This is a genomic window from Dysgonomonas sp. 520, from assembly GCF_010501095.1.
Classification (GTDB): Bacteria; Bacteroidota; Bacteroidia; order Bacteroidales; family Dysgonomonadaceae; genus QVMP01.
This window is the reverse complement of record NZ_QVMP01000023.1, coordinates 8557-63952: the sequence shown is the minus strand read 5'-3', so window position 1 is coordinate 63952 and position 55396 is coordinate 8557. Positions and strand designations below refer to the sequence as shown.

General features: G+C 38.8%; 47 protein-coding genes. 31 read left to right on the top strand and 16 right to left on the bottom strand.

Going from position 1 to position 55396, the window contains the following annotated elements; translation table 11 throughout:
* Nucleotides 1-597 precede the first annotated feature (597 nt).
* The gene (locus D0T56_RS13120) at nucleotides 598-1032 is read left to right on the top strand and encodes a copper resistance protein NlpE (RefSeq protein WP_163320616.1); all 435 of its coding nucleotides are present in this window, start codon (nucleotides 598-600) and stop codon (nucleotides 1030-1032) included.
* Nucleotides 1033-1140: 108 nt separating this feature from the next.
* On the opposite strand, the gene D0T56_RS13115 is transcribed toward D0T56_RS13120, so the two are convergent.
* The 4 genes from D0T56_RS13115 to D0T56_RS13100 form a co-directional block, all read right to left on the bottom strand.
* Nucleotides 1141-1533: an HIT family protein gene (locus D0T56_RS13115; protein WP_163320615.1), complete on the bottom strand. Its 393-nt coding sequence runs from the start codon at nucleotides 1531-1533 to the stop codon at nucleotides 1141-1143.
* Between the two features lie 3 nt (nucleotides 1534-1536).
* A complete protein-coding gene (greA, locus tag D0T56_RS13110; RefSeq protein ID WP_163320614.1) occupies nucleotides 1537-2007 on the bottom strand; it encodes a transcription elongation factor GreA in 471 nt (156 codons plus the stop codon).
* 168 nt (nucleotides 2008-2175) lie between these two features.
* Nucleotides 2176-3336 carry a TlpA disulfide reductase family protein gene (locus D0T56_RS13105; RefSeq protein WP_163320613.1) on the bottom strand — a complete coding sequence of 387 codons (1161 nt, stop codon included), beginning with the start codon at nucleotides 3334-3336 and terminating at the stop codon, nucleotides 2176-2178.
* A gap of 173 nt (nucleotides 3337-3509) precedes the next feature.
* Entirely contained in the window at nucleotides 3510-4496 is a 987-nt protein-coding gene (locus D0T56_RS13100; protein ID WP_255491174.1) for an SPOR domain-containing protein, read from the bottom strand.
* 203 nt (nucleotides 4497-4699) lie between these two features.
* Here D0T56_RS13100 and D0T56_RS13095 point away from each other — a divergent pair, with 203 nt between their 5' ends.
* From D0T56_RS13095 to ffh, 12 genes are all read left to right on the top strand, one after another.
* Complete coding sequence (locus tag D0T56_RS13095) at nucleotides 4700-5533, top strand: polysaccharide biosynthesis/export family protein (RefSeq protein ID WP_163320611.1); 834 nt, start codon at nucleotides 4700-4702, stop codon at nucleotides 5531-5533.
* 13 nt (nucleotides 5534-5546) lie between these two features.
* On the top strand, nucleotides 5547-7886 hold the full coding sequence (locus D0T56_RS13090) for a tyrosine-protein kinase (RefSeq protein WP_163320610.1): 2340 nt from the start codon (nucleotides 5547-5549) through the stop codon (nucleotides 7884-7886).
* Nucleotides 7887-7962: 76 nt separating this feature from the next.
* Nucleotides 7963-9234, top strand: a complete 1272-nt coding sequence (locus tag D0T56_RS13085; protein ID WP_163320609.1) for a hypothetical protein — start codon at nucleotides 7963-7965, stop codon at nucleotides 9232-9234.
* Between the two features lie 11 nt (nucleotides 9235-9245).
* On the top strand, nucleotides 9246-10355 hold the full coding sequence (locus D0T56_RS13080) for a glycosyltransferase family 1 protein (RefSeq protein WP_163320608.1): 1110 nt from the start codon (nucleotides 9246-9248) through the stop codon (nucleotides 10353-10355).
* Complete coding sequence (locus D0T56_RS13075; protein ID WP_163320607.1) at nucleotides 10352-11713, top strand: lipopolysaccharide biosynthesis protein; 1362 nt, start codon at nucleotides 10352-10354, stop codon at nucleotides 11711-11713. The genes D0T56_RS13080 and D0T56_RS13075 overlap by 4 nt, the downstream gene beginning before the upstream one ends.
* Before the next feature lie 64 nt (nucleotides 11714-11777).
* Nucleotides 11778-12548 carry a glycosyltransferase family 2 protein gene (locus D0T56_RS13070; RefSeq protein ID WP_163320606.1) on the top strand — a complete coding sequence of 257 codons (771 nt, stop codon included), beginning with the start codon at nucleotides 11778-11780 and terminating at the stop codon, nucleotides 12546-12548.
* Nucleotides 12549-12557: 9 nt separating this feature from the next.
* Nucleotides 12558-13712, top strand: a complete 1155-nt coding sequence (locus D0T56_RS13065; RefSeq protein ID WP_163320605.1) for a glycosyltransferase family 4 protein — start codon at nucleotides 12558-12560, stop codon at nucleotides 13710-13712.
* Nucleotides 13705-14715, top strand: coding sequence for a glycosyltransferase (locus D0T56_RS13060; protein ID WP_163320604.1), 1011 nt, complete (start codon nucleotides 13705-13707; stop codon nucleotides 14713-14715). Before D0T56_RS13065 ends, D0T56_RS13060 begins: the two co-directional genes overlap by 8 nt.
* Nucleotides 14716-15834, top strand: a complete 1119-nt coding sequence (locus D0T56_RS13055; protein WP_163320603.1) for a glycosyltransferase — start codon at nucleotides 14716-14718, stop codon at nucleotides 15832-15834.
* A 6-nt stretch (nucleotides 15835-15840) separates the two neighbouring features.
* Nucleotides 15841-16971 (top strand): radical SAM protein, encoded by a 1131-nt coding sequence (locus D0T56_RS13050; RefSeq protein ID WP_163320602.1) that lies wholly within the window; start codon nucleotides 15841-15843, stop codon nucleotides 16969-16971.
* Nucleotides 16972-17034: 63 nt separating this feature from the next.
* The gene (locus tag D0T56_RS13045; RefSeq protein ID WP_163320601.1) at nucleotides 17035-17739 is read left to right on the top strand and encodes an SAM-dependent methyltransferase; all 705 of its coding nucleotides are present in this window, start codon (nucleotides 17035-17037) and stop codon (nucleotides 17737-17739) included.
* Nucleotides 17740-17908: 169 nt separating this feature from the next.
* Nucleotides 17909-19243, top strand: a complete 1335-nt coding sequence (gene ffh, locus D0T56_RS13040) for a signal recognition particle protein (protein WP_163320600.1) — start codon at nucleotides 17909-17911, stop codon at nucleotides 19241-19243.
* A 64-nt stretch (nucleotides 19244-19307) separates the two neighbouring features.
* On the opposite strand, the gene D0T56_RS13035 is transcribed toward ffh, so the two are convergent.
* On the bottom strand, nucleotides 19308-20105 hold the full coding sequence (locus tag D0T56_RS13035; protein ID WP_163320599.1) for a hypothetical protein: 798 nt from the start codon (nucleotides 20103-20105) through the stop codon (nucleotides 19308-19310).
* A gap of 314 nt (nucleotides 20106-20419) precedes the next feature.
* On the opposite strand from D0T56_RS13035, the gene D0T56_RS13030 reads away from it, so the two are divergent.
* Nucleotides 20420-21229, top strand: coding sequence for a helix-turn-helix domain-containing protein (locus D0T56_RS13030; protein ID WP_163320598.1), 810 nt, complete (start codon nucleotides 20420-20422; stop codon nucleotides 21227-21229).
* Between the two features lie 79 nt (nucleotides 21230-21308).
* Here D0T56_RS13030 and D0T56_RS13025 read toward each other — a convergent pair whose 3' ends face one another.
* Both D0T56_RS13025 and D0T56_RS13020 read right to left on the bottom strand, forming a co-directional pair.
* Complete coding sequence (locus D0T56_RS13025) at nucleotides 21309-22322, bottom strand: NAD(P)-dependent oxidoreductase (RefSeq protein WP_163320597.1); 1014 nt, start codon at nucleotides 22320-22322, stop codon at nucleotides 21309-21311.
* 202 nt (nucleotides 22323-22524) lie between these two features.
* Nucleotides 22525-23319, bottom strand: coding sequence for an RNA methyltransferase (locus tag D0T56_RS13020; protein ID WP_163320596.1), 795 nt, complete (start codon nucleotides 23317-23319; stop codon nucleotides 22525-22527).
* A 397-nt stretch (nucleotides 23320-23716) separates the two neighbouring features.
* On the opposite strand from D0T56_RS13020, the gene D0T56_RS13015 reads away from it, so the two are divergent.
* From D0T56_RS13015 to purU, 8 genes are all read left to right on the top strand, one after another.
* Entirely contained in the window at nucleotides 23717-26419 is a 2703-nt protein-coding gene (locus tag D0T56_RS13015) for a TonB-dependent receptor (protein ID WP_163320595.1), read from the top strand.
* Between the two features lie 41 nt (nucleotides 26420-26460).
* Complete coding sequence (locus D0T56_RS13010) at nucleotides 26461-28341, top strand: choice-of-anchor J domain-containing protein (protein WP_163320594.1); 1881 nt, start codon at nucleotides 26461-26463, stop codon at nucleotides 28339-28341.
* A 198-nt stretch (nucleotides 28342-28539) separates the two neighbouring features.
* Nucleotides 28540-29787 carry a sigma-54-dependent Fis family transcriptional regulator gene (locus D0T56_RS13005; protein WP_163320593.1) on the top strand — a complete coding sequence of 416 codons (1248 nt, stop codon included), beginning with the start codon at nucleotides 28540-28542 and terminating at the stop codon, nucleotides 29785-29787.
* Nucleotides 29788-29798: 11 nt separating this feature from the next.
* Nucleotides 29799-30302 carry an LPS assembly lipoprotein LptE gene (lptE, locus tag D0T56_RS13000; RefSeq protein ID WP_163320592.1) on the top strand — a complete coding sequence of 168 codons (504 nt, stop codon included), beginning with the start codon at nucleotides 29799-29801 and terminating at the stop codon, nucleotides 30300-30302.
* A gap of 18 nt (nucleotides 30303-30320) precedes the next feature.
* Complete coding sequence (locus D0T56_RS12995; RefSeq protein WP_163320591.1) at nucleotides 30321-31163, top strand: hypothetical protein; 843 nt, start codon at nucleotides 30321-30323, stop codon at nucleotides 31161-31163.
* Between the two features lie 6 nt (nucleotides 31164-31169).
* Complete coding sequence (gene secG, locus D0T56_RS12990; RefSeq protein WP_163320590.1) at nucleotides 31170-31529, top strand: preprotein translocase subunit SecG; 360 nt, start codon at nucleotides 31170-31172, stop codon at nucleotides 31527-31529.
* Nucleotides 31530-31786: 257 nt separating this feature from the next.
* Complete coding sequence (locus D0T56_RS12985; RefSeq protein ID WP_163320589.1) at nucleotides 31787-33646, top strand: DNA topoisomerase IV subunit B; 1860 nt, start codon at nucleotides 31787-31789, stop codon at nucleotides 33644-33646.
* Nucleotides 33647-33792: 146 nt separating this feature from the next.
* Entirely contained in the window at nucleotides 33793-34653 is an 861-nt protein-coding gene (purU, locus tag D0T56_RS12980) for a formyltetrahydrofolate deformylase (RefSeq protein WP_163320588.1), read from the top strand.
* 6 nt (nucleotides 34654-34659) lie between these two features.
* On the opposite strand, the gene D0T56_RS12975 is transcribed toward purU, so the two are convergent.
* From D0T56_RS12975 to D0T56_RS12965, 3 genes are all read right to left on the bottom strand, one after another.
* On the bottom strand, nucleotides 34660-36003 hold the full coding sequence (locus tag D0T56_RS12975; RefSeq protein WP_255491173.1) for a glycoside hydrolase family 105 protein: 1344 nt from the start codon (nucleotides 36001-36003) through the stop codon (nucleotides 34660-34662).
* Nucleotides 36004-36274: 271 nt separating this feature from the next.
* Complete coding sequence (locus D0T56_RS12970; protein WP_163320587.1) at nucleotides 36275-38089, bottom strand: YgiQ family radical SAM protein; 1815 nt, start codon at nucleotides 38087-38089, stop codon at nucleotides 36275-36277.
* An 84-nt stretch (nucleotides 38090-38173) separates the two neighbouring features.
* Nucleotides 38174-38965, bottom strand: coding sequence for a hypothetical protein (locus D0T56_RS12965; RefSeq protein ID WP_163320586.1), 792 nt, complete (start codon nucleotides 38963-38965; stop codon nucleotides 38174-38176).
* Nucleotides 38966-39280: 315 nt separating this feature from the next.
* Between D0T56_RS12965 and D0T56_RS12960 the strand changes: the two genes are divergently transcribed.
* The 9 genes from D0T56_RS12960 to D0T56_RS12920 all read left to right on the top strand — a co-directional run bounded on the left by D0T56_RS12960 (nucleotide 39281) and on the right by D0T56_RS12920 (nucleotide 51024).
* Entirely contained in the window at nucleotides 39281-40183 is a 903-nt protein-coding gene (locus D0T56_RS12960) for a helix-turn-helix domain-containing protein (RefSeq protein WP_163320585.1), read from the top strand.
* A 102-nt stretch (nucleotides 40184-40285) separates the two neighbouring features.
* On the top strand, nucleotides 40286-41626 hold the full coding sequence (locus tag D0T56_RS12955; protein ID WP_163320584.1) for a DUF4026 domain-containing protein: 1341 nt from the start codon (nucleotides 40286-40288) through the stop codon (nucleotides 41624-41626).
* Between the two features lie 281 nt (nucleotides 41627-41907).
* On the top strand, nucleotides 41908-42735 hold the full coding sequence (locus D0T56_RS12950) for a transporter substrate-binding domain-containing protein (RefSeq protein WP_163320583.1): 828 nt from the start codon (nucleotides 41908-41910) through the stop codon (nucleotides 42733-42735).
* Nucleotides 42736-42737: 2 nt separating this feature from the next.
* Nucleotides 42738-43508: an SDR family NAD(P)-dependent oxidoreductase gene (locus D0T56_RS12945; RefSeq protein WP_163320582.1), complete on the top strand. Its 771-nt coding sequence runs from the start codon at nucleotides 42738-42740 to the stop codon at nucleotides 43506-43508.
* 295 nt (nucleotides 43509-43803) lie between these two features.
* A complete protein-coding gene (locus tag D0T56_RS12940; RefSeq protein WP_370458807.1) occupies nucleotides 43804-44994 on the top strand; it encodes an ATP-binding protein in 1191 nt (396 codons plus the stop codon).
* A 143-nt stretch (nucleotides 44995-45137) separates the two neighbouring features.
* Nucleotides 45138-48707 (top strand): pyruvate:ferredoxin (flavodoxin) oxidoreductase, encoded by a 3570-nt coding sequence (gene nifJ, locus D0T56_RS12935; RefSeq protein WP_163320581.1) that lies wholly within the window; start codon nucleotides 45138-45140, stop codon nucleotides 48705-48707.
* Between the two features lie 166 nt (nucleotides 48708-48873).
* Nucleotides 48874-50253, top strand: a complete 1380-nt coding sequence (locus D0T56_RS12930; protein ID WP_163320580.1) for an rRNA cytosine-C5-methyltransferase — start codon at nucleotides 48874-48876, stop codon at nucleotides 50251-50253.
* A 32-nt stretch (nucleotides 50254-50285) separates the two neighbouring features.
* Nucleotides 50286-50714: a GNAT family N-acetyltransferase gene (locus D0T56_RS12925; RefSeq protein ID WP_163320579.1), complete on the top strand. Its 429-nt coding sequence runs from the start codon at nucleotides 50286-50288 to the stop codon at nucleotides 50712-50714.
* Nucleotides 50707-51024, top strand: a complete 318-nt coding sequence (locus D0T56_RS12920; protein ID WP_163320578.1) for a nitrous oxide-stimulated promoter family protein — start codon at nucleotides 50707-50709, stop codon at nucleotides 51022-51024. Before D0T56_RS12925 ends, D0T56_RS12920 begins: the two co-directional genes overlap by 8 nt.
* Here the strand turns inward: D0T56_RS12920 and D0T56_RS12915 are convergent.
* From D0T56_RS12915 to D0T56_RS16645, 6 genes are all read right to left on the bottom strand, one after another.
* Nucleotides 51021-51305, bottom strand: a complete 285-nt coding sequence (locus tag D0T56_RS12915) for a hypothetical protein (RefSeq protein WP_163320577.1) — start codon at nucleotides 51303-51305, stop codon at nucleotides 51021-51023. The genes D0T56_RS12920 and D0T56_RS12915 overlap by 4 nt on opposite strands.
* 302 nt (nucleotides 51306-51607) lie before the next feature.
* On the bottom strand, nucleotides 51608-52558 hold the full coding sequence (locus tag D0T56_RS12910; protein WP_163320576.1) for a UDP-3-O-acyl-N-acetylglucosamine deacetylase: 951 nt from the start codon (nucleotides 52556-52558) through the stop codon (nucleotides 51608-51610).
* A gap of 62 nt (nucleotides 52559-52620) precedes the next feature.
* On the bottom strand, nucleotides 52621-53520 hold the full coding sequence (locus tag D0T56_RS12905; RefSeq protein WP_163320575.1) for a phospholipase A: 900 nt from the start codon (nucleotides 53518-53520) through the stop codon (nucleotides 52621-52623).
* A gap of 111 nt (nucleotides 53521-53631) precedes the next feature.
* A complete protein-coding gene (locus tag D0T56_RS12900) occupies nucleotides 53632-53934 on the bottom strand; it encodes a hypothetical protein (protein ID WP_163320574.1) in 303 nt (100 codons plus the stop codon).
* Between the two features lie 248 nt (nucleotides 53935-54182).
* A complete protein-coding gene (locus tag D0T56_RS12895; protein WP_163320573.1) occupies nucleotides 54183-54803 on the bottom strand; it encodes a TetR/AcrR family transcriptional regulator in 621 nt (206 codons plus the stop codon).
* Nucleotides 54804-55202: 399 nt separating this feature from the next.
* On the bottom strand, nucleotides 55203-55396 hold a 194-nt coding region (locus D0T56_RS16645), incomplete at its 5' end, for a hypothetical protein (RefSeq protein ID WP_221412359.1).

The following is a 55396-nucleotide window of genomic DNA, read 5'->3' as shown; positions in this document are numbered from 1 at the left end:
AAATAACTCGCACCAAGAAGCTGTAAAATTAGAATGGTCTGGTAATGCTCAAACAGCTTTTTGTTCTTATCGCTTATCTGCGCTGTGTGGGTACCCCGTCAATCAACCAAATGTCACGTTTTTAAAATTGGGCGTAAGCGTGACGTGCATTAGTGACGCAGCCGGGTGACCTGACCGATAAAGTTGGCGCAAAACTAAATATCTGTCTGAGCGTAGCGAGTTTATTTAGTTTAGTCAACGAATCGCTTTGTCAGGTCGGCGAGTCACGAAGCACTGTTTTTTGCAACTTTTTGACACCAAAAAGTTGAGAAAGCAAGTCTCTGTAAAAGATGTGGCAGAATGAAGTAAAGAAAATTAAAGAACCTATTTTAACTACTGATTCGCATTATTTAGAGATATTTATAGAAACCCGAATGAACAAAACAAACTTTTCATAGTCCAAATTGTTATAACTTAGTAAATATGTAGAAACGAAGTGAAGAATCTGGATATTTTCTGTCACAGATCTTTCGTTTTATTCAATATGACAAAACGATTAATATCGGATTTGAACCAATAATAAACTGTATATAACAACTCTAATTTAAATTAACTAAGATGAAAAAGATTGTTTTCTTATTTGCAACTGTATTTTTGTTAGCATCATGTAACAATGGCGCCAAACAGTCTCCTACGACAACAACTCCGGTTGATTCTGCCACAACGGCTCCTGATATTCACAATGCTAGAAATTCGCTCGATTATAAGGGTACATACAAAGGGGTTCTACCCGGAGCGAACAGCGAAATGGAAGTAACCATTGTACTGACCGACAGCACCTATACCAAGGATGTGATTTACAAAGACAAAAAGGCAAAACCTTTTTCTTCGAAAGGGTCTTATAGTTGGGACGATGCCGGCACAACAATCACTCTGGCAGGCGAAGATAAACCAAACCAATATGCTGTTGGAGAAAATAAACTGACCCAGCTTGATGTTGACGGAAAACCAATCACAGGTGAACTCTCTGAGATGTTTATCTTGAAAAAATAAATCGAAAATATGCTTATTCTTTTCGGGAGGCAAAAGACTGTTCCCATCCAAAAAAACGAAACGAGGTGCTTTGCGAAGCACCTCGTTTTCTATCTTATTATCTCCTTTTTACAGGTTTGCTTTTATTCGTTCGCAAATCTCGACAAACTCTTCCGGATTTAGTTTCAATTTCGGATTCGACAAACTCATTTCCGACTCTTTATTGATCGGGATAAGATGTATATGGGCATGCGGAACCTCCATCCCGACAACCATAACCCCTACTCTCTTACATTCAATGGCCTTTGCGATGGCTTTCGCCACCTTTTTCGCAAAAAGCATCATGCCGGACAAGGTCTGGTCGTCCAAATCAAAAATATAATCTATTTCCATTTTGGGTATCACCAAAGTATGCCCTTTACCCATAGGGTTTATATCGAGAAAGGCATAGTAATCCTGATCTTCGGCAATCTTGTATGAGGGTATTTCACCTGCTACTATTTTACTAAAAATACTCGCCATACCTTAAATAGAAATATCTACAATTTCGAAACTCATAATGCCCGACGGCACTTTAATTTCGGCTACATCACCCACTTTTTTCCCCATCAATCCCTGGGCAATAGGGGTACTGACTGCTATTTTATTTTCTTTCAGATTAGCCTCACTCTCTGCAACCAGGGTGTAGGTCATTGTCTGATTATTTTTTGTATTCCTGATAGTTACTTTATTTAGTATCTGAACTTTATCCGTACCAATTGCTTCTTCGTTAATCAAGCGAGCATTAGCCAACAAGTTTTTCAACTGGGCAATCTTAGCCTCAAGAATACCTTGAGCTTCTTTTGCAGCATCGTATTCGGCATTCTCCGACAAATCTCCTTTATCACGTGCTTCAGCAATTTGCTTCGATATAGCTGGTCTTTCAAAAGCTTCCAATTGATAAATTTCTTCTTTTAGTTTTTTGTAACCGTCTTCGGTCATGTAACTAATAGCCATGGCATTTAATTTTAAATTTTAATTGTTATTACTAAATGTTTATTCACTTTAGAAAGTAACAAAAAGAAAAAGAATCCTTGTCCAAACGACCAGAACTCCTTTTCTTTCTCACTTCTATTATTACAAAGATAGTCTTAATTTCTCATCTTTGCAACATTGGTTTATGTTTTATAACACTTTCACAATTTCAGTTTCCAAATTATCATTCGCAGTCATTCTCTTCACTATTTCGCCCTGTTTATTAATTATATAGGTAGTTGGAAGTTCCGAAATATTAAACAATCCAAACAACTTGGAACCGGCTGCATCTTTATCCCTGACCGAAATCCACGGCAAATTTACCGCCGAGTTTTTCCAGTTATGAAAATCCGGATCGAAAGACACCTGATAAATCACAACCCGACCATTATACTTTTCATATATCTTATTCAACTCCACATTATGCAAAGGGGAATATTCGGCCAAGTAGGTTGTAAAATCCAGTATCACAGGAGTACCGATAAACGTTTGCAGATCAACATTTTTGTTTTCAACATCAGGCAAACTGATTTTCAAGTAATCGCTTGTGTTCATTTCCGCCACATTATCCAGCAGTTTCGACCGTGCATTTGTATCCCTCACTGTTCTCAAGGCACTTAACGCAAATTCTCTCAAATGTTTCGACCGAGGACTATCTTTGTAGTGCGTATCCCATTGCGTAGCAACTGCACCATACAGCTTCGACTGTTTCCTGTCGTAAGGATCAAACAATAGATCTCCGTTTATTTTCTGAAAGATTGCAAAATAAGCGGCAATACTTCCCGGATTTTTAGCTATTATATCTGTTGCTATTTTCGTCATATTGTCAACAACAACCGAAGCCGAGTCGTATAGCTGTTGCTCCGTTATCAACTTTTCCTGATATTGCTCTTTCAGCCTGTTCACATCTTTCGTTACTTCATAATTGAGCAACGATATATCCTTGATCTTCAGGTTATTTTCCGAGCCTTCTATTTCATAACCTGTTGCAAAATTATCTTTTGTGGTTCTGACTGTTATGGTTTCGGTAGAATCTACACCCAGATTAATATACTGATTGCCAAGTCTAAGGGCATACAATTCGGGAAATTGGGGCGCAGCACCCTTTATTTCGAAAGCCCCATCGCTTTTCACTTTCACCGAATCAACAATGGTTATCTTGGTCAACCCACGGTGTTCCAAATATAGCATTGTATCCCGAACTCCTTTAATCTCACCTTTGATGGTAAATTTCGGGTCTGACTTACAAGACAGCAATACCACCGCAACCAAACTTAAAATGACATATTTTATACTTTCAATTTTTTTCATAATATCTTCCGAATAAATCTCAATAATGGAGGCAAAGATAGAAAATTTATGATTTATTTCTTGTTTTCCGTTCAATATAAAATCTGCCTCTCACTCCTAGGTTTTACAAAAAAACCTCCCGGTAAAAATCAGGAGGTTATACGCATAATATAATAATACTTAAACTTAGTGGTTTACTTTTTTGCAAATATCCACGCATCACTATATCGTGGATGTAAAGTCTTGAAATGCGACAGGTAATCTTCCGCTTCCACTTTCTTGTCAAAAGAGGCTATGTATACACGTTTGCGCTGGGGTGTGTCCAATATCTTCGCATTTGCAAACCCGGCTTCTTTTATCTTAGCCAGACGTTTGTTTGCTGCGTTTTGAGTTGCTTCTCCCGCTATAATCAAATAGTAAGAGACACTTGCTTTACTTTTTGGCTTAGCATCCGCCGGAGCGTCAACCGATATTGCCGCTACATTTTGCTTGTTATCGGGCGATACCACCTCTTTCTCCTCTGCCACTGTCGGCTCCGCACTATCTTCGCTAACTTTCTTTTCCGAATTTGTATATAATATGTTCGTCAAAAAACCGGATTTTTGCATATTAACATTGTTGGCTCCACTCTCTGCTATTGGAGTAGATGCAACAAAGAAAAGCAATATTGCTGCAGCCGAAGCCGCAACACTTCCTATTACACGCTTCATCTCGAAACGCTTTTTCTTGATCTCAACCACAGCCTCAATTTCCTTAATCCTATCTAACGGCTGAAGGTTCAAATTGGAGTCGCCAAATATAAGTGGGTGATAAAAGACATCACGATTGGGAAAAAAGACAACATTTCCATTCTCTTTGTCTATCGCAAGAGAGCCTACTCTTCCTATCTCTATCTTTTTTTGAACAGACAAAAAGATGTTCAAACTTTTCACGGCATTACTGATCGACAAACATGCCTCTTCGTACGTACCTCCATTCTCACTCATATATGCCTCAGCCAACAGTCCATCATTATACTTAAGGTCTTGGTTGAACGCAAACGAAACCCGTGGAGCAATAACCACCCCTTCTGCATTTATATGTGCAGGTTCTCGATTCACGACAAAGCCACCCAAATCAGGCACAATTACACAATTATGCCTCATAATAAGACAATTAATATGAGATACAAGATTTTTCATACGGCAAATATAATAAAAACAAAGGAATGAATACGAATGTCGGGGACTTTACTTATCAACATATCTTTGTTAATAAGTAATTATTAATATCTTTGTTCTCGTTTTGTTTTTTAACTATTGAGTGACAATAATTAGCATTACAATCCGTTGAAGTTTTAGCTAATTAAAACTAAAAACTGATAATTTAACTATATTCAATTATAATGAGGCTATTATCTATATTTCTGTGTGCTTTTCTCTTTACGGCATCGTTTTTTTCATGCTCTCAACAAAAAAGCATTTCATATTTTCAGAACATCGACTCGGTATCGAATGAATACCTGAGCTCTCATAACGCTGGATATTCAACTATTATTCAACCCGATGATGAATTGGCCATATCAGTTTCATCGCCCGATGCTTTGGCCGCAGCACATTTCAACCTACCCATACTGGCAGGAAATAGTACGGAAGGACAATCTTACGAGATGAACGCTATCTCTCAAAACACACGCATCCAACCCTATATAGTAGGAAAAAACGGAGAAATACAGTTCCCAACCTTAGGCAAAATAAAATTAGCCGGGATGACCAGAGACGAAGCCATTTCTTATCTCGAAGAAAAATTGAAAGAATATATTAAAGACCCTATCGTAAATTTGAGCATCACCAATTTCAGGGTTTCTGTGATTGGGGATGTAATGGCTCCCGGAACTTATTTCTTTTCAGGACAAAGAACCACAATATTAGACGCAATTGCTGCTGCTAAGGACCTGAATATTCAGGCAAGAAGAGACAATATACTTATCATACGCAACAATGAGGGAAAAATAGAGCGTACCCGTGTTGACTTAACCAAAGCAGAACTGCTAACTTCGGAATATTATTACCTCAAACAAAACGACATAATATATGTAGACCCCAATAGTGAAAGACAAAAAGATGCTAGCATGGGGCAAGCAAAACAATACAATACGTCATTGATTACGTCATCTATCGGTATAGCACTTAGTGTTATATCCACCACAGCAACTTTAATAATAGCATTCAATAAATAAGAATACCAATTTTATGTTAAAGAAATATTTTTCTTCAATAAACACACAATCGTTCTCATCATCAAACAGTACTATCGGTTACTATCTAAAGTTTTGGAAATGGTTTGTACTCTCCATTTTTGCATGCCTTTGTGTTGCATTTATTTACATAAAATTCAAAGCTCCCATATATAATATGAGGGCCAGTATTGTAGTCAGAAGTGAAGAATCGTCAAGTAAAGGTAAGATGGAATCGGCACTTATGAATGCAGTCGGTATAGGAGGATTATCATCTTCTTCGTCTAACATTGATGATGAAATTGGGGTAATCAACTCACATTCGATCATGCGTAAAATGATATCCGACCTAGACTTGTGCACATCGTATTCCCTTAAAAAATTTCCATTCAATAAATCAATATACAACTCAAGCCCGATCAATGTTAAATATAATAAATATTTGACAGACACCCTTTCCGGACATATAGCAATGAAATTGCATGTCGGCAAAGATGGTTTGGTCAATGTAGAAATGAAGTATAACAAAAATGAAGTGAATGGCTTTTCCATATCTCAATTTCCTCAAACACTAACCACTGATTGCGGAACTTTCACTTTCGAAAAAAACAAGGAAGCTGAAGCCTTGCTAAAAGACAAAGAATATACTTTGCTTGCGGGAATCACCGGGCTTGATCTGGCAGCCGAAAATTATAAAAACAGTATCGATATCAGTCCTGCATCCAAAAGGTCGAACATTATCATTCTTAGTGTAAACGATACCGAAAGACAAAGAGGAAAAGATATCCTTGACAAACTGATCGAATTATACAATAAAGATGCGCTATCGGACAAAAACAAAGCGGCACAAAGTTCTATCGAGTTTATAACGGAAAGAACTAAATATATTTATGACGATCTTGAAAAAATAGAACAGGATGTAGAACTTTATAAAAGGAACAACAACCTGACAGACATAGAATCTGAAGCTAAAATATTTCTGGAAACAATGAGCACGGTAAGGGAGAAAACCGTAGAGCTGGAAATACAATCAAATATTTTGCAGATGATAGAAAGCCACCTGAAAGATCCGGTGAACAAATACGCTCTCATACCTTCCAGCCTGGGACTTCCCGAATCCTTACTAAAAGTGATTGAACAATACAACATGCTCATTCTGGAAAGAAATAAAATGCTTCGCAATGCAAACGAGAGCAACCCTACAATCCTGACCATCAACGAGCAAATAGACTTGATGAGACAAAACGTCTTTCTTAGCATTGAACAGGCAAAAAAGGAAACACAAATAACAAGAAAAGACTGGCAGAAGAGGGAAAATGAAATGCAATCGCGTATGAAACAGATGCCGACTCAGGAAAGAGCATATCTGGATATGCAAAGACAGCAACTCATAAAATCGGAATTGTATGTTTTCTTGTTAGGCAAATTGCAAGAAGCCGAGCTTACACTAGCCTCTAACACGCCCAAAGCCAAAATAATTGATTCTGCATATAACATCTTTAAACCGGTAGCCCCCGTAAAACCGAAAACATATCTCATTGCTTTAGCTTTAGGATTAGTGCTTCCGATTGCTACAATTTATATGATGAAAATATTAAGATTTAAACTTTCATCGAAAGAAGAATTAACAGAATCGACAACACTACCCGTTTTGGGCGAAATATGCTTTGACAAACGAAAAGAAAGAGTTGTGGTTAAAGAAGGAGCAAACCAACCGGCTGTGGAACTATTCAGGCTACTGCGAACAAACCTTCAGTTCTTACTGAAAAAGGACGAAAAAGTGGTCTTGTTGACATCCAGCATATCGGGCGAAGGAAAATCTTTTGTAGCTCTGAATTTAGCACTGTCGTTTTCACTCATAAAGAACAAACGGGTTGTTATAGTCGGACTGGATATCCGAAATCCGAAACTGTCCGAATACTTATCGGTAGATGCAAAAAATGGTATTACAAACTTTCTATCCACCGACGACTATTCACCCAAGGACATAATAGTTCCTCTATCAAATTTGTCTTCATCAATCGACTTCATACCATCCGGGCCAATACCACCAAACCCTTCCGAGTTGCTATTGAGCGATAAACTTGAAGAGCTATTCGACTACTTAAGAAACAATTACGATTTCATTTTAGTAGACACAGCTCCGGTAGGAATGGTATCGGATACGTTCTCACTAAATAAATTCTCTGATCTGACTGTATATTTGTATCGTGCAAACTATACCAATAAATCGTATTTGAGACTAGCCGAGTCTGCTGCCGAAGAAGAAAAACTAAAAAATCTATATCTGGTGATGAATGGCACTACCACCAAAGACTCGTACGGATACGGATATGGACAAGCGAACACTCATTGATATAAATATATAAACATCGTTCAATATCAAAAGATAATCTCTTTTTTTAGAGATTATCTTTCTTCTCAATTAGATTATGCTCAACAAGCAAACACATCAAAATACGACTCAAAACATAGATACAAACAATCTTGTATCTAAATATTTTCATTGGTTTTGGTGGGGGCTTCTTTTCTATTCTGCGATAACCATCGCCAGTACCTTTTTCAAAATTGACAGTTTCACGGAAAATTCGGTAAAATTGGTAGGGACACTAATAATGTTCTATTCATCTTTCCATGCAATTAGAATTAAGTTTGAAGACAAAACATTCAAGGTGCTATTCTGGCTATACATCATTTGGCAACTAGTTGTTGTTGCCAGAGGTTTTGCTTTTGATTACGAAATATTTATCTTGATGTATGTGGACGATGGATACTTCTTTTATGTTGTTATCCCATTCATAATTTTCATGTTCGCAGACAACCTTGCAAACTACAAATACCTGATTGATTTCTTATTCAAATTAGGCTATATATTCCTGTTTTTGATAACATTAACCATTTTTGATATATTGTCTGTAAGAGGTCATAATTTTTTTGATAATATGGTTGTAACCCTCAGCATACCTGTCGGTTTTCTTATCCTCTCCTATTTCTATCTTGATGATAAACAAAAAAAAATTGCAGCACTTATTTTCATAGTATCCATACTAGCCTCATTTATCTATGCCCGGCGAAACTTAGCCTTCAGCTTTGCAGGATTCTTAGGTCTTGCCATATTTCTTCACTTTATCTACTATTCGCAAAAAACTGACAAGAAGCTGATATTCGTAATACTCCTCGCCCTTGTTGCCGGATTTGGCTTTCTGGTTTACGATATGGCTAAGGAGACTATGTTCAGCGGATTTGAGAAAAGGCTTACTGTGAACACCAGGGAAGAAGTAACAATTATGTACTTTCAAGATATGGAACCTCAAGACTGGGTCATTGGTAAAGGAATGAACGGGACATATTATGCCCCGGGTATAGATGGAGACAATAGCGAATATAGACATAGCATAGAAACCGGATTCTTAACCGTTATCCTGAAAGGAGGAATTGTAAGCCTTGCGTTATTTTGGTCTATTTGCTTTTATGCCATATATGCAGGTTATTTTAAAACAAAGAATGGATTTACCAAGGGAGCCGCACTACTTGTTTTCTTTTGGCTACTTGAAATGTACCCGTCAGGGCAGCTAGCACTAAACATACGGTATATTATGGTATGGGTTTGCATTGGGATATGCGTATCACCAAAACTCAGGGCTATATCTGACTCAGAACTCAAAAATTACTTTTGCGATGGAAAAAAAGTAAAAATTGGATAAGTATACAGACAATGAATAGAGTGCGAATATTATATGATTATCAAACTTTCTTCCTTCAACGATTTGGAGGAATTTCTCGTTATTTTACGAGCCTCATTTTTGATAACAATACTAATTCTACAAAAACTATTCTACCTGTCATTTATTCAGAAAACGAATACCTCAAAGAGAAAAAATATAACCTAAAACCTTTCCCCAAATTCCCTTTCGGAAAACTAACTTTTTCTAAGATTGTAAATAAATTATATTCAATTTATTTCATTTTGAGCAAGAAGTATGATATTTTTCACCCAACAGAGTGCGACACTTACTTTCTTCGCTTTCTGAGAAAACCATTGGTCATTACCGTACACGACATGATTTATGAAATGGAACTAAGTCATGCTAAAGACATAAGGCACTCCATTTCCAAGAAAAAGAAACTGATAGAAAAAGCCGACAGGATAATTGCCATTAGCCAATCTACTAAAGAAAACCTCTTGAAGATATATCCAAACACGCCTAAGGAAAAAATAAGCGTGGTACATCATGGATGTTTAATGCAACCTCTCCACTCAGCACCATCGCATCGTATTATTCAAGATAAATATATACTTTTTGTGGGTGCCAGATGGTCGTATAAGAACTTCGAGCGGATGCTTAAGGCTATTGCGCCTATTTTGCAGCAAGCCGACAACCTTAAGCTGGTTTGCACAGGCACAGCTTTCAATCCGAGCGAAATGGAGTTGATAGACAGCTTGCAAATTGAAGACAAGGTAGTACAGATGAATGTCGATGACAATACCCTTGCTATATTGTACACACAAGCAGAAGTATTTGTTTTTCCATCCATACACGAAGGCTTCGGTTTCCCTATCTTGGAAGCATTTTTCTACGGCACTCCGGTTTGCCTTAGCAATTGCAGCTGCTTCCCCGAAATAGCAGGCAATGCCGCCATCTATTTCGATCCTTACGATGAACAAAGCATACATGACTCGGTAAAGCAGATACTAGACAATCCTGATCTGGCTAAAGAGTACGTAGAAAGAGGAAAAAAACGGTTAGAGAACTTCTCTATCGAGAAAATGATTGCGGAGACAGAAGATGTATATAAATCCACGTTAAAAGGCATCAATAAATGACCATCATATCTGACATAGCGAAGAAACTTAAGTCACTGCTCAATACGGGAGGAGATAGAGGGTCGTTGATGCAAAAAAACATGATTTTCAATGCTTTTATAAAAGGAGCCAGCATCATCATCAGTTTTTTACTAATACCTCTTTGCATAAAATATATTGGAGAAGAAGGTTATGGTATCTGGCTGACTTTGGGGACAGTAGTAACATGGATCACTTTTTTTGATATCGGATTTAGCAATGGATTGAGAAACCGTTTTGCTGAAGCAAAAGCCTTCGGAAACCATCAACTTGCAAAAGAATATGTCAGCACAACGTTTTTCGCTATATCTTTCATTTTTTCTTTAGTCTGGATAATCGCCATTATCTTTAATAATCACATCGATTGGGCCTTCTTTTTTAAAGATAAAATACCTGAAAACACAGATGAATTATCTTTGCTATTTACCATAATTGTTTCTTATATATGTTTGCTTTCCGTATTTAAAATACTGGGAACCATTCTTGCTGCAGATCAGCGCCCCTCTGTCATTGCCTTTATTGATTTGATTGGTCAGGCTTTGACATTAGCTGCTATATGGATACTGATGCAAATAGAAACAGGAACTCTACTGAAACTAGGATTCGTTTTTTGTTTCTTACCTTTAGTGGTTTGGATAATTGCAAATTTTGTATTATTCAGTAATAGATATAAATCATATGCTCCTTCTTTCCGATTTGTAAAAATAGGGCGAATAAAGGATATTATGAGTTTAGGCTTGAAATTCTTTGTCATACAAGTTGCAAATTTAGTTCAATATCAATCGGCTAATTTTATTATCATACATTATTTTTCAGCCTCCGATGTCACATATTATAATATCGTTTTCAAATATTTTTCTATTATGACAATGGTATTTTCCTTGTTTCTTGCCCCCTTATGGTCTGCTGTGACAGAGGCATATTCGAAAAAAGATTTCGCTTGGATAAAATGGTCTATAAAGCGTTTTCTGCAAATCGCATCTGCACTATCTGTTATCTGTTTAATAATGCTATTTTGCTCAGACTTCATACTTCGCCTGTGGGTTGGAGATAAGATTGCCGACTCTATAAATATAGCTCTAATTATTTTCTGTTGTATATACACTATAATTTCATTCTATCTGAATATTTATGTATCCATATTAAATGGAATGGGGATATTAAATATCCAGTTTATATTTGCCTTTATATCACCAATAATATATTTGGGATTAGTCTTTCTGTTTATACAAGTATTGAATATGGGAATATATTCACTATTTTTAGCTCTCATTTTCACAAATTTCAATGGAATGATAGCCCCATTTCAATGTTATAGAATATTAAAGAAAAATGAATGAAAACATTTTCAGCTTATTTTTTTAATTTCGACTACTTTCATTCATCACGTAGATTTTTTTTATTATGCCATTATTATCAATTATAACCATCAACAGAAATAATGCCCTTGGTTTGGAAAAAACCATCAACAGCGTAATAGGTCAGGCTTTCAATGATTATGAATACCTGATCATTGACGGAGCCTCGACAGACGAAAGCGTATCTATAATAGAAAAACATGCGCCATCTATCTCCTATTGGGTGTCGGAGCCGGACAAAGGCATTTACAGTGCTATGAATAAGGGTATACGGAAAGCATCTGGCGATTATATTATATTCATGAATTCAGGCGACACATTTATATCGCCGGATACTCTTCAAGCTGTTTTTTCCACCAAAAGGACTGCCGACCTCATTGCAGGTTGTGTTGTGCTCGATGGTAAACGAGTGAAAATTAGAGAAACCATACCCGAGAAAATTACTTTCTACCACTTCTTTGTCAGCACATTGTGGCATCAGGCAACTTTCACAAAAAGAGAGTTGTTCTCCGAAATCGGATTGTATGACGAAGATATGAAAATCAGTGCCGACTGGAAATTCGCTTTGCTAGCCACAATTAAACATGAAAAAAAGGTAGATCTGATAGATATGGATATTGCCCTTATTGACACATCCGGGATTAGTGGTTCGGACGAAGGAAATGAAATAATAAAAAAAGAACATGAAGAAACGTTTCAAAAATATTTTGCTCCATTCTACGACGATTATGTAGAACTGAAAAGAATGAAACGATATACATTTGCCCGATTAAAGAAGCATGTGATATGGAGGTTGAGTAAATTATTAATCCGTTAGAAATACTTTATGAAAATAGTTTATTGTTTAATTGATGCTTCTAAAACCGGAGGAACAGAACGTGTTATATGTGCCAAAGCTAATTATTTGGCCGAACACTTTGGCTATGACGTATATATAGTAACAACAGACCAGAACAAGCAACCAAACTATTATAGCTTTTCACAAAAAATAAAGTTTATCGACCTGGATATAAACTACAACGAATTGGGTAAGCTTTCAACCATACGGCGTATATTGGTTCAAACACGAAAGCGTAAACTCCATAAGTACAGATTAAAAGAAATACTATTAAAGATAAAACCCGATGTTACAATTTCGACATACACCCACGAATTTACTTTTCTTCCTGAAATAAAAGACGGAAGCAAAAAAATCGGAGAAATGCATTTTCCCGAAAATCATGTAACAATATCAAACAGAGATCAATCTTTTTCTAAAAAAATCATATTTAAGATCACTCATAACCTTCTAAAAAAAAGAGCAATAAAAAAATATGATAAATTTGTTGTTCTAACAAAGAAAGATTTAGATGTATGGAGCAAACATTCACTGTCTAATATTAAACAAATATATAACCCGATTCCTTTTTTGTTAAAAGAATCAGCAAACTTTAATAGTAAAAGAATTATAAGTGTTGGAAGACTAACATTCGAAAAAGGATATGACATGCTGATAGAGGCATGGAATATAGTTTCAAATAACTATCCTGACTGGCATTTAGATATATTTGGAAATGGAGAGTTGCATAAATACCTTCATAGCCTTATCGAAGAAAAAGGTCTTCAAAACTCTATCACTATCAATCAGCCTACTCAAAATATCATTGATGAATACCTCAACAGTTCCATTTACGTAATGAGTTCGAGATACGAAGGGTTTCCAATGGTTTTGCTTGAAGCCATGTCGTGTGGACTGCCATGTATTTCTTTCGATTGCCCTCACGGTCCGTCGGAAATAATAGACAATGAGGTTGATGGCTTTTTGGTAGAAAACGGAAATATTCAAGAATTGGCAACCAAGATAAAATTATTGATCGAAAACCAAGAGCTAAGAAAAGAGATGGGCAAAAAGGCAAAAATGAACATACAACGATTTTCGCCCGAAATAATAATGAACGAATGGGACAACCTTTTCAAAAGTTTAGTGGCTGGAAATGAATAAAATATATTTCATATACGATGTTGGTCCACAAAGCCGCCTGCAATGGTTGGCTTCTGCCTTTTCCGGTAAAGAAGTCAATTGGGTGGCAATGAAATACAATCCTAAAAACAGAGTCTACCGTTGGCGTAAGCCATTGCATTTTTTAGGATATTTTGAAGTGGCAATACGCTCTATACGAACATCCGGAAAAGGTGATTGCCTTGTCAGCTGGAATTTTATCATTGGAGCCTTTATCGGTGTGTTGTGCCATCTATTCAGGATAGACAGAACGATTCTATCTCTAAATATGATCAGTCACAACAAACAAGGGCTTATTTCATTTATAAGAAAAACGGTATATAATTATGCTTTCTCGTATAAAAAGTTTTATTTTACAGTAAATTCGGAAGATACCTTACATAGATATCTTGAAGAATATAAAATAAGAAAGGAACAAGTTTCCGTTTTGCCGGATGCATATCTTCCCGGATACAAGGAGGAAAACTTTAGATACGAATCTTCTTATGTTTTTTGCGGAGGAGAAGCACAGCGTGATTGGGAAGTGTTTTTTGCGGCGGCCTCACAACTGCCGGAGCATAAGTTTGTAGGAGTTGGCAGAAAAAAATATATGCCCAAGCAGGTTCACCTGCCAACAAACGTGCAAATGTATTACGACATAGAAGAAAGTGATTTTGACGAACTATTGAAAAACTCGTCCATAGTAGCATTACCTTTGAAATCGAAAATGCCGGCAGGGTTGATCGTTATGTTTAAAGCCATTTTCTTGTCTATACCCATTATAACGACACAGACATCCTCCATCGAGAATTATCTGAAAGACGGAGTAAGCGCAGTGTTGACCGAAATTGGAGATGTTGAAAAACTAAAGAATGCAATAAAGAAATTGTATTCGGACAGGGATTGGGGTTGTACATTGACAAAGAATGCAAAAACAGCAATAGAGAAACATTCGCCCGAAGCTTATTCTCAGGCGATATACAATATATTATTTGAAAGGAATTAGATGGTGAAGGAAAAAACGATTACGATTGTTGCTTGTTATTTTGGACCAAAACTAGGGGTGGGTGTTTTCATGGAAAAACTCCTGAATGTGCTTTTGCCTATTCTTAAAGAAAACAATTATAAAGTAAATCTGATAGCAAACCAAAATGTTTTAGCCAACTCACCTTCCTTAGTAGTTGACGGCATAAACATCATAACCCCGAAAGAACTTGACAAATCGGGCTCTTCAAAAATATATTTCTTGACCAAATTTGCAAAAACAAAGTTTGTAACAGAAGCTAAATATGTATTCTTTCTTGCCGATTCCGTTATAGGAAGCGGTATTAAAAATGCTATATCAATTGTACACGATATTAATGAATTTGATATAACAAACAAGTTCGGACGCACACGCACCTGGTTCAGGAAACAAATGATAAAGCGAGTCATTGCCAGATCAAAAAAGATAATTGTCATCTCCAACTTCGTTCTGAATCAAATACATAAATACTTTCCGGACACAAAAACAGACTCAAGATTGTCGGTAATACATAACGGAATTGACGTAAAATATGCAATAACAGAAAACGAATTACAGGAAAGGCAAACAGAGCCTTACTTCATGATTGTGGGCAGGGTCGACCCTTTAGGCAAGAAATTGTATGAAGCTCTGAAAATCTACAAAACATATAAGAAATTTCATCCTGAAATAAAATTAAAAATTGTTGGAGGCATGAATGATTTTTGTCGTAAAGATGGTACAGATTTCATTAACTTTGCAACCGCAAACGATGCCGATGTAGAATATTTAGGTTACGTTGACGAGGATAAACTGAATGAACTTTATGGCAACGCCTTGGCTACTATATTTTATTCACAGTTCGAAGGATTTGGCTTTCCTATTCTTGAAGCATTTCTCAGAGGTTGCCCCGTTATCAGCAATGCCGACAACGAGGTGAACGATGAACTGGCACAAGGTTACGACATAAAGATCAAAGAATCGGATATAGAAAACGACGAGGTTATTTGTTTGAAACTAAAGCAACTATCCGAAATACCTAAATTGAAACTGGTATCAATAGCAACGCAGTTTTCTTGGAAGAACACAGCCCAAAAATATTTTAACGTATTAAACGATTGATAGAGAATGAACAAAATACTTCTGCCAACAGATGCATCCATCATAACGACATACCGTTGCCAGATGCGCTGTCAGATGTGCAATATATGGAAATATCCCACAGATCAGAAACAAGAAATAACCCCTGCGGATCTGGAAAAATTGCCGGACCTCAAATTCATTAATATTACGGGAGGAGAACCATTTCAACGCCGTGATATAGAAGACATTGTTGCTGTTTCGTTTCAGAAAGCACCTCGTGTAGTGATATCTACTTCAGGCTGGCATTATAACCAGATTATTGATCTGGCAAAAAAATATCCCAACATCGGGATTCGTGTCAGCATCGAAGGCTTATCGCAACGAAATGATGAGCTAAGAGGACGCTCCGGGGGCTTTGACAATGGTTTGCGAGTATTGCTCAAACTACGTGAAATGGGAGTGAAGGATATCGGGTTTGGCATTACCGTATCAAACCGGAACTCGGACGACATGCTTTGGCTATATCGTTTGGCTAAGGAACTGAAACTTGAGTTTGCAACTGCAACGTTCCACAATTCCTATTATTTTCATAAGGACGACAATGTTGTTACCAACAAAGACGAGGTAACCGAAAATTTCCATACACTGATAGATGAACTGCTGAAAGAAAAGCATCCGAAAAGTTGGGCAAGAGCCTTTTTCAACCTCGGACTGATCAACTACATACAAGGCGGACGGCGCATGCTTCCTTGCGAAGCCGGAACAGCCAATTTCTTTGTTGAACCTTATGGCGATGTATATCCCTGCAATGGTTTGGAAGACAAAATATGGAAAGAAAGCATGGGCAATATCAGGGATTATTCAACATTCGAAGAACTTTGGTATAGCCAACAAGCTGAAAAAGTGCGGTCGCTTGTCCGTCAATGCCCTAAAAACTGTTGGATGATGGGAACCGCCGCCCCTGTCATGAAAAAGTACATCAAACATCCCGGCATGTGGGTATTGAAAAACAAATGGAACAGCATGAGAGGACAGCGGGTCGATATTACACAAATTCCGTGGTACAACGTCGGGCAAGATCCTCGACAAGGTGATCTGGACTTCTCCAGAGTGACTCCTTTCACTGATACACATGGTGTTAAACCGGACTCCAATATTCCTCTGGTTGAAGATTAGTTTTAATCTTCGTCCCGAATAAGGCGTTATTTGATTTATCTATAAATATTATCTGTCACATAAATGCAAGCATCACTCTACCTCGTACCTGTCACTTTGGGCGAGACAGCCATCAACAGGGTTTTACCATCTCACAACAGGGAAATTATTCTGGAAATAAAACACTTTATTGTAGAAAATATAAGATCGGCCCGTCGTTTTCTAAAAAAAACGGAACCATCTATAAGTATAGACGACCTCACTTTCTATGAACTAAACAAGCACACGAACCCTGAACAAATAGAAAGATATTTGCTACCCATTGCCGATGGTCATAGTATCGGGGTGATATCCGAAGCGGGATGCCCTGCGATTGCCGACCCCGGAGCAGACATCGTAGCGATAGCTCAACGCAAAAAGATAAAGGTTGTGCCGCTTGTTGGGCCATCATCCATACTAATGTCCCTCATGGCGTCCGGATTTAACGGACAAAGTTTTGCTTTTCACGGATATTTGCCGATAGACGGTGCAGAACGTTCCAAAAAGATAAAGCAATTGGAACAAAGAATATATTCGGAAAACCAAACTCAGATTTTTATAGAAACGCCTTACCGAAACGCTAAGATGGTAGAAGACCTGATTAAGAATTGCAGTCCGTCCACCAAATTGTGCATTGCTATGAATATCACTATGGATGATGAATTTATTGTAACATTGCCAATAAAAAATTGGAGTAAACAACTGCCCGACATGAACAAAAAACCTTGCATATTCCTGTTATATAAATGAGTCGAGGGCGATGAGGAGGGCAGAGCCATATCAATTTGAGCGAATTAAAGAAACTTGATGGCGACGCAGACGCAAATTCCTTTATTTTTGAGTAAAACTTTATTATCTTTGCAGTCTTTTAAAATTGATATAAAGAGTAATAGACTTATAATTATACACATAAAAACTTATGTTTGAGAATTTAAGTGATAGATTAGACCGTTCGTTTAAACTGCTGAAAGGTGAGGGTAAAATCACCGAAATAAATGTTGCCGAAACACTGAAAGATGTGCGTCGGGCACTTTTGGATGCCGACGTTAACTTTAAAACTGCAAAACAATTTACCGAAACAGTTAAAGAAAAGGCACTTGGAGAAAATGTGTTGACTGCCGTTAAACCCAGTCAGTTGATGGTGAAGATCGTTCATGACGAGCTGGCTTTGCTGATGGGAGGGGAAACCGTTGATATAGACCTAAAGGCAAATCCGTCAGTCATTTTGATGTCGGGATTGCAAGGGTCGGGAAAGACTACTTTCTCAGGAAAACTGGCAAATTATCTGAAAACAAAAAAGGGAAAAAAACCACTTCTTGTTGCAGATGACATTTATCGTCCGGCGGCTATCGAACAGTTGAAAGTATTGGGTACGCAGATCGACGTGCCGGTATATTCGGAAGAAGAAAATAAAAATCCGGTCGAAATAGCTCAGAATGCCATCAAACAGGCAAAGCAAAATGGCAATGATGTGGTGATCATAGACACCGCAGGCCGCTTGGCTATTGATGAGCAGATGATGAACGAGATATCAGCTATCAAGAAGGCTATAAACCCGAACGAGATATTGTTCGTTGTCGATTCCATGACCGGGCAAGATGCTGTGAATACGGCAAAAGAGTTTAACGACCGTTTAGATTTTAACGGGGTGGTACTTACAAAACTCGATGGAGATACCCGTGGTGGTGCTGCCTTGTCTATACGTTCGGTGGTGAATAAGCCTATCAAATTTGTTGGTACGGGCGAAAAGATGGAGGCTTTGGATGTTTTCCACCCAACCCGTATGGCAGATCGTATTTTAGGAATGGGCGATATTGTGTCGCTTGTTGAGCGTGCTCAAGAGCAATACGATGAAGAAGAAGCTCGCCGTTTACAGAAAAAAATAGCTAAGAATCAGTTCGATTTTAATGATTTCATCGCCCAGATTCAGCAAATAAAGAAAATGGGTAACCTGAAAGACTTGGCATCTATGATTCCGGGAGTGGGTAAGGCTATCAAGGATATGGATATTGACGACAATGCGTTCAAAAGCATTGAGGCTATTATTTATTCGATGACTCCGAAAGAAAGGACAAACCCTGAGATATTGAATGGAACCCGTCGCCAACGTATTGCCAAAGGTAGCGGAACTTCGGTTCAGGAAGTTAATAAACTGATAAAGCAATTTGACGATACCCGCAAAATGATGAAGATGATGACGGGAATGAAAGGCGCAGGCAAACTTGCCGGAAAAATGCCGAAAATGAGAAGATAAAGTCGCAAAAAGCATATAAAAACGGAGAAATCAGACAGATTTCTCCGTTTTTTTGATTAACATTTTAAAGAGATTCTATTAAAATGAAAGTGGTTCCCGGCCCTCCCCACAGAATGGATGTATGTTGAGGTGTTCCCCAATAATTTCCTTGGACGTATGCTCTAAAGTCAAGTATATCCCCTTTTTTAAGAGAGGCAAGTCCCATAATATAAGCCGATTGATCACTTCCTGTATCTGTTACGGAAATAAGACCCGGAACTAAGTAGATAGCACCATTCAGATAAATATATATCCGGTTATTCTGTCCCGGATCGCCTGACTGATAATACATATTCATAGCGATTCTATATACACCATCCACAGGGCACACATACTGTTGATTTTCAACACTCCATCCGTAGGCATCTCCATATATCTGCTTGGCTTTGTCGAACAATACATTCTTGAAAAAATCCAGCTTCATATTGTCGTTGGAGGATGAAGGGTTGGTTATTGTAAAAAATGTCCTGCCACCTGTACTCTCTACCATTGTCTGATATTGTACTGCTCCTGAAACCCAAACGCCATTTCCTTGTGCGTCGGATGTTAATACTCGTCCTGAAGCCGAACCATTTGGCAGATAAAGACCGGTATTGTCGCCTGTGGTATGTACCGATAGTTTATTTGTAGGATTATTTGTCCCAACTCCGACTCTGCCTTGCGCATCCACCACCACATCGTCTGCCACGTTTGTGTTTCCGCTCGTGTTGCGTGCCGCATCAATATGGAACACTCCCTGAGGCGATTCTGTGTTCACTCCCACCTGTGCTTTGAGTGCCGTAACGGCTAAAAAAATCAATAAAATTAAACTGCTCTTTTTCATAAGTTTCTAATGTTGTTTGTTGTGTTAAATATTTCAGTTTTAACCCTTTATATATCTGTCACTGAGTAAGTGACGGAGGAGTGGCTTTAGACATGTTATTCTATTGACTATCAACAGAATAATAAAAAGAGAAATTGAAAAAGATAAACATTGATAAAACATGGTCGAAAAAGGTAAGTAAGCAGCATTACTTATTTCATTCTAAGTTTTTAGAAAACAGACACTTTCTGGTTCAGACGAAAAATGTATACGAAAAATAATTATTAGACATTGGTTAAACACGCACAGCAACAAATACTTAAACAACAGAAAATATGGAATATGAAGAAAAAGGAATTCTGTTCGTTGATCTTCAAAAAGGTCAGGAATGGAAAACAAACAGGAGAAATTGCAGCATTATTCTCATAGGTAAAGGTCGATTGAATATATCCTCGTTGTCGCACAAAGATGAAAGGATTTCGGCAGGAAAGATATTCCTGATTCCCACCGGCTACGAAACAGAGGTAAAGGCAGTGGAGGAATCGGCTCTGATATCCATTGACATAAGCGAGGAAATCAATCAGTTGACTCATTTCCAATCAGACAGAACGGAGGAAAATGATAACAATCAGAACCTTTATCTGCCTTTCAATGAGATTGTCTCTGCATACATTGAATCGTTACAGATTTACAAGGATAGTAGCTTAGATTACAATTCGTTAGCAAGAATAAAAGCAAAGGAACTGATATACATATTGAAGGCGTCTTACACACAGAAAGAACTCAGCCGTTTTTTTAGTAGCTATATCACAAACGATTTATATTTCTCGGAACAGGTGAAGATATTATCTCAAGACACTAAAAACATTCGCCAACTGGCTGAGATTATGAATTATAGCTATTCGGGATTCAACAAGCGGTTCAGAAGATCGTTCGGCGTATCGGCTTACTCATGGCTCAGAAAGCGTCGGGCGAATTTGGTGTATCACGATATTTATTACACGAACAAAAGTTTGAAGCAGATTTCGACAGAAAACATGTTCAGCACGCTTTCTCACTTCAACGAATTTTGCCACAAAAATCTGGGAAATTCCCCCTCCGAAATCAGAAGAAAAAAAAAGACCCCTCTGTCACTTACTCAGTGACAGAGGGGAGGTATTTACATGTCTTGAAGTTGCAAATATACGCAAATTGTTACATAGGAAGTAATGTTTTTCATAGATTTTACAACCACCCATTATCTTTATACCAAGATATGGACTCCTGCAAACCTTTTTTTAGATTATATCTGGGATGAAAATTCATATCCTTAAAAAGAGGATAAACATCACACTCCCAATTGCGTTGTTTCATTATCACATATTTGTCCCTGTTTAGAGTTGATGGTTTACGGGTTATCTTAGAGATTCCTTCGGCTAAAACAGAAACGACTTTTAATATAGGCAGTGGAACCCTGATACTCAAAACATGTTTCCTTCCAAGAATTTCCTTTATCAGAGATGTATATTCCTTATCTGTATAAACGTCTCCGTCGGCCACAAAATAGGCTTTATTGTTGATCGGGCTTTCGAGAGCCAGGAAAGCTACATCAACCAAGTCTTTTACGTATATAAATGTTAAGTGCTGAGGCTTGAACCCTGCCCCCACATCCAAACCGCCTTTCACGGTTTTCAGCATAATGTAATAATCTTTTTCACGAGGCCCATAAACACCTGTCGGGCGAAGGATTATGTATGGGAAGCCGATCGTGTCTTGTAAATATTTTTCAGCTTTCGACTTGCTTCGTCCATAAGCTGTATTTGGATTCGGTGTATCACCTAGTTTAATAGGGGTATAGTTGATTTCGTCACCTACACCGAATGCACTAAGGCTACTCATTAGTATGAATTTGTCGGGAACAAGGTTTGTTGATTGTAATGCTTTTATAAAATTGACCGTATTTTCATAATTAACTTTATCGAAGTCTTCAGCCTTAAGGCACTTTGTAATTCCTGCATTATGAATTATATAATCGAATCTGCCATTCTCTTTTCCAAACTCTTGCAACTGTTCTGCCAATTGGCTTTCGTCGGAAAAATTCAGGTCTATAAAGTTTATCCTTTTGTCTTGCAGATATTCCCTACTACTGCTTTTTCGGATTCCCGCCCATGTTTCAAAGTCTTTGTCTAAAGCCTTTTCTACAAGAAAACTGCCAATAAAACCACTTGCCCCTGTTATTAATATTTTCTTTTTACTCATTCGACAAAAATAAATAAAAAAAACATAGTGCATTAATATTCTAAAAATATTAGAGTCTGTTTTAAATTATTGTTCAATTACATTAGTCGTTTTGCGTGACTCGGCATAATCAAAACAAATTTTGCTTATGCTCTCGCTACTTAAAGTGTTTTTTTTATTCTACATTTTCCGGATAGAGTAGAAATAACATTCGACAGAAAAGCTAAAACCCTCTCTGACGCATAGCTTCAAAAGTAATGATGGCAGTAGATACAGATACATTGAGAGAGTCGATTTGCCCCCGCATCGGAATTTTTATTCTTTCGTCAGCATTATTCAGCCAGAAATCGGTCAAACCATCAGCTTCCGTGCCCATCACCACTGCAGACGGGTGCGTAAAATCTGCATCCTGATACCATGACGATGCCTGCAGTTCTGCAGCAAAAGCCTTTATTCCCTTCTGTTTAAGCCACGTCTGAGCATCGTTGGAAGTGCAGACGGCAGTTTGCACGGTAAACAAACAACCAACACTCGACCGGATTACATTCGGATTGTAAAGATCAGCCAGAGGGTCGCAAACTATCACTGCATCTGCCTTAGCTGCATCTGCCGTGCGTAGAATAGCCCCCAGGTTTCCGGGTTTTTCAACAGCTTCGAGAATGATAATGAAAGGGTTTTTCGATAAGGTGATATCCTCCAATCGGTGCGTTTTTTCTTTAGCTACAATCAACAATCCGTCAGAACCTTCCCTGTATGCCAGTTTGGCAAAAACGCTTTCAGAGACTTCTGTTATCAGATTCTGGGGAATTTGATCCAACACATCCGGGTATTCGGTTTTGGAAAACAGGTCGTTGCAAACATATACCGATTGAATTTCATAGCCTGAAGTCAAAGCCAGACTTAACTCACGTGCCCCTTCAAACAAAACAACCTGCTGATTTTTCCTCTCTTTGTTTTTAGACAGAAGTTTTTGCAAATTCTTAATTTTAGGATTCTGAATGCTGGATATTTGTTCCATCTGAATATAGGTTATAAGTATTATTTTAAAACAAAAATAGCCATATAGCAATAAATAACAATCAAAAAAAAGAGGTTTGTTTAGAAAATCGTTGCGGTCTTATGACTTTTTGATTAAAACTGCACCATTATTAATTATTATTTCAAAAAAACTGTCTACATTTGTAAAGAAAGAAAAAAATTGAGCATATTGTTTTATGAATCACGATAGACTATCGTTACAATTCATTCTGATACAAAATTCTTACTCTGGAATTCGCGTATCTCACAGCTTGTTAGGGAGGGGGAGTAATACTTTCCGACTATGGGTCTCAAAAAGTATCAAAGCGCACCTTGTACAATTCATCAAAAAACAAATACTCAATCAAATATTTATTCACAACTAAAAAAATCAATTTATGAAGAGAAAAATTTCTTTTCTTGCTTTAGCATTTATGTTCAGCACATTATGCTCCTTTGCTCAGGTTGTGATCAAAGGAAAAGTTATTGATCAGGACACAAAAGAACCTCTGGTTGGTGTTACTGTTTTTGCAGAAAGTTCAAAAACAGGAATCGCCACCGATCTAGACGGCTCATTTACTCTAAGAATTCCTTCTCTCGGCGGGGATCTAACTTTTTCTTATCTTGGATACACGGATGTAAAAATCAAGGCAAAAACCGATGTAGGCACAATTGAGATGGCGTCGAGCGCTATTGGCCTGAATGACGTGGTTGTAACATCTTCGGTTGCTATCAGACGTAAAACCCCTGTGGCTTTGTCGGTTATCGAGCCCGAACTTCTGGAGGCGAAATTGAGCACTCAGGAATTTCCTGAAATCCTAAAATCGACCCCCGGTATTTATGCCACAAAACAAGGTGGTGGATTTGGAGACTCTCGTGTAAACTTACGTGGTTTTGAGACTGAAAATATAGCAGTAATGATAAACGGTGTTCCCATGAATGAAATGGAATGGGGAGGTTTATATTGGTCCAATTGGTCTGGTTTGTCGGATGTTACACGCTCGATGCAGGTACAGCGTGGACTAGGAGCTTCTAAGGTATCAGCTCCTTCTGTTGGGGGATCAATTAATATTGTGACCAATTCAACAGATGCTAAAAAAGGCGGTTCCATATCTTATGCTATGGGAAATGACGGATATAACAAAATAGCTTTCAGTGTATCTACCGGTCTTCAGAATGGATGGGCAGTTTCTTTGCTGGGATCTAAAACTTGGGGAGACGGGTATATTCAAGGCACTGACTTTGAAGGATATTCTTATTTCTTAAACATATCGAAACAAATTAATGATAAGCATACTCTCTCGTATACTTTATTCGGTGCTCCGCAAAAGCATAATAAACGTACCGACGATATGTTGATAAGCGAATGGCAATCACAACCAAACAAGTATCGCTACAATGCTACTTATGGTTTCGACATGAACGGGCAACGCAAAACCAGTACTTTGAATGTATATCATAAACCTCAAATGTCGTTAAACCACATGTGGGCAATTAACGACAAATCGAGCCTTTCAACATCAATATACGCATCTTTGGGTAGAGGTTATGGCTATGCCGGACAAGGACGGAATATTAATGGTACCAATTACAGGTATAGCTGGTTTGGTACATCAAAAGAAGGTGTTATAAATAACGAATATAGGACTCTGGATGGTACATTCGATTATGGCGCAATATACAAGATGAATCAAGAATCTATAACCGGTTCAAACATGGTGATGTCTAAATCAATTAACGATCATGACTGGTATGGTCTTATTTCTACTTATACAACCAGAATAGGTGAGAATATTGATTTGTACGGAGGTATTGATTTCCGTTATTATAAAGGAATACATAAAAATAAAATTGTAGATCTGTATGGAGGAGAATATTACCTGGATGATGTTGACCGCAAAAATGTTGGATACAAAAAAGGTGACGAAGAATGGATAAATAAGAAATTGAAAGTAGGAGATGTTGTTTATCGTGACTATGACGGCTATGTAGTGCAAGAAGGCGCATTTGCCCAAGCAGAATACAACAAAGATGCACTATCTGTGTTTGTAGCAGGGTCATTATCAAATTCAACATATTGGAGATATGACAGGTTCTACTACGACAAAGGAGACAGAAAGTCAAAAACAGCAAACTTTCTCGGAGGTAATATAAAAGGAGGAGCAAACTACAATATAGACAAGAATCATAACGTTTTTGGAAATATTGGTTACATTTCCAGAGCACCTTTCTTCTCTAATGGGGTTTTCCTTCAAAAAGAAGTAAGTAATGAGATCAATAAAGACGCAAGAAATGAAAAAGTATTTTCTCTTGAGTTAGGTTACGGCTATCGTTCACCTATTATTTCTGCCAATTTGAACATATATAGCACATCATGGATGGATAAATCTATGGCTAGAAGTGTAACATTTAATAATCCTCCGGACGGTGGTGAAGACAGAGGTGTTATTAATATGACAGGCGTAGACGCTCTTCATCAGGGTATTGAACTAGACTTTATCCTTAAGCCTGTCAGAGATTTGGAAATAACCGGAATGTTATCTTTAGGCGATTGGAAATGGAATAGCAATACAACCGGATATTTGTACAGTCAGCAAGGACAGCCTTTGACTTCAAAGGGAGCCATAGCTTCCGGAATTGGAGCGGAGGATCATGCAAAAGCCGTAGTTAATTTGAAAGATGTTAAAGTAGGTAACTCAGCCCAAACAACTTTTGCTTTGGGAGCAAACTACAAGTTACTCAAAGATTTCCGTGTAGGACTTGACTATACATATTATGCCCGGAATTATTCGAAATTTACAATACAAGGAAGTGATCTGGAATATGATGGTAAGACAAACACATACACTACTCCTTGGCGCATACCTTCTTCCGGACAACTTGACTTCAATATGAACTATCGTTTCCAGTTTGCAGGACTGAAAGCAACTCTGTTTGCGAATGTAAATAACATTCTGAACAATAAGTATATAGTAGATGCGCAGGATGGTGTAATAAATGACCCTGAAACTGGAAGAGTTATAGAACATACTGCTGAATCAGCTCAAGTATATTATGCATTTGGACGTTCATATTCAGTAAGGCTTAAGATCAATTTCTAAGCATCTAACAAATAATAATTTATAAAGAATACAATATTATTATGAAAAAAATATTTGCATTTCTATTACCGCTGTCCTTACTCCTGTTTGCGGGTTGTGAAGACTACAACGACAACTTCAAGTGGTTGGATGAAGAGAAAACAGATCCCCAATCATATACATACACCATTACAGATGATGACATCACCACCATTCTTAATGCTATTAAGGGCACCGAAGCGGAGAAGTTTTCTGCCCAATTGAGAGCAGACAGGGCTTTCTCGAAAGGTGCTCCTGCCGACACCCTTATTCCATATCTATTAAAAGCGAAGTATTACACTGCCGATGTTAAGTCTCAGGCAGAAATCACTTATATATATAAATTGAGCATTGACACAACTGTAACGGGATTGGCCGGTACTGCTTATGTTTTAGGCGACAGCGAATATAAAAGCGTATGGAGTGAAGATATGTTTGTGTCTTCTTTCACACCCAGCAAGTCTCCGAACAATTATATTCCTGACCTATTGAAGGCTAAATTTCCTGAAGCGGAAGAAGGTTCATATCAAAATATAGAGTATAACTATTCGGTTAACGAACCGGTAGAATCGGTTGTTGAAGACAAATTGCTTTTCGAAGATTTTGAAGGTTATAAAGCTAACGATACTATCAAGGCTAATGGTTGGACTGCGTATGCCGAATCAGGAAGTAGAAAATGGCAAGCCAAAGTTCATAGCGGCAATGGCTATGCGCAAATGAGCGCCAATGGCGGTACAGGCAAATATACTACATGGATGATATCGCCGGAAATTGACCTGGGCACTAAGCAAGGATACGACTTTTCTTTCGATGTTACCGTCGGTTATTGGAATGCCTCTTGTATGCAGGTTTTAATATCTACATCTGCCAATGCAGCAGCCAATCCAACTGCTGCAACATGGGTCGACATAACAGATAAATTTACTATCCCTACCACTCCGACCAATGGTTATGGAACTTTGTCTCCGGCCGGTTCTTTCAATTTGGATAATTATTCGGGAAAAGTTTACATCGCTTACAAATATGATGGTGATGTAACTCAAACTCAAACAACTACCTTCCAGGTTGATAATGTGAAAGTATCAAAAGAAGTCAAAGGACTTACTATTGAAGACGCAGAGCCGAAATATGAGTCTTACACTTTCAGTAAAGGTGAGTGGAAAGCCGTAGGCGCATCAGTTTTGACTCTACAACCAGCAGATTATAAAGAAATGGGTGGTAGTTATTTATCTGCAGCAGTAGCGCAAACCCGTATCATCCAATATTTGAATACACATCGTAATTATACGAATGAGGGTACAGAGCAAATTGTTGCTTATAAAACATCGAAAACAGATTATTCTGCCGGAAAATTTGTTTACACAAAAGGAAGTTGGACTACTGCAAGCCCGACTGAAATGAAGACCGCTCAATTCGTGCGATCTACCAAGGGATGGGTATTTGATCCGACAATCATCTTCACAATGACTAAAGAAGACTATATGTTGGTTGTAAACTACGTTAAAGGGAACCAGGCTCTTGAAAATCCCAAACTAGTGAATACAAATGGGAATACTGAGTTTTATTATGGATTCAATTCTAATTATACAAATATCACTTTCCGTGATAGCGACCGTCAGAATGATAATACATATCCTAAAGATGGTCAGCACGAGGCGAAGATGGAATTTTGCAGAACCCGTACCATAGAAGGCTTGAATGTATTGCTTAATCTGAAATATCCAAATGCGACGCCTGAAGTAAGTGGAATTGAACAATTTGCGGAAATATCTATGGTGATTTATTACGGACCGAAATCCGGCGATGTAATTAACTTTAAATATACTCTAAAATGTACAGGGGATAAGACTTGGGAATTTGTAAGCAGAGATCCTGAGACAAACAAGTACGAAAATCCTGAATAACGAAGATTATTCACACATAGCATAAAACGGGTTGACAATGAAGTCAACCCGTTTTATTTTTATCAAAAATAAAATCAACTGAACATACCGATGCGCTTTCTGTTTAATTTCTAACAATCTTTATGTAGTAGGTATAGTACAGTTTAAAGAAAATATGTAATTTTGTCAGTAGACCTGATAAATAACCCTGATAGAAGTATGGCAAAACCAGATATTCAACAAGTTAAGCAGCGTTTTGGAATTATTGGCAATGCTCCACTACTGAACAGAGCCATTGACATAGCATTGCAAGTGGCTCCGACCGATATGTCCGTTCTGGTGACTGGCGAAAGCGGGGTCGGGAAAGAAAATTTCCCTCAAATCATTCACCAATACAGTCATCGCAAGCATGGAACATACATAGCCGTAAACTGTGGGTCGATACCCGAAGGTACTATCGACTCCGAACTTTTCGGACACGAAAAGGGCTCTTTCACAGGAGCTACCGGTGAGCGTAAAGGCTATTTTGAAGTAGCCAATGGTGGCACACTGTTTCTTGACGAAGTTGGAGAGTTGCCCCTATCCACTCAGGCTCGATTGCTGCGAGTGCTGGAAACAGGTGAATTTATAAAAGTGGGTTCGTCGAAAGTTGAAAAAACAGATGTGCGTGTAGTTGCTGCAACCAACATGAATATGGTGGATGCCGTGAACGAAGGACGGTTCAGGGAAGATCTGTATTACAGGCTCAACACAGTGCCAGTGCCAATTCCGCCACTCCGTGACAGAAAAGAAGACATACCTCTTATATTCAGGAAGTTTGCGAGCGATTGTGCCGAAAAATACCGTATGCCGGCAATCACATTGACGGAGGAAGCAAAGATAGTATTACAAAACTATCGCTGGCCGGGAAACATACGCCAATTGAAAAATATTACCGAACAAATATCCGTAATTGAACGGGAACGGGAAATTACGGCTGATATATTAAGGACTTACCTGCCCGCCAATGAGGTAGGGATAGTGCCTGTGTCGCAGATTAAAAATGACGACCAAAGGTTGTTCAATTCGGAAAGAGAGATACTCTATCAAGTTCTTTTCGATATGAGAAAAGACATGACCGATCTAAAGAAAGTTGTGCAGGAAATGATCGCCGGAAAAATCCCTACAACCGAATTTAAGAAAGACGATCCATTATATCCGTCCATTGTTGTATCAGACAAAGAGCCTACATCTTCGTCGCTTATCAAATATCCCGAAGATGCGGCCGTTGTCCTGCCTGTTGCCGATGCTCACGACGTAGAAGTATCCGACTACGAAGAGCAAAACCTTTCGCTGGAAGAAGTGGAAAAGGAAATGATAAGGAAAGCATTGGAAAGGCATGGAGGCAAACGTAAAAATGCCGCCGAAGACCTGAAAATATCCGAAAGAACATTATACCGGAAAATTAAAGAATACAATCTCGATTGATGAGAACATTTATGAGAAAATATTTTATCTACTTACTTTGTATATTAGGATTCACGACGTGTAAAATATCCTACCAGTTTAATGGTGCGTCCATAGATTACAGCATCATTAAAACGATGGAAATAGTTGATTTTCAGAATCAGGCATTGCGTCAATATCCGCCATTGCTTCAGGTGTTTAACGAACGGCTGAAAGATGTGTATTCCCGAAATACAAAACTTCAGTTCACATCTTCCAATCCTGACCTGGAGTTGGAAGGAGAAATCACCAGATACGACCTGACGCCGTTGGCAGCGGGCGAAGACAGGATATCGCAACAAACTCGGTTGACAATGGATGTACGCATACGTTTCCGAAACAATAAAAATCCGGCGGAAGACAAAGAACAGACCTTCTCTGCTTACAGAGACTATTCAAGTTCTCAGATGCTGGATTCGGTGCAGGACGATTTGATTAAACAGCTGACAGAAGATATTGTAGACCAAATATTTAACGCCACTATGGCTAATTGGTAGAAAAAGAAAAAAAACGGCATGAATGTAAAGGAGTTTTACGAACTGATAGATACCCAGCAGGCACCCGAAGAGAGTAATCTTCCGAAATTAAGGTTTTTGGTCAACAAATACCCTTATTTTCAGGCAGGATTGTTCGCATATCTGAAATGTTTGTATGCACACGATTCCGAAACCTTCCGTGCCGAATTGTTCCGTTTGTCTATATTCATATCCGACAGAAAAGCATTGTTCTACTATATTCTGAATGACGAATTTAGCCGTTTCCTGAAAAATAAAGGCAAACAAGAACTGAGTAAAGACAGGACATCTATCCTGATGGACGCTTTTTTTGAAACATTGGAAGACGACAATGACGAAAAACTGGAGCAAGTGCTCACCCATACCACCATGTCTACTTTCGATTATTTTTCCTATCTTCAATCTCTGGAGGATGCCGAAGAAAATACAACACATGTATTACCTAAAGAGAACTTGCCAATGGATGATAAACCGGAAACAAATGAAGCCGCAGAAACACCGAAAACCACATCGGAACTAAAGCGTCAGGATTTGATAGACAGCTTCATCAACAAAGCCGAAGAAAACGGGGAGGATATAAAAATCACCTTCGATATAGACAGCCTGCCTCCACAACAAGATGGCGGATCCGACGACATGGACTTGGATGATGAATTGGACGATGACGGCATTTTCTTCACCGAAACTTTAGCCAACATATACATCAAACAGCGAAAATATGAAAAAGCATACGAAATAATTAAGCGCTTAAGTTTGAATTATCCGAAAAAAAATATTTACTTTGCAGACCAATTAGCATTTTTGGAAAAATTAATGTCGAATATAAAAAATAATAAACAATAAAATAGAATGTCAAGCACATTATTCATCCTAATCTCAGCACTGATTGTAATAGCTGCAATCATCTTAATATTAGTTGTATTGGTTCAAAACTCCAAAGGTGGAGGCTTATCAGCATCTTTCTCTTCGTCGAACAGCATTATGGGTGTTCGGAAAACAACCGATTTTGTTGAAAAAGCAACATGGACTTTGGCTGGTTTTATCATCGTTATGAGTCTTATCAGCACAAAAGTTATAATGAGCGACTCGAATGATGGAGCAGTGAAAACCAGAATATCAACTATTCCCGGTGAACAAACACCTGGTGCGCAAGATACTCCGGATGTGGGAACGCCTATGGCAACACCTCCTGCTGCAGGTCAAGAATAAGATTCAAACAGAATATATATCAAAAGGCAATCATTTTTCAATGGTTGCTTTTTCTCGTTTCCATAAGTATGTGAAATGATCCGTTTTTAACAATATATCAACCTTGATTCTTTTCCTGAAAAAATGTACCTTTGTATGAGAAAAGTAATCAATAAAGTTAAAGGATATATTTAAGGAATATTGCCTGTCGATTTTATGTTACTTACCAAAGCAACAAAGAAGGTCTGCGACCTAAAACTAACTCCAACAAATACTATATGGCTGAAGAACTGGATATAAACTTACCCCAAGACAATTACTCGGACGACGACATCAAAACACTTGATTGGCAGGAACATATCCGCCGGCGTCCCGGTATGTATATCGGTAAACTCGGCGACGGGACATCTGCCGATGACGGTATCTATGTACTGTTGAAAGAAGTATTGGACAACTCTATCGACGAATACATGATGGGATTCGGAAAAACGATAGAAGTCAGCATCGAAAACGGAGAAGTTACTGTCCGCGACCACGGTCGAGGCGTACCACTTGGAAAGGTGAAAGACGTATCGTCGAAAATGAACACGGGGGCAAAGTACGACTCCAAAGCCTTTAAAAAATCGGTCGGATTGAACGGGGTCGGTATTAAGGCGGTGAATGCATTATCATCCTACTTCAAGATACAGTCTTTCAGAGAAGGACAAACCGTTTCAGTCGAATACAGCAAAGCCATTGTAACAGGAGAATCAAAAGCACAATCTACAACAGAAGACAACGGAACGCTGATAGAGTTTGTTCCGGACAGTACTATATTTGTCGATTACGCATATCAGGACGAATATGTGGAAACCCTGCTGAAAAATTATGTATTCCTCAACACGGGCTTATCTATAATTTACAACGGGAAGAAGTTTTACTCGAAAAACGGGTTGGTCGACCTTCTCAACGAAAACATGACATCGGAGCCGTTATATCCGATCATTCATTTCAAAGATGAAGATATAGAGGTTGTGATCACGCACACCAACCAATATGGCGAAGAATATTATTCCTTCGTGAACGGTCAGCATACCACACAAGGAGGAACACACCAATCGGCTTTCAGGGAAACCATTTCGCGAGTAATAAAAGAATATTACAACAAAAATTTCGACTACGCCGACATTCGTAGCGGTATTGTGGCGGCTATAAGCATCAAGGTGGAAGAACCTGTGTTTGAGTCGCAAACGAAGACTAAACTAGGATCGAAAGATATGGGTCCAAATGGTCCTTCGGTGCAAAAATTCATTGGCGATTTCATCAAAAAGGAATTGGATAACTATTTGCACAAAGACTCGGAAACATCCGACGCCTTGTTGAAAAAAATCCTTGAATCAGAAAAAGAACGGAAGGCGATTGCCGGTGTCACAAAATTGGCTCGCGAGCGTGCTAAAAAAGCTAATCTGCACAACAAAAAGCTGAGGGATTGCCGTGTACACTACAACGACACGAAAGGCAATAATCTGGACGAAAGTTGCATATTCATTACAGAGGGAGACTCTGCCAGCGGCTCCATTACAAAAAGCCGTGATCCCAATCTGCAAGCCGTATTCAGTTTGAGAGGAAAACCGTTGAACAGTTACGGTTTAACGAAGAAAATCGTTTACGAAAACGAAGAATTCAACCTGCTTCAAGCTGCATTGAATATCGAAGACGGATTGGACGGATTGCGATACAACAAGGTAATTATAGCAACGGATGCCGATACGGACGGGATGCACATTCGCCTGTTGTTGTTGACATTCTTCCTGCAATTTTTCCCCGATCTTGTAAAGAAAAATCATGTTTACATCTTACAAACTCCCTTGTTCCGAGTGCGAAATAAGAAAGAAACAATATATTGTTATACGGAAGAAGAGCGTATAAATGCAATCAAAAAGCTGGGGACAAATCCCGAAATCACACGCTTTAAAGGATTGGGAGAAATCTCGCCCGATGAGTTCCGCCATTTCATAGGAAAAGATATCCGGCTGGATAGGGTAAGTATGAAGAAAGAAGACTCCGTGAAAGATATGCTGGGTTTCTATATGGGCAAAAATACACCCGAACGTCAGGTGTTTATCATTGATAACTTGGTGGTTGATGTGGACGACTAATACAAACAAATCCGGAAGTTTTTACCACAACATATTATGCTTGTAATGATATTTGGGGTAATTAGTTATCTATATTCCATTCATTGCCCTCTAAATATAAGATATTGTTTGTATATTTGCGATTCTTATAACATTTTGAGTAGAAAATGAAAGAATCGAAAGCTATTATCTTAATGCACTGTCCCGATCAGCCGGGATTGGTGGCATCCGTTACAGACTTTATTAATGTTAATGGTGGTAATATCATTAATCTGGAGCAACACGTTGATAAACAAGAAAATGTCTTCTTTATGCGTGTCGAGTGGGATATTCAGAACTTCCTTATTCCGAAAGATAAAATAGGTGAATATTTTCAAACAATGTATGCCGGTAAATTCGGTATGACTTTCCGCTTATATTTCAACGACTATAAGCCTAAAATGGCTGTTTTTGTCTCAAAAATGTCACATTGTCTGTTTGATATATTGGCTCGATACACTGCCGGAGAATGGAACGTGGAACTACCTTTAATAATCAGCAATCACGAGGATTTGCGCTGGGTTGCCGAAAAATTCGGAATAGAGTATCATGTTATAAAAATAACGAAAGACAACAAGGACGAAATAGAGGCTAAACAAAAGGCATTGCTCCAAGAAAAAGGTATTGATTTCATTGTCCTTGCACGATATATGCAAATCTTAACTGACCAGTTCATTCAAGACTATCCGAACAAAATTATAAACATTCACCATTCATTTCTGCCTGCTTTTGTCGGTGCAAAGCCATATCATGCAGCTTATGAGCGTGGTGTGAAAATCATTGGCGCAACCAGTCATTATGTGACACCGGAACTCGACGCAGGACCAATTATAGAGCAAGACATCACCCGCATTTCGCATCGTGACACTGTTCAAGACCTGGTTAGAAAAGGACAGGATCTGGAAAAGATTGTCCTGTCGCATGGTATTGAATATCACATACAAAGAAGGGTGTTGGTATATAAAAACAAAACTATACTGTTTTCGTAATAAAAACTATCGCTTCGCATTTAGTTCATATTCCAAACTCGCCATAATGAAAGGGCCTATTGCTTTTCCCTCGTTTTGAGTGACTGTGACATCTTTGCCACAAAGGTAATAGTTCACGGTTCCGGTTCTGGAAAGGTCTTTCGCAGGTCCTAATCCTGCCGATGCACACGATTGGATGATATTGAGGCTGCCGTCTTCGTTTTTTGTTATAAAAGTGTCGAGCAGTCCTTGATACGCTTTTCGGGCAATCGGAGAAAATTTCGTTTTGTTCAATACTCCGATGCGCATTCCTTTCAGGTAGGCATACGTGAACATAGACGAAGCGGAAGATTCCGGATAGTTTGGTTTGTCGCATTGGTTATACACTTTCCCGTTCATTGTATCGCCCACGTTGTCAGACTTTTTCGTGTCGTTGTATTGTAATAACTGATACCAACAACCTGATTTTTTATCCTGATATTTGGCTAATCCATTGCCCACATCGTTCACAATCTTCACCAGACTTGAATAATGTTCGTTATTTTTCGGCATCAATTCCAGAACATCTACCAATGCGGCAAAATACCATCCCATACCTCTGCCCCAAAATTCGGGGGAGCATCCTTTAAATGGTTCGTTTTGTTTTGCCCAGAAAGAATTTGCGTCGGCAGGGTCAGCCGACCAAGCATGATAGTTCAGTTGTTTCTCGGCATCGTAGGTATGTTTGTGGATAATCTCAAATTGCATGGCAATATCATCCCACGACCGGCTGTTGTCTGTTTCGCCCAATTCAAGACCGAAACTATTTTGCCATTCGGCATAAAATGCAGCTCCCATGTATAAGCCATCGAGCCACATCTGATTGGGATATTGTGCCTTATGGTAAAAACCTCCTGCACCGGGTTTACCCTCGTCAATGCGGCTGTGGTTGTACTTTAGCTTGTTTCGGAGAAATGTAGCACAACGCTTATACCGTTCGGCATCTGCAGCATTTCCTTTTCTCATCTCCTCATGGTAGAGCGTGAAAAATATTTTCCCTGCTGCCAGATCATCCACATTGCTTTCGCCAACTTTCACGGTATCTCCTCCCTGCAAACAGTGATCGGCATAGCTCTTCACCATGTTGTAATATTCCATCTGTTCCGGATATTGCGACCAAGCCTTCAATACGCTATACGCCACTAATCCGGGCACATAATCCCAATGGGCGGTTGCCAGTTGTTGCTGTTTTTTGTTACTCAGAAAGGTTTTCAGTCCAAGCGATTCGGTCATTTTCTGCGAATAAATATTCTTTGTGTCGCTTTTCCCGTTCACACTTCCACAAGCAATGAGACATGGGATTATCAGATATATAAAAAGTAATTTCTTCATTTTCTCCATTTTACGTTTTATACAAAAATAATGATAAACCAATAAATGTGGGTGTGTCATTTTGTGTAAAAAGGAGGATAAATTGTTATTTATGCCAATCGGTAGTTGAATACACCCCTCCCTCCCATCCTCTCCAAAAGAGAGTGAAGTGTGCGTTTGTAGCGGCAGGACTCTGATCTGCCCGAAAAATCTGTCATGCTGAACTACGTGAAGCATCTGGAAAAACAGATTCTTCGTTTCACTTATAAAAAGAGACATCGTTAGTCAGCTATTATTTGCCAAATAATCGTTTTATAAGGTCTTCTCGTCTCAATTTTCTCAGTGTACGAAGAATTTGCGGTTGATAATCTTTATTGTACCAGAAAAAGAACTGACGTTGAGCAAGTTTTTGTTCTTTTGTGCGTGCCGTGTATACTCTTTCCAATGTGTAGGGATGATAGCCTGTGTAATACATTTCCGTAGCCAGCGTCATGGGTGAAGGGGTGAAGTCTTGCACTTGCTCCAGATTGAAGCCCATATTTTTGGTTGTGGCCGCCAGTTCTGCCATGTCTATTTCTGAACATGCAGGATGGGAAGAAATAAAATAAGGTATCAGCTGTTGCTTAAGTCCATCTTTTTTATTGATCTCGTCAAATATCTTCTTGAACTGGTAGAACTGATTGAAAGCAGGTTTTCGCATACAATTCAGCACTTTGTCGGAAGTATGTTCCGGAGCAACTTTCAATCGTCCCGACACATGGTTTCGTATCAATTCCTGAGTATATTTCTCTGAAACTTTATTCAGCCTTTCATTCTTGTTGTCATGCAACAGCATATCGTATCTGACACCGCTCCCGATAAAAGATTTTTTGATTTTCGGTAAAGCATCTACGGCTTTGTAAATATCTAAAAGTGCAGAATGATCGTTATTCAAGTTTTTGCATACTTTGGGATGAATACATGATGGGCGGGCGCATTTTTCACAAACAGTCAGGTCTTTGCCCTTCATCGCATACATATTTGCCGAAGGTCCGCCAAGGTCGCTCAGGTATCCTTTGAAACCGGGCATTTCAGTGATTTGTTTCACCTCGTTCAGAATAGATTTTTTTGAGCGGGATGCAATAAACTTTCCCTGATGTGCCGAAATTGTGCAAAATGCACAACCTCCGAAACATCCCCGGTGCATATTTACCGAAAACTTTATCATTTCGAAAGCCGGTATATGCTTTCCTTTATACTTCGGATGAGGCAGGCGGGTGTAAGGCAAATCGAACGAAGCATCAATCTCCTTTTCCGTCATGGGAGGATATGGAGGATTTATAACAACTTGAAAACCTTCACAATCTTGCACAATGCGGGCAGCATTCATCTTGTTCGACTGTTCTTCTACGACCTTGAAATTTTTTGCCTGTTTCAGTTTGTCTTGCAAACAATCTTCGTGTGAAAAGAGGGTAATATCATTTTCATTTCGGATTGTATCTTTACTCAGATAAGCAGTTTGCGGAATGTTTGTCAGTTGGTCGAAGGACTTGCCTTCTTTAAGGGTATTGACAATAGCTTTAAGTGGTTTTTCGCCCATTCCGTAAATCAACAGATCGGCTTTGGAATCAACAAGTATTGACTTCCGCAGTTTATCGTCCCAATAGTCGTAATGAGTTATGCGTCGCAAAGAGGCTTCTATTCCCCCAAGCAGGACAGGCACATCCGGATATAATTCTTTCAGTATATTTGTGTATACAATAGATGGGCGATCGGGACGCATATCGTTTCTGCTATCCGGAGTGTAGGCATCGTCCGAACGCAGTCGTTTGTTGGCTGTGTAATGATTGATCATCGAGTCCATTGCCCCGGCGCTGACTCCGAAAAACAAACGAGGTTTGCCCAACTTCTTGAAGTCACGCAAATCGTCTCTCCAATTGGGTTGTGGCACGATAGCCACCCTCAGGCCTTCCGATTCCAACAATCGACCTATTACCGCTGCGCCAAAAGATGGATGATCTACATAGGCATCGCCCGAAAAAAGGATGACATCCAATTCGTCCCATTTTCTTAGTTCTACTTCTTTTTTTGTCGTTGGCAACCAGTCGGTCAGCTGATAATCTCTCATAAGGTGGTTTTGTATAGAAAGACAAAGGTATGGAAAAGTTGCGATTCCCATACCTTAAATATATTTAATGACTGATAGATTTGACTAATCCTGAATTTTTATAGCCGTGATGTTATCTTCAAGCCAAAGGCCTTGTCCTATTCTACTAAACTCGAAAGCTGGAGCGGTAGTCAGTTTACCAACTCTTCCAACTACAAACGTATATGTTTTATTCGCATTCGTAGCATTGTTAAGAACAACAGAACCAAGCACTGCACTGTAAATTCCATATCCCATACCTGCAGCTAATTTGTTTTCACCTTCAAAATCAGATGTATATACAGAATCTACCGACATGCTTGTTCCTACAGGGACGACGCCATCCGTGAATGAAGATCGAACCCAGTAGGGAGATTGCATCGTAGAAGAAGCTGCGTTTGCCAAAAGAAAATGGATTTGTACTAACCATCTTCCAGGAGGTAGTGTTATGGTACTTCCTGTGCTAACAAATTGACTTGTTGTATCTGTAATAAAAAATGATTTATCTCCATTCCAAACAGCATTAACTGTTTGTATTCCATGAGACCGCCATTTGGCATTACCACTTGCATCAGAAGTAAGTACCCGTCCATCGGCTTGCGATCCGTCCTGCAAGCGGAAGCCACCACCTTGTGTGCTGCTTCTGATATCTACCTTCGTCTGAGGTACATTAGTCCCAACACCGACTCTGCCTTGCGCATCCACCACCACATCGTCTGCCACGTTTGTGTTTCCGCTCGTGTTGCGTGCCGCATCAATATGGAACACTCCCTGAGGCGATTCTGTGTTCACTCCCACCTGTGCTTTGAGTGCCGTAACGGCTAAAAAAATCAATAAAACTAAACTGCTCTTTTTCATAAGTTTCTAATGTTGTTTGTTGTGTTAAATATTTCAGTTTTAACCCTTTATATATCTGTCACTGAGTAAGTGACGGAGGAGTGGCTTTAGACATGTTATTCTATTGACTATCAACAGAATAATAAAAAGAGAAATTGAAAAAGATAAACATTGATAAAACATGGTCGAAAAAGGTAAGTAAGCAGCATTACTTATTTCATTCTAAGTTTTTAGAAAACAGACACTTTGTAGTTCTTGACGAAAAATGTATACGAAAAATAATTATTAGACATTAGTTAAACACGCACAGTAACAAATACTTAAACAACAGAAAATATGGAATATGAAGAAAAAGGAATTCTGTTCGTTGATCTTCAAAAAGGTCAGGAATGGAAAACAAACAGGAGAAATTGCAGCATTATTCTCATAGGTAAAGGTCGATTGAATATATCCTCGTTGTCGCACAAAGATGAAAGGATTTCGGCAGGAAAGATATTCCTGATTCCCACCGGCTACGAAACAGAGGTAAAGGCAGTGGAGGAATCGGCTCTGATATCCATTGACATAAGCGAGGAAATCAATCAGTTGACTCATTTCCAATCAGACAGAACGGAGGAAAATGATAACAATCAGAACCTTTATCTGCCTTTCAATGAGATTGTCTCTGCATACATTGAATCATTACAGACCTACAAGGATATTATCCTGGACTACAATCCATTAGCTAGAATAAAAATAAAAGAATTGATATACATATTGAAGGTTTTTTACACACAGAAAGAACTCAACGCCTTCTTCAGCAGCTATATCACAAACGATTTACATTTCTCAGAGCAGGTGAAGATATTATCTCAAGATACTAAAAATATCCGTCAACTAGCTGAGATTATGAATTATAGCTATTCGGGATTTAACAGGCGGTTCAGGCGATCTTTCGGTGTATCGGCTTATTCATGGCTCAGAAAGCGTCGGGCGAATTTGGTGTATCACGACATCTATTACACGAACAAAAGTTTGAAGCAAATATCGACAGAAAACATGTTCAGTACGCTTTCTCACTTCAACGAATTTTGTCACAAAAATCTGGGAAATTCGCCTTCCGAAATCAGAAGAAAAAAAAGACCCCTCCGTCACTTACTCAGTGACAGAGGGGAGGTATTTACATGTCTTGAAGTTGCAAATATACGCAATTTTTTATTTCAGAATGCTTTAATCTTATTAAAAATGGAACATCTTTAGTTAGTGAATTGCAATTATAAAAAAGTGATTTATCTTTACAGCTACAACTTAAGGTCGCAGGCCTTCACTAATTATAATAACTACTTGCTAAATAGAACAAAGATGACAAACGGAGAAAAATACGATCTTCTGGCCGATGGTGAAACTGGTTTACCTTCGGCGATGGGTATATTGGCATTTGATCAGGCCTTTAAATATACAACCGAACAAATCGAGAATTCGTTAAGAAAAAATAAGGATTTTGAAGTTATATCTTTCGGCCCTATGCCGGAAGTTGACGACTTTGCCGAACAGGCTTTCAACCTGACTGTCAATTATCAGGATGAAGAATATAATGTGGAACTGTTCGTCAATAAGGCAGATAATCTTGATTTGCGCAATTATGGTTTTGCAAACCAAGTGGCAGAAGAAGATATGGATATGGCAACAAAGCAAGAGTATTTTCTGGAAACCTCAATGTTTTTTGGAGACGATGCCTTGACTTCATTTCATCTTCAATTGAAAATTATGTTGGCCATTGTTCCCGATGCCAGCCTTATTATCGATTTTATGTCGTATCGGTTGTTGTCGGCTCAGTGGGGTAAAATGACCGCCAAATCGCCAACACCACCTTCTCCCGATTATTTGTATTCTTCTCATGTCATATACGACGGCGAGGGCGAAGACAAAAAATATTGGTTTCATACACACGGGCTACATCGTTGTGGTTCTGTCGAATTGGAAATGTTGAATATTGGTTCGGGAGCTCAGCAAATGAACGACTTGCTGAATATGGTAGTTAAAAAATTTATCAGTAGCCCTACAAAAGAAAAGGAAAAATTTACGATAGGATATGACGGCATGGGAATTGTTCTTTCGTGGTTGAGATGGGAAGAAGCGTTGAACGATTTTCCGAAAGATATACTTGGAGGGATGGCTGACAGAGACGGTGAGGGCAATGTGCATGCCGAACCCACAGGCGTATTGTTTGCTGTGGAAGATAACAATATGGTTTCGCCCGAAATTTTTGCATCGACCCTAGCCGATAATCCGATATTTTACATTTCAACAGAAGAAACCGAAAGAATGAGTGCCTTGGCAAGAGAACGTTTCGCTTATTTTGAAACTGTATTTAGGAAGGAGGGAAAGAAAGAAAAACAATCTTTCCTGAAAAAAATATTTGCAAAAAAAGAGGAAGAGGAAAGCTGGAGTTTTTTGGTAAAATTGGGGTTAACTGTCGATGACGATCAGTCCGGCACCGAAAAAGAGCACCTCTGGTATGAAGTGGTATCTATTGATAACGAAATGATTAAGGGGAAATTATTGAATCAGCCATATTGGATATCAAATTTGAATGAAGGCGATGTGAAAACTTATCCGGTAGAATTGTTGACCGATTGGTTGATATATGCACCGGATGCAACATACACCACAGATACTATATATCAGTTAGGCTTTTCTTAAGCGTAAAGTATATAAAATGAAAAAAGGATTGTCATGAATAGACTTGTAGAGTCTTGATATGGCAATTCTTTTTTGCCTTTGAAAATATCGGACTTTCGGGCAGAGTTGAGTCTGCCCCATCTGTTTGTAGGGATGGGGTTCTACTCCACCCGCAAAACGACTAATGTAATCCAACAATTTCGACCGCCGATTTACATCATTAATTTTTATTGATTTCTAAAATACGGAATTTTTTTACTTATCTTGCATCTTGAAAAGTATCATTCAATTTCTCCTTACTCATGAAATCGAAAAAATTAGCCTATATTTCTTCAGGGGTGTTCATTATCCTGATAGCATTTGTTGCGATTATCTACTTAAAAAACAAACAAGATAAAGCTACATTTGAGAAAAAAGACTATGCGCAAATAGCAGAATCGGGAATATTGCGCATCGTAACAAATCTGGATCAAACCGGCTACTTCGTATCGGGCGACACGATTGCAGGATTTAATCACGACTTGTTAAAAGCCTTGCAGAAATATACCAACCTGAAATTTGAAATATCGGTAGAAAATAGCCTTGAGAAAAGTTTTGAAGAACTAAAATTCGGTAAATACGACCTCATTGCCCGCAACATACAGGCTACGGCAGACATGAAAGGGAGATATCTGTTTACGACACCTATCATACTCAACAAACTTATTCTTGTTCAGCGAAAGGCCGAATACAACGATAGCATTTCGCCCATCCGCAGCCACTTGCAACTGGCAGGCAAAACCTTGCATATAGCAAAAGATGCTCCCAGCAAATTACGGTTGGCAAACCTGTCGCACGAGATAGGCGATACGGTTTATATTAAGGAAAACGATTTGTACGACACCGAACAACTGGCGATGATGGTTTCTACCGGAGAAATAGGCTACACGATCAGCGACTTTAAAACAGCGGAAGCCCTTGCCCGTAAAATGCCCGAACTTGATATAGAAACAAGCATCGGATTCACCCACCTCGAATCGTGGGCAGTCAATCAGTGGTCGCCAATACTACTAGACTCGCTAAACACATGGATCGACAAGTTTAAACAAACAAAAGATTATCAAATCATCTACAACAGATATTACAAGTAACAATGAAAAATGATTACAGCACACCTTTAAACGGAAAAACCGTCTTCGTCACAGGTGGAGCAAATGGCATAGGCAAAGCCATTGTAGAATCTTTCTGCAAAGAAAAAGCCAACGTAATTTTTTGCGATATAGACGAACAAGCATCTCAAGCATTGTGTTTTGAGCTTAAAGATTATTCCTGCTCCTTTCTGAAAGTGGACGCCTCATCGAAAGAAGACCTGACCAAAGCAATGACCGACACCATCCTGAAATATGGCGACATTGACATACTTATCAACAACGTGGGGGTGAGCACTTTTTCGTCAATTCTGGAGACTAGCATTGAAGAATTTGAGCAAATATTGAATATCAATCTCCGTTCGGTTTTTATCACATCCAAACTTCTTGCAGAACACAGGGAAAAACAAAATCAGAAAAACAGATACGGAAGAATCATAAACATGGCTTCTACCCGCTATTTGATGAGCGAACCTGATACAGAAGCATATTCCGCTTCGAAAGGGGGCGTGGCTTCCCTTACACATTCTTTGTCCATGTCGTTGAGTAGATACCACATAACTGTCAACTGCATCAGTCCGGGATGGATAGACACTGGACACTACGGCGAACTGAAAAAGACAGACCATTCGCAACACCCCTCGGGCAGAGTGGGCATACCCGAAGACATTGCCCGGATGTGCATATTCTTATGTCACCCCGACAATGATTTCATCAACGCACAAAATTTCACGATAGATGGGGGTATGACTAAAAAAATGATTTACTTTGATTAAAAATTAGGTAACTATAATGAAAATCGCTTTATTGATAAAAGAAAAAATCGCTCTACAATAAACACGAAGGAAAGATAAACAAACTGGTAAATAAATTTCCTCAAAACCACTTTTTCCTCCATCCCGTAAAGCTATCGCAGTGGAAATAAAATAGATGTATAAAAAATACCGTTTTTTACAGATAATTTGATAGTTTCGGTCATTTTTCTGAAAAAAAATGATTAAAATTGTAATCTTGACTTTGCAATGAGAGAAAAAAATGTGTATCTTCGTTGCCTTAATATTTCTAAGATTAGTGGAAGCTTTTTTTCGGACACATAGGTATTTAGTAGAACATCTGGGAAACCCTGTTGAAAGGCAATTGATGAACGAAATCAATTGGGATCATCGCCTGATTGCCATAAAGGGAACACGTGGTGTAGGAAAAACAACATTTCTGTTGCAATATGCCCGCAGATTCTACGATTTGAGCAAAAGAGATTGTTTATACATCAACATGAACAATTTTTCTTTTACATGCCGCTCTATTTACGATTTTGCAGAAGAGTTCTATTTCAAAGGAGGAAAGACACTCCTTATAGATCAGGTATTTAAATACCCAAATTGGGCACCGGAATTGAGAAAATGTTACGAAAAATTTCCGGATCTGAAGATCGTTTTCACCGTATCCACTGTGATGCGTTTGGGCGAGAATCCTGAGATATCCACTATCATCAATTTTTACAACCTCAGGGGATTTTCATTTCGGGAGTTCCTTAACATAATCACGGGCAGTGAATTAAGGTCATACACCTTAACGGAAATACTGGCCAGCCACAGAGAAATAGCGACTGATATTTGCGCAAGAATCAAACCTTTGGCATATTTCAGAGATTATATTCATCACGGATATTATCCATTTTTTCTGGAGAAACGGAATTTTTCCGAAAATTTGCTTAAAACCATCAACATGATGTTGGAGGTTGATGTTTTATCTATCAGGCAAATAGAACAATCTTACCTATCAAAGATTCGTAAGTTGTTGTACTTGCTGTCATTAAGCACTCCGGGCAAACCAAATATCAGCCAACTGAGCATCGAATGTGAAATATCGAGGGCAACAGTGACCAATTATCTGGACTATCTGAAAAATGCCCGTCTGATAAACCTCCTGTACAGGGAGGGGGAAGAATTTCCCAAGAAACCCGATTTGGTATATATGCACAATACCAACCTGATATATGCTTTTAAACCGGGGCAACAAGACGACCAGATTCTGAGAGAGACATTCTTTTACAATCAACTGCACCACAATGATTCTAAGCTAAAAAAAGGCTCGAAAGCCGGTGTATTCGCAGTTGAAAACCAAACAGATAAATACATCTTTAGAATAGATGAATCGAAAGCAAAAAGTAATAAAAAGACAGATGTATACACAACAGCCGAAATGATGGAAATAGGTGAAGGCAACACAATTCCCCTATGGCTCTTTGGCTTTTTATACTAGACAGAATTTAATAGATGAAGACAAGAAAGCAAAGCCTATGTTTGTTGATTAATAAACACAATCCACCAGAAAACAAAGCAATGCGAATCTTTATAAACAGGTAAATACCAAACAACTAAAAATAATCAACTATTACACAGAGTATGGCAAAAGAAAAAAAATTTTTGACATGTGATGGTAATCAGGCAGCGGCTCATATCTCGTATATGTTCAGTGAAGTCGCTTCTATCTACCCAATCACACCATCATCAACAATGGCTGAATATGTTGACGAATGGGCAACAGCCGGACGCAAAAACATCTTCGGCGAAGTATTGAGAGTTCAGGAAATGCAATCGGAGGCCGGAGCAGCAGGTACTGTTCACGGATCGCTTCAGGCAGGAGCTCTTACAACAACTTACACAGCATCGCAAGGTTTGTTGTTGATGATTCCTAACATGTACAAAATCGCAGGGGAGCTTCTTCCTACGGTGTTCCATGTTTCAGCTCGTGCACTTGCTGCACAGGCACTTTCTATTTTTGGTGACCACCAAGACGTTATGGCAGCCCGTCAAACAGGCTTCGCTATGTTCTTCACCAATTCGGTACAAGAAGTAATGGACTTGGCGGCTGTGCCTCATTTGGCTACACTAGAGGCTCGTGTTCCTTTCATGCATATATTCGACGGATTCCGTACATCTCACGAAATTCAGAAAATTGAAATGCTTGAAAACGAAGACTTGGCTCCGCTTGTAAACCAAGAAGCATTGAAAGAATTCCGCAACAGGGCTTTGAATCCTGAAAAACCTGTTACACGCGGTACTGCTCAGAATGACGATATTTATTTCCAATCTCGCGAAACTGCTAACAAATTTTACGACGCGGTTCCCGAAATTGTTGAAAAATACCTTACCGAACTAGCTAAAGTTACAGGACGCAAATATGGTTTGTTCGATTATTACGGAGCAGAAGACGCCGACCGTGTAATCATTGCAATGGGTTCTGTTTGCGAAACAATCAAAGAAACAATCGACTACCTGAACGCCAATGGCGAAAAAGTTGGTTTGGTTGCAGTGCACCTGTATCGTCCGTTCAAGGCAGAAGCATTCCTTTCGGCTGTTCCTAAAACAGCTAAGAGAATTGCTGTTCTTGACCGTACTAAAGAACCGGGAGCAACAGGACAACCTCTTTATCTTGACGTTAAAGACTGCTTCTACGGAGCGGCAGAGCAACCTACAATTGTAGGCGGTATCTATGGTCTTTCTTCTAAAGATACAACTCCGGCTCAAATCATGTCGGTATATGAAAATCTGGCAATGAATATGCCTAAAAACGATTTCACAATCGGTATCGTAGACGACGTAACGTTCAAATCTCTTCCGATGAAAGAAGAAGTTGCGGTTGACGACAGCAACTATGAAGCTAAATTCTACGGATTAGGATCAGACGGAACAGTTGGAGCAAACAAAAATACAATCAAAATCATCGGTGAAAGTACTGATAAATATTGTCAGGCATATTTTGCTTACGACTCTAAAAAATCGGGAGGTTTCACATCTTCTCACCTTCGTTTTGGCGATCACCCAATCCGTTCTACTTATTTGGTGAACACGCCAAACTTTGTGGCATGCCACGTTCCTGCTTATCTGCATCTTTATGATGTGACCAAAGGCTTGAAGAAAGGTGGAACATTCCTTCTGAACTCTGTTTGGAGTAAAGAAGAAGTAGGCAACTACCTACCGGATTCGGTTAAGAAATACTTGGCTGTTAATGATATCAATTTCTATATCATCAATGCAACTAAAATTGCTACTGAAATAGGTCTTGGAGGCCGTACAAACACAATCCTTCAATCGGCGTTCTTCAAAATTTCGAATGTAATTCCTTACGAAATGGCTGTTGAACAAATGAAAAAGGCCATTGTAAAATCGTACGGACGTAAAGGTGAAGACGTAGTTAACAAAAACTATGCTGCCGTAGACCGTGGTATCGAGCTTGAAAAAGTAGAAGTTCCTGCCGAATGGGCAAATATCGCAGTCGGAGAACCGGTTAAAGATGATGCTCCCGAATTTATCCAAAAAGTGGTTCGTCCTGTAAACGCACAAAGAGGATACGATCTTCCTGTGTCTGTATTTGTAGGTCGTGAAGACGGTACTTGGGACAATGGTACAACAACTTACGAAAAACGTGGTGTTGCTGCATTTGTTCCTGTATGGGATATGGAAAACTGTATTCAGTGTAACCAGTGTGCTTATGTTTGTCCTCACGCAACAATACGTCCTTTCGTGTTGGATGCCAACGAACAAGCAATGGCTCCGGAAGGTATGGCTATGCTGAAAGCTCAGGGAAAACAGTTTGAAGGTATGACATACCGTATGCAGGTTGACGTTCTCGACTGTCTTGGTTGTGGAAACTGTGCCGACATCTGTCCGGGTAAAAAAGGCAATCAAGCCCTTAAAATGGTTGAAATCGGAACACAATATCCGGAACAAGCCAACTGGGATTTCATGGTTAAAAACGTGAAGAGCAAAGCTCATCTTGTGGATGTGAAAATGAACGTGAAAAACTCACAGTTCTCTACTCCATTGTTTGAGTTCTCAGGAGCATGTTCAGGCTGTGGCGAAACTCCATACGTAAAACTTACAACTCAATTGTTCGGCGACCGCATGTTGATTGCCAATGCAACAGGTTGTTCTTCAATCTATGGTGGTTCTGCTCCTGCAACTCCATACACAACAAACGAACAAGGCAAGGGTCCGGCTTGGGCAAACTCATTGTTCGAAGACAATGCCGAGTTTGGTCTTGGTTTTGCAATCGCAAACATCAGCCTTCGCGATAAGATTTCTAAATTGATGACTCAGGCTTTGGATTGTGAAAAATGTTCTGCAGAAATAAAAGAACTATACAAAGAATGGATCGCAGAAAAAGACGAAGCCGAAAGATCGAAAGAAATTACAGATAAATTGTTGCCTCTATTAGAAGCAGAGAAAGATAAATGTGAATATTGTCAGGAAATTTACGATCTGAAACAATATCTGATCAAACGTTCTATCTGGATCTTCGGTGGCGACGGTTGGGCTTATGACATAGGTTTCGGTGGTCTTGACCACGTAATAGCATCGGGCGAAGACATCAACATCCTTGTGTTGGATACAGAAATTTATTCAAACACAGGAGGTCAGTCTTCAAAATCAACTCCGGTTGGTGCAGTTGCTAAATTTGCTTCGGGCGGAAAGAAAGTTCGCAAGAAAGACCTTGGTATGATTGCTACAACTTACGGCTATGTTTATGTAGCTCAGGTTGCTATGGGTGCTAACCAAGCACAATGTTTGAAAGCATTTAAAGAAGCTGAAGAGTATAAAGGACCATCTATCGTTATCGCCTACTCGCCATGTATCAGCCACGGATTGCGTCGTGGAATGGGACATGCTCAGGACGAAGAAAAGATGGCTGTAGAATGTGGATACTGGCACCTATGGCGTTACAATCCGATGTTGGAAGAAGAAGGTAAAAATCCTTTCATCATGGATAGTAAAGAGCCTGATTGGAGCAAATTCCAGTCGTTCTTGGGTGGCGAAGTTCGTTACACATCTCTTCAAAAATCGAATCCGGGAGAAGCTAAAGAACTATATCTTGCAGCTCAGGACAATGCTCAATGGCGTTACAGAAGCTATCAACGTATGGCAAACACTTCATACGAGGCTTTCGATGAAACCAAAAATGTTCAGGAATAACAATTATTCTTAATATACATAATACGAACGAAGGCATCCTTTTTGGGATGCCTTTGTTGTTTATATCCTTGGTTTTGAATAGCTACAAATTACCTGCAGACAAGTTATTCGTGCCTTTTGTTTGATTGTAGGGGCAAATTACATATTTTTACGCTAAAATAAGAATATGCAACTTCCTACATCATTTATAGAAACAACCAAACCCCTGCTGAAAGATGAATGGCAATTGTTTGTCAATGCTCTGAATGAAGAGTCTCCGACAAGCATCCGCATCAATAAGTCGAAATATAAAGGAAACGATCTGTCTTTTCGGAAAGTTCCGTGGTGTGAGGATGGCTATTATCTGGAAAAACGCCCTTCATTTACTTTTGATCCGCTGTTTCATGCCGGACTTTATTATGTGCAGGAGGCATCCTCCATGTTTCTGGAGCAAGCCGTGAAACAATATGTTGATGACGACATTGTCGCTTTGGATTTGTGTGCCGCTCCGGGAGGAAAATCTTCTCATTTATTAAACTTGCTGTCGGACAAAAGTTTACTCGTATCTAACGAGGTGATAAGGAAACGTGCCGATATTCTATCTGAAAACATGACCAAAACAGGCTGTCCGAATGTGATTGTAACGAATAACGATCCGGTGGATATAGGGAAAATGACACATTTTTTCGACTTAATGCTGATTGATGCACCTTGTTCGGGAGAAGGAATGTTCAGAAAAGATCAGGATGCCGTTTCGGAATGGTCGCAATCGAATGTGCAGTTATGCAAAGAACGCCAGCAAAGAATTGTGGCCGACGTGTGGGAATCGTTGAAACCCGGAGGAATATTGGTATATAGCACCTGCACATACAACATGCAAGAAAATGAAGAAAATGTGGCTTGGATAAGGGATTATTTGGGTGCAGACATTCTTCCGCTAAATATTCCGTCGGAATGGCGTGTTGCCGGAGCTTACAACGAAGATATGCCTGTGTATCATTTTTTTCCTCACCGGGTGATGGGAGAAGGCTTTTTTATGGCTGTGCTAAGAAAGAAAGACGGTGAACGGGCGAGAGCATCATCAGGAAAGAATAAGAACGGGAAAGATAAGAAGAAAGCAACTCTGCCTAAAGAATATAGAGAGTTTCTGTTATCCGACTCCCTCTTCACCTTTTTTCCGAAAGAAGACAAATGGTTTGCCTTTCCATCAGATTTATATTCTTGTTTCGAATACGTATCATCTCACTCGAAACTGGTTTCAGCAGGCGTATTTGTTGGGGAATATAAAGGTAATGATTTCATTCCGGCACATTCTCTGGCAATGTCGAACTATCTTAATGTGTCAGCATTTACAAATTACGGATTGGATGATGCGATGGCAATCGCTTTTTTGAAAAAGGAGGCATTGAGTCTCAACGGATTGCCTAAAGGCTATATTCTTCTCACGTATAGAGGCATACCTGTGGGGTTTGTAAAAAACATAGGCAACCGGGCTAATAATCTTTATCCTCAGGAGTGGAGAATCCGGTCGTCTTTTGTTCCTGAATCAATAAATACTTTCCTCTGAATTTGTGTATATTTGTCAGAAACCTGTTTTTTATGAAGTTGAAATACCAAGAAAACTGTGAAAATATTCCGTGGAAAGAGATACCGTTATTGTTAGAAAAAGTGGGTATGTCATTCACCGGCTGGGATGTACATAAAACTTCGTTCGAATCGAGCCACTCCGTATTGTTTCTTTTCAACGAAACTGCGTTGATTGGCTTTGGCAGAATGATATCGGATGGTATACGCCAATCGGCTTTATATGATATAGCAATCGAACCAGGGTATCAAGGACGAGGATTGGGGCGGGAAATAGTGCTTCGACTGATGGCTAAAACTCCGGGATGTAATTTTATTTTGTATGCGTCGCCGGGAAAAGAAGACTTTTATAAAAAACTAAACTACAAACGAATGAAAACAGGGATGGCGCTTTTTGCCAATCCAGACAGAATGGAGGACGATATTTTTGTAGAAAATGAATGATCCGGAAAAACATACCGTTTCGAAAATGATTGCCATTTACTGCCGATCTAAACATAATCAGGCCGGTAAAACACTGTGCAACAGATGTCTTGAATTAGAAACCTATGCTCACAAAAGGCTCGAAAAATGTTGCTTTGGAGAAGCAAAACCAAATTGCAAGGACTGTCCGGTACATTGTTACAGTTCGGCAAGGAAAGATGAAATACAAAACGTAATGCGTTTTTCAGGTCCACGAATGACCTATAAACATCCGCTCTTGACTGTCAGATATTTATTTAAGAAAATCACGAAAAGAAAAAACAATCATTAAATCAGTATATTATATACGGTATAATGATGTACATCTTTAGACTCCTTGCGTGTATAATGTTTGGTTATATCAATATTAGTGTATCTGTATATATTCAATAGTTTGCAGATTTCCTCGTCACTCAAATCCTCTTTTTCGAAAAGAACAATTTTAGCGAAAACACCATCGTTGATAACGGTCATTTTGTTTGCCGTGGAAGGGGCACTCGATTGAAGCACCGAAACTATTGGTTGTGAGCGTTTTTTTTCATTTTCCCCGTCGTTTCCCATAATATCTAGCATTTTGTTTGTTATAACTGATTTTCCAACCCTTGATTTTCTTTTGACAAACTTACATAAAATTTTTAATTAACACAATGCCTGCAATATGTCGTTAATTATCTGAATCAGTAATTGAAAAGTGTTCAATTACATTAGTCGTTTTGCGGGTGGAGTAGAAATAACATTCGACGGAAATATTCGACGGGATGTAATGTGGTCAATACCCGCCCCCTGCACCTCTCCAAAAGAGAGCGTACCCCCCTCATCCTTCAGGGGGTAGTCCAACGTTTTTTTGTCAAAGTAGAGCCAACAGCCAATTGGTATTAATAGCTAAAGGATTTTACTCCGACCTTTTTCTTTTCGGTTTTCATGTATTCCCTTATGGCTTTAGAAAACATCGTGTTTATTTTATGCCCTGGGCGATAAGCGATTATCTTTCCCTCTATAAACTTTCCTATCAATGCCAAATCGCCAACAATATCCAGCAACTTATGTCTGGCAGGTTCGTTCGGATATATGAGAGGTTTATTCATTATATAACCTAGCAACGAAGAATTCTTCCTTTTAACCCCCATTGCATCAGCCAACTGATCAAAATCATCCTGAGGTAGCTGTTCGTCATAAATGACAATGGAGTTGTCCAAATCGCCTCCTTTTATCATGTTGTTTTTGAGAAGCGGCTCTATTTCTTTCACAAAAACAAATGTGCGGGAAGAGGCAAACTCGCGGGCAAATTCCTTCAAATCGAACAGGCAAGCATCTTGCTGCTTAAGAAACCTTGACTCGAAAGTAATACGGGATTCTATGTGCAAGCCATTGCAAGGCAACATCGAAATGCTTGCTCCGGTGGAAGAATCCGTCACTTTTATTTTACTTTTATTGAAACACAAATACTCACGTTTTGCAGCTTGCTCAATTGTGCCCACCTCTCTAATCTTTTCTATATACATAAAGGCGCTACCATCAAGAATGGGTACTTCGGGGCCATTCACATCAATCAGGCAATTGTCTATCTCGCTGGCATACAATGCCGCCAAAGCATGCTCCACTGTGCTTATTTTCGCACCATTAGCCGACAGCACAGTACCTCTGTCCGTATCGCATACGTTTTCGGCCAAAGCATCAATTACAGGACAACCCTCAAGGTCAATCCTCCTGAACTTATAACCGTGATTTTCGGGTGCGGGATTAAACGTAATACAAAGATTAAGTCCTGTGTGTAGCCCCTTACCCTTAAGGTAGAAGCTGTCTTTCAATGTTCTCTGCTTTACCATCTTAATATCTTTTTTTTGAGTTGTTGTTTTATTGTTCTGGATATCTTCTTCAAAGTGTTTAGCTAATAAATGCTATAAAAATCCGGTTTGATACATATTCCCACCCTGAAGTTCATCGAATACTTATCATAATCTAAAAGGCTTTCTCCATAACCATTATTCAAACGGGCAAACAGGTATTGGTTTGCACTTTCCGAAATTTTGAAACCTATTGTTGTCACGGTGTTGATATTTCCTACTCCTTTCCGAGGGTTAAATTCGGCCGACACCCACCACCTATGTTTGTCAGATATGAAGTTTATCCCGATATTTGCAAGACCTTTATAATCAAGTAGGTTTTTGTTGTTGCTGCCGTCAACATAAGGAATCCAGAATTCTCCGAATATATTGAAATGAGGGTTGAGAAAATACTTGGACGAAAAGCTGAGATAGTTCCAGCTTCTCGATTCATCCCCGCCTCTACCATTCGATTCATGTTTTATCTGGGCAAAAATTCCTCCGATGGCCCTGCCCTTGTAAAAGAGTGCCTTACCAAGTCCCAAACCCGGGTTATAGTTTGTGTCTCGAAACGGACTAGACTCGTCATAAACATCCCAAAACGACTTCTGGGTATAGGTCAAATATAAAAAGGTATTGAATGGCAATACACTTTTTGTCAGTCGTTGCCTGATACTTATCTGAAAGGATGCATCTGCCGTTTTATTTGTTATTTCTCTATCCAGAGGGATTCCCGTCACAAAATACGTATCCTTGTAAACCGCAAATGCCGGTTGCTTGTCAACAAATTTGACGGCCTCTTCTTCCGAAATTTCAAGATATTTTGGTTTGAAAATATTCGGATCTTTCATCGCTTGTTCGTATAATGTCCGCAGACTATCATTGTCTATGTACTGCAATCCTTCCTGCGCAGAACAAAACAAGGGTGATATAAGAAATAGTATGAAAAGTGTAAATTTGTTCATGAAAATTGGTGATTATTTTTATCCGACCGGTCCCTGTTTTCATTCCTCATTTTTCAAGGACCGGTCATGATAAGCATATTTATCACATTCTATAAAATGAAATCTTTTTTGTTATTCAAAAATAAATTGACCGATAAACTTGTCGCCGGATAATTCATCTCCGCATTTTGTAGATATGCCTATTTCAGTTAATAACTTCCTCAAATTATTGCTCACCGAATCGGCATACACCAAACTCACATTCTTAATTTTCATCAGGAGGGAAAAATAGTTTTCACTTGCATCGTTCAACGAAATGTTTTCTACGCCAACCACCTCGTTATTTTCCAAACTAAAAACATTTACGGCCGTATCTCGTTGTATTCCATTGCTTAAAGTTCCTTTTCTCGTTAATATTGCTACTATCTTTTCCATAACTATCTATTATTATAATTCTCTTTGTAAATACTGAAGTTTATAGTGATATATATCTTTAATTTATGACGAATAAACTCCGTTTACATTTTAAGAGATTTTTGTTTTTATTTATTTTTAATATTTATGAACACTCGTTCATTTGTTGTCAAAAAAAACTAAATTTTAATCAGTTTGTACAAATAGAACATGATCTCTTTTTTATTTCTTGTAAATGAACAGTTGTTCATTTGATGGGTAAAAAAATATTAAACCTTGATTAACTCATACAAATAGTCTAAAGCCTCACGCCTGCGATAGAAATCATCAACGACTTTTTTTGTAAATGTGCTTTCGTCAAAATCAGGGTCTTCCGATTCTTTTATGCTAATGTTGTTGAACAGATTGGCCATGATATCAATATTGACATCTTTCTTTACCTCGCCGGCTTCTATGCTATTCAGCAATGCTTTCTTCCAGATTAAGTATAATTTATTATTTATCCGCTTGAAACGGGCAACAAAATCAGGATAATGTTTTGCAGCCTGAATAATCAAAGCTGTATAATTCAGGAACAGCATGTGAGTAACTCCTGCTTTCGCAAAAGAGTTCAACACTACTTTTTGCCTTCTGTGCGTCACTTCTATCAATTCGGGAGCTCTCATGTTATGATCAACCGACATGTTGCGCATTATTTTATAGAAAGGCTTAAAAAAATACTCATCTATCACCGAGGTGAACAATTCTTCCTTATTTTTAAAATACCTGTACATAGCACCTCGAGACATTTTCAATTCCTGCTGCAAAACAGAAATGGAAGCACTATCGTATCCCTTTTCCATGAATACATCAAAAGCACTACTCAATATATATTCTCTACTGTACTTCATCTTTTGAGTTTTAAAACATGAACAACCGTTCACAACGCAAAGGTTGTCATTTTTAATTTGATATACAAGAAATGTAAAGTTAAAAAAGATCAACTAATATGCTGAAAGTATATCTTGAGAAATATTGAATGATGCTAATACGTTGAAATATACCTATTTATGTAATTCAAATAGTTTTCACAAAAAGTGAACATTTGTTCAATAATTGAAGTGAAATCAAATCGGCAACATCCAAAGAAAGCCATTTTGTGTAATTTTAGTTAATTCACCGAAAACAAAATCATTTGTTTAATGTTTAAAAGACTGAGGGGGTATGTTCACTTTTAAGATATTATATCGAGTAATACAAATCAGTAGCTAAAAAACGTTCTTTTAAATTCAACAACATGCAGCGCGTAATCAAAGATTACTTGCATTCCTTTTGAGTCGCCTTCGCTCCTCGATTGTTAATTGCCCTAAGCCGCAAAAGGAATCAAAAAGGCTTTCTGTGACTAAGGCTTCTTGCCGACCCACTATACAGCTTAATAAGCTGAACAAAAAATAACTCGCACCAAGAAGCTGTAAAATTAGAATGGTCTGGTAATGCTCAAACA

Coding starts and splice junctions, on each gene's coding strand:
- ffh (WP_163320600.1), top strand. CDS start 17,909: ATGTTTGAGAATTTAAGTGATAGATTAGACCGTTCGTTTAAACTGCTG.
- D0T56_RS12995 (WP_163320591.1), top strand. CDS start 30,321: ATGAATGTAAAGGAGTTTTACGAACTGATAGATACCCAGCAGGCACCC.
- D0T56_RS13115 (WP_163320615.1), bottom strand. CDS start 1,533: ATGGCGAGTATTTTTAGTAAAATAGTAGCAGGTGAAATACCCTCATAC.
- secG (WP_163320590.1), top strand. CDS start 31,170: ATGTCAAGCACATTATTCATCCTAATCTCAGCACTGATTGTAATAGCT.
- D0T56_RS12895 (WP_163320573.1), bottom strand. CDS start 54,803: ATGAAGTACAGTAGAGAATATATATTGAGTAGTGCTTTTGATGTATTC.
- D0T56_RS13045 (WP_163320601.1), top strand. CDS start 17,035: ATGCAAGCATCACTCTACCTCGTACCTGTCACTTTGGGCGAGACAGCC.
- D0T56_RS12970 (WP_163320587.1), bottom strand. CDS start 38,089: ATGAGAGATTATCAGCTGACCGACTGGTTGCCAACGACAAAAAAAGAA.
- D0T56_RS13005 (WP_163320593.1), top strand. CDS start 28,540: ATGGCAAAACCAGATATTCAACAAGTTAAGCAGCGTTTTGGAATTATT.
- D0T56_RS13050 (WP_163320602.1), top strand. CDS start 15,841: ATGAACAAAATACTTCTGCCAACAGATGCATCCATCATAACGACATAC.
- D0T56_RS13035 (WP_163320599.1), bottom strand. CDS start 20,105: ATGAAAAAGAGCAGTTTAATTTTATTGATTTTTTTAGCCGTTACGGCA.
- lptE (WP_163320592.1), top strand. CDS start 29,799: ATGAGAAAATATTTTATCTACTTACTTTGTATATTAGGATTCACGACG.
- D0T56_RS12900 (WP_163320574.1), bottom strand. CDS start 53,934: ATGGAAAAGATAGTAGCAATATTAACGAGAAAAGGAACTTTAAGCAAT.
- D0T56_RS12960 (WP_163320585.1), top strand. CDS start 39,281: ATGGAATATGAAGAAAAAGGAATTCTGTTCGTTGATCTTCAAAAAGGT.
- nifJ (WP_163320581.1), top strand. CDS start 45,138: ATGGCAAAAGAAAAAAAATTTTTGACATGTGATGGTAATCAGGCAGCG.
- D0T56_RS12950 (WP_163320583.1), top strand. CDS start 41,908: ATGAAATCGAAAAAATTAGCCTATATTTCTTCAGGGGTGTTCATTATC.
- D0T56_RS12975 (WP_255491173.1), bottom strand. CDS start 36,003: ATGAAGAAATTACTTTTTATATATCTGATAATCCCATGTCTCATTGCT.
- D0T56_RS13120 (WP_163320616.1), top strand. CDS start 598: ATGAAAAAGATTGTTTTCTTATTTGCAACTGTATTTTTGTTAGCATCA.
- D0T56_RS13095 (WP_163320611.1), top strand. CDS start 4,700: ATGAGGCTATTATCTATATTTCTGTGTGCTTTTCTCTTTACGGCATCG.
- D0T56_RS12945 (WP_163320582.1), top strand. CDS start 42,738: ATGAAAAATGATTACAGCACACCTTTAAACGGAAAAACCGTCTTCGTC.
- purU (WP_163320588.1), top strand. CDS start 33,793: ATGAAAGAATCGAAAGCTATTATCTTAATGCACTGTCCCGATCAGCCG.
- D0T56_RS13055 (WP_163320603.1), top strand. CDS start 14,716: ATGGTGAAGGAAAAAACGATTACGATTGTTGCTTGTTATTTTGGACCA.
- D0T56_RS13030 (WP_163320598.1), top strand. CDS start 20,420: ATGGAATATGAAGAAAAAGGAATTCTGTTCGTTGATCTTCAAAAAGGT.
- D0T56_RS12905 (WP_163320575.1), bottom strand. CDS start 53,520: ATGAACAAATTTACACTTTTCATACTATTTCTTATATCACCCTTGTTT.
- D0T56_RS12910 (WP_163320576.1), bottom strand. CDS start 52,558: ATGGTAAAGCAGAGAACATTGAAAGACAGCTTCTACCTTAAGGGTAAG.
- D0T56_RS13085 (WP_163320609.1), top strand. CDS start 7,963: ATGCTCAACAAGCAAACACATCAAAATACGACTCAAAACATAGATACA.
- D0T56_RS13105 (WP_163320613.1), bottom strand. CDS start 3,336: ATGAAAAAAATTGAAAGTATAAAATATGTCATTTTAAGTTTGGTTGCG.
- D0T56_RS13060 (WP_163320604.1), top strand. CDS start 13,705: ATGAATAAAATATATTTCATATACGATGTTGGTCCACAAAGCCGCCTG.
- D0T56_RS12965 (WP_163320586.1), bottom strand. CDS start 38,965: ATGAAAAAGAGCAGTTTAGTTTTATTGATTTTTTTAGCCGTTACGGCA.
- D0T56_RS12955 (WP_163320584.1), top strand. CDS start 40,286: ATGACAAACGGAGAAAAATACGATCTTCTGGCCGATGGTGAAACTGGT.
- D0T56_RS13075 (WP_163320607.1), top strand. CDS start 10,352: ATGACCATCATATCTGACATAGCGAAGAAACTTAAGTCACTGCTCAAT.
- D0T56_RS12915 (WP_163320577.1), bottom strand. CDS start 51,305: ATGCTAGATATTATGGGAAACGACGGGGAAAATGAAAAAAAACGCTCA.
- D0T56_RS13070 (WP_163320606.1), top strand. CDS start 11,778: ATGCCATTATTATCAATTATAACCATCAACAGAAATAATGCCCTTGGT.
- D0T56_RS13020 (WP_163320596.1), bottom strand. CDS start 23,319: ATGGAACAAATATCCAGCATTCAGAATCCTAAAATTAAGAATTTGCAA.
- D0T56_RS13015 (WP_163320595.1), top strand. CDS start 23,717: ATGAAGAGAAAAATTTCTTTTCTTGCTTTAGCATTTATGTTCAGCACA.
- D0T56_RS13065 (WP_163320605.1), top strand. CDS start 12,558: ATGAAAATAGTTTATTGTTTAATTGATGCTTCTAAAACCGGAGGAACA.
- greA (WP_163320614.1), bottom strand. CDS start 2,007: ATGGCTATTAGTTACATGACCGAAGACGGTTACAAAAAACTAAAAGAA.
- D0T56_RS12985 (WP_163320589.1), top strand. CDS start 31,787: ATGGCTGAAGAACTGGATATAAACTTACCCCAAGACAATTACTCGGAC.
- D0T56_RS12920 (WP_163320578.1), top strand. CDS start 50,707: ATGAATGATCCGGAAAAACATACCGTTTCGAAAATGATTGCCATTTAC.
- D0T56_RS13025 (WP_163320597.1), bottom strand. CDS start 22,322: ATGAGTAAAAAGAAAATATTAATAACAGGGGCAAGTGGTTTTATTGGC.
- D0T56_RS12925 (WP_163320579.1), top strand. CDS start 50,286: ATGAAGTTGAAATACCAAGAAAACTGTGAAAATATTCCGTGGAAAGAG.
- D0T56_RS13100 (WP_255491174.1), bottom strand. CDS start 4,496: ATGAAAAATCTTGTATCTCATATTAATTGTCTTATTATGAGGCATAAT.
- D0T56_RS13090 (WP_163320610.1), top strand. CDS start 5,547: ATGTTAAAGAAATATTTTTCTTCAATAAACACACAATCGTTCTCATCA.
- D0T56_RS12930 (WP_163320580.1), top strand. CDS start 48,874: ATGCAACTTCCTACATCATTTATAGAAACAACCAAACCCCTGCTGAAA.
- D0T56_RS13080 (WP_163320608.1), top strand. CDS start 9,246: ATGAATAGAGTGCGAATATTATATGATTATCAAACTTTCTTCCTTCAA.
- D0T56_RS13010 (WP_163320594.1), top strand. CDS start 26,461: ATGAAAAAAATATTTGCATTTCTATTACCGCTGTCCTTACTCCTGTTT.